Here is a 57,671-nt window from a genome sequence, read left to right as displayed (position 1 = left end):
AAGATTGGTTTGGCATATTTGGTGACGGCAATCAATGAATAACTGCTGATGTCTTGCGCCAAAGCATAACCGTCACGAGAAATATTCAAAATATCGCCAGATAGATCTTCTTTATTGGCATAAGCAACGGCATGGACAACACCGTGGATCTCACCTGCATATTCTTTGATCGTTTCAAAGGCGGAAGCAATGCTTTCGTCATTGGCGACGTCACATTCCACTACAAATTCATCAGATTCCAATAAGCGCTCTAAAGGCTTTTTCATGCGGTCGTTTTGATACGTGTAGATCACTTCGGCTCCTTGTGCTTTTAATGCTTGTGCACAGCCCCAAGCGATACTGCGTTTGTTAGCAACGCCCATGACGACAACTTTTTTACCGGTTAAAAAACTCATAATTCCACTCCTTAATAAATTCAACAATAATAAAATACGTATAATGACAAATAGTAAATCAAACTATCTTGATTTCTAATTATTAAGCATAATTGTTTGATTGTCAAACTATTTTTTTCTTAATAAATATTTAGTTGCGAATTTCGCTGAACTATGATACTTTGATAATCAAACTATAATAAATTCTTAAGCAAGGAAGGGAAACCATGAAAAAACTATTGACTGAAACAGAAGTCATGGATTTGATTCCAAATCGCTACCCAATTATATATATTGATTACGTCGATGAAATCGAGTCTGGCAAAAAGATTATCGCAACGAAAAATGTCACCATCAATGAAGACTTTTTCCAAGGACATTTCCCAGGAAATCCAGTAATGCCAGGTGCCTTGATTTTAGAAACATTGGCACAAGCAGGATCGATCCTGATCTTGAAATCCGAGGAATTCCAAGGTAGAACGGCGTATATCGGCGGCATCAACAAAGCCAAATTCCGTCAAAAAGTTGTTCCGGGAGATACCATGAAACTTGTTTTCGAGATCACTAAAATCAAAGGCTCTGTAGGAACTGCTGATGCGGTCGCTACAGTGGACGGCAAAAAAGCTGCGGAATGCGAATTCACCTTTATCGTTGGCGACCAAAAATAAAAGAAAACCGCTGAAATTCCTGAATATCGGAGACTTCAGCGGTTTTTTATTTATTCTTTGGCTTCTTGTAAGACCTTGATCGTTTCGATCTTCACTGGCTCAACTGGTTGAGAATTCTCACCATTGCCAGAGTCTTGGGTTTCTGCTTGCGCAATTTTATCTACGACATCCATGCCTTCGATCACTTGACCAAATACAGTATAGCTGCCGTCCAATCGTGGTGTTCCACCATTTTTGTAGGCTTCGATGATTTTTTCAGGATAGTGTTGGATCGCTAGACCGTCGGATACATCTTGATCATTTTGAACGATGTAGAATTGACTGCCTTGGCTGTTTGGCGCACTTGATTTTGCCATTGCTAATGCGCCTCGCAAGTGATAAAGCTGGTTGGAGTATTCTTCGCCGAATCCTTCGCCCCAAATGCTTTCTCCGCCAGTGCCATCACCATTAGGGTCGCCCCCTTGGATCATAAACTCTTCTACGACACGATGGAAAGTCAAGCCGTCATAATAACCATCTTTGGCATGGGTCAAAAAGTTTTCGACTGCTTTGGGCGCGATCTCTGGGAAAAGTTTGATTTTGATCGAGCCTTCTTCCGTTACCATTTCAACTAAAGCTTCATTCTCTTGCACATCCGTTGATAATTGCGGCAATTCCAGGGCATTCAAGTCAACAGATTCTGAGGCTGACGTGCTTTCTGCCGAATTGCTTGATGAGGGATCGGTGGTACTTGAACCTGTACAAGCAGCTAATAATAAAAGGCTAGCAGCTGCTGTCAGTGTGAATAGAATTTTTTTCATTCTTTCATTCCTTCCAGTTTTCTTATTGATAATCATAACAAAAAAGAGACATAGAAGAAAGCGCAGATTTTGTGGAATGTGAAAGAAACAGACGGAAAGGTGTAGACCACTTTTTAGATGTTTGCTATAATGAAAGAGGATTCATTATAATAAACGGATAGAATTTACAGGAGGTTTTTTTGATGGGAAAATTAGGGATATCGATTTATCCAGAGCGCTCAACGTTTGAAAAGGACAAAGCGTATCTAGACTTGGCACACAAATACGGCTTTAAACGGGTATTTACCAGTTTGCTGCAAATCAACGATGACAAAGAAAAAGTCTTGGCAGACTTTAAGCAAGTCGTAGATTATGCCAATCAGTTAGGAATGGAAGTCATGGTAGATATCAATCCTGGTTTATTCGAACAGTTAGGTATTTCTTATGATGATTTATCCTTCTTTGATGAGATGGGGGCTTACGGTGTTCGGTTAGATATTGGTTTCACTGGTTCAGAAGAAGCCAAAATGACCCGTAATCCTTACGGGATCAAAATCGAAATCAATATGAGCAGCGGCACGAGCTACGTGGATAACATCATGAGTTATTCACCTAATACTGAAAATTTACTCGGTTCGCATAACTTTTATCCTCATCGCTATTCAGGGTTAGGCTATGACCATTTTGTTTTTTGTTCGGAAAAATTCCGCAAATACAATTTAAATACGATGGCTTTCGTGAATTCTCACGAAGCTGATTTCGGTCCATGGCCAACACAAGATGGTTTATGCTCTTTGGAAGACCATCGTGATCTGCCACTAGCTACACAAGTCAAACATTTAGTGTTGACTGGTTTGATCGATGATATCTCTATTGGAAATGCCTATGCTTCAGAAGCAGAATTGGCAGCAATGGCTGAAGCGTTTCATGCTGATTATCCGACATTAAGAGTCGATGTCGTTGACGGAATCACTGAAGATGAACGAATTTGTCTCTTCGATAATCTGCATAGCTATCGAGGAGATCGCTCAGAGTACATCTTGCGTTCAACGATGACGCGGATCTATTATAAAGACAAGGAATTTCCACCTCATGATACCCGTGATATGGTAAGAGGGGATGTCTTGATCGATAATGCTGGCTATGGACAATACAAAGGTGAGACGCAAATCGCCTTGAAAGCAATGAAAAATGATGGTCGCGTCAATGTCGTTGGTAAGATCGCTGATGAGGAACTATTCTTATTAGAATTTTTGAAACCTTGGTCAAGTTTTAAATTGGTCGAAAATAACTAATTATCACGAGAAATCAACCATTGCCAACAAAGCGTGTTGGCAATGGTTTTCTTTTTGGGCGCTTGCAATTGACAAACACGAGCAAAAAACGGTAATTTATGTAGTGGGTTCTTTCCATGAAGAACGATGAAACCATAATAATATTATGTAAACTATATAACAAGAGGACGTGACAAGTGTGAAATTGCGCTGGAAGATTGCCATCGGAGTGGCTGTATTAGCAATTGCAGGATTAGGGTATGCAGGAAACTATTTTTACGATTATGCGGTGGTTCCTTCAGAAAAAGATTTTTTGGAAGGAGATACCCCAGGTACGGATGAAAATCAGACAGGAAATGAATCGCAAAATTGGTTTACAGATCCAGCAAATCGTGAGATGTGGCAGCTGACTTCTGAAGATGATTTAAAATTATCCGCCATTTATCTACCGGCGGAGGAGAAGAATCGAGGAAAAACGGCGATCATCGCGCATGGCTACATGGGGAATGCAGAAACGATGGCGGACTATGCTAAGATGTATCATGATTTAGGCTATAATGTCTTGGTTCCAGACGCTCGAGGGCATGGTCGAAGCGAAGGAGATTATATTGGTTTTGGGTGGCACGAACGTAAGGATTATCTGCAATGGATCGATGAAGTACTCGCAAAAAATGGTCCTGAAGAAACGATCACTTTGTATGGCATCAGTATGGGGGCTGCCACGGTAATGATGACCAGTGGGGAAGACTTGCCGAAAAATGTCACTTCTATCATTGAAGATTGTGGGTATACCAACGTCAATGAAGAATTGGGTTATCAACTCGATCAATTGTTTGGTCTACCTGCCTTTCCATTGATGAATGTCACTAGCCTTGTCACAAAAATCCGAGCGGGGTATTTCTTTGGTGAAGCAGATGCAGTCAAACAACTGCAAAAGAATACGCGTCCAATCTTTTTTATCCATGGCGATGCGGATACGTTTGTTCCTTATTCGATGCTGGAAATTTTGTATAACGCGACCGATGCACCAAAAGAAAAGTGGGTTGTTTCAGGTGCCGAGCATGCGAAAAGCTACAAAACAGATCCAGCGCTTTATAAAGAAAAAATTGCAGCTTTTTTGGACAAATACGATCACCCAGCAAGTGAATAAAAAAGTGCCGGTTCAAAAAAAGAACCGGCACTTTTTGCTTGACCCTTGGCTTATAAACGAGCAAATTCTTCTAGCAAACGAATCATTTGGCAAGTAAAGCCATATTCATTATCATACCAAGCGACGGTTTTCACCAGTTGGAAATCGCCAGCCGTGGTTACTTCTGTTTGTGTCGGATCAAAGATAGAACCTTGAGTGGTACCAATCACATCTCCAGAGACGATCTCACGGTCATCGTAACCGAATGACGGATTATCGACGGTGTGTTTTCTGATCGCTTCATTGACTTCATCGGCGGTTACTTTGGTTTTCAAAATTGAGACTAATTCTGTTAAAGAACCATCGACGACAGGAACCCGTTGGGCGTGTCCTTGTAATTTGCCATTTAATTCTGGGATAACTAGACCGATCGCTTTAGCAGCACCTGTCGAGTGAGGGATCGTGTTATCTGCAGCGGACCGAGCGGCTCTTAAGTTTCCGCCTTTTACCGGACCATCCAATAGCATTTGGGTAGAAGTATAGGCATGTACCGTCGTCATCGTACCAACTTCGATCCCGAATTCCTCATTTAAGAAGTAGGCCATCGGAGCTAAGCAGTTGGTCGTACAAGAACCTGCGGATATGATAGTATCCTCTGGTGTTAACGTGTCGGAGTTGACATTGTAAACGATCGTTTTCATATTACCAGCTGGTGCGGAGATAACGACTCGTTTGACACCCGCATCAAGATGGGCTTGTGCTTTTTCTGCAGAAGTGTAAAAACCCGTGCATTCTAAAACGATATCGACGCCATTTTCTTTTGCCCAAGGGATTTTGCTTGCGTCTGGTTCAGCGTACACACGGGTCTCTTTGCCATCGACAACGATAGCATTATCCGTTGCAGTAACAGTTCCAGGGTACGTGCCGTGGGTCGAGTCAAATTGCAATAAGTGTGCTAACATGACTGGACTCGTTAAATCATTGATTGCCACAACTTCAATATCGGCAGAAACTTCTTTGATCCTACGAAAAGCCAAACGTCCAATTCGTCCAAAACCATTGATTCCAACTTTTACTGTCATTTCTTGTTTCCTCCTTTGATTGTGTCTGGTACATTTAAAAGTTTGCTACGATTTCAAGTGACTGTCAAAGAATAACCCTTAAGAATTCGCGATTTCTTACGGAAACCCATGAGAAAAGATAGACAAAAGACGTTTCGGTCGTTACAATAAAATAGACTTTCTTATTAGAGAAATAGTAACCACTTAAGGTGAGATAACTGATAATCAAAAAGTATAGAAGGTAGTAAAAAAAGAATGGAGGACAAATAATGTCCATGTTTTTAGATCAAGTGACAATCGATGTCAAAGCAGGAAAAGGCGGCGACGGAATGGTTGCTTTTCGCCGAGAGAAATATGTCCCAGACGGCGGACCCGCAGGTGGTGACGGTGGACGTGGTGGTGATGTCATTTTAGTCGTAGACGAGGGTCTGCGTACATTAATGGATTTCCGTTTTAATCGTCATTTTAAAGCGCAACCCGGGGAAAACGGCATGAGTAAAGGAATGCACGGTCGTGGCTCAGATGATACCTACATCAAAGTACCACAGGGAACGACCGTTCGTGACGCTGAAACAGGTGCCTTATTAGGTGATTTGATTGAGCAAGGCCAAACATTAGTGATTGCTAAAGGTGGCCGTGGCGGCCGTGGCAACATTCGGTTTGCCTCTCCGAAAAACCCAGCCCCAGAATTAGCTGAGAATGGAGAACCTGGTCAAGAAAGAAAAATCGAGCTCGAATTAAAAGTTTTAGCAGATGTTGGTCTAGTTGGTTTCCCTTCAGTTGGGAAGTCTACATTACTCTCTGTGATTTCCTCTGCTCGACCAAAAATTGGTGCGTATCATTTTACCACGCTGGTACCAAATTTAGGTATGGTAACAACTACTGATGGCCGTAGTTTTGCGGTCGCTGATCTACCTGGTCTGATCGAAGGAGCCTCACAAGGGGTTGGTTTAGGGACTCAGTTTTTACGCCATATCGAACGGACCCGCGTCATTTTACATGTAATCGATATGAGTGGCATGGAAGGACGCGATCCATACGAGGACTATTTGTCCATCAACAATGAATTGTCGACCCATAACTTGCGCTTACTAGAGCGACCACAAATCATCGTTGCCAATAAGATGGATATGCCGGATGCTGAAGAAAACCTAGCCCTTTTCAAAGAGCAGCTGGCAAAAGAAAAAACGGATGAGTTCGCGGATGAACCAATGATTTTCCCAATCTCTGGTGTCACTCGTAAGGGAATCGATGCCTTGTTGAATGCGACAGCGGATCTATTGGAAGTCACTCCTGAGTTTCTTTTATACGATGAAGAAATGGAAGAAGATGTTGTTCATTATGGCTTCCAATCGGATGAACCAGAGTTCTCAATTGATCGCGATCCTGATGCAACTTGGATCTTGAGCGGTGAAAAAATCGAAAAACTATTCCAGATGACGAATTTTGATCATGATGAGACCGTGATGCGTTTTGCTCGTCAGCTGCGTGGTTTAGGTGTCGATGAAGCATTACGGGCGCGCGGTGCCAAAGACGGCGATATCGTTCGGATCGGCAACTTCGAGTTCGAGTTTGTCGAATAATCGTTTAAAAGAACATCATTTGCCTAAAAAATACCTTTTTAGCTGCAGTGCATTTGACTACCGATCATTGATTTTCACTAAGAAATCAATGATTGGTAGTCTTTTTGGTTTCTTTTTTCATTTAAATGATTTACTGTTAAAATAAAGAAGAGAACAAATAAACCAAAGGGAGCGATTTTTATGTCAAAACGTGTCATTGTAATGAATTTTGATGCCAGTGCCAAAGCGTACCAAGCCTTTTCGGAAGTGAAACGGATGCATATGGAACGGAAGATCAAAGGGGAACAAATGGCAGTTCTTACCCACACCAATGAAGGCGTGCATCAATTTAAAGTCGAGGACTTTCTCGATTTTACTGGGAACAATAAGACATCAACGGGTGGATTGATCGGGATGCTCGTTGGTGTGCTAGGCGGACCTTTAGGAATCATGCTGGGCTGGTTTGGTGGCAGTATGATCGGTGCTACTCGTGATGCAAAAGAGATCCAAAATGCGCAAATGCTTTTTGAACATGTCGGAAACCAAATTGGTGTTGGTGATACGGGGTTATTATTGATCGCAGATGAAGAAGACAATCGTCCTTTGAATCAATTGATCATGAATGAATTAGGCGGTGACATCACGCGCTTTGACTACGATGAAGTGGAAGCAGAGATTGAAACGGCTAAGAAAGTCGAAGAATCCACCAAAGCACGCGTTCAAGAAGACTGGAAAAACTCTCATAACGACGCAGAAGATCGCCAATCTGAGAAATAAAATCCACAAGCTTCAATTGCAACTTGATTTCTTTTCCGCTAAAATTGGAAAGAGATGAAAGGAAAGAAGCTTATGGAATTAGAATTTTTAGGAACAGGCGCAGGTGTGCCTGCGAAACATCGAAACGTGACCAGCATTGCGTTACGACTTTTAGATGAACGGAATGCCGTTTGGCTTTTTGATTGTGGCGAAGGGACGCAAATGCAGATTTTGCATTCTACGATTCGTCCACGAAAGATTGAAAAAATCTTTATCACTCATCTTCATGGTGACCATATCTATGGGTTGCCAGGATTGATCAGCAGCCGCTCCTTTCAAGGAGGCGACACGCCTCTAGAGATTTATGGACCCAAGGGGATCAAAGCATACGTTCAAACCGTTTTGCGGATTTCTCAGACCAAAGTCAGCTACCCCTTACATTTTTTCGAGATTGAAGAAGAAGGGATTCTTTTTAAAGATCAGCAATTTGAAGTATCGTGTCTGCGCCTTGATCATGGCATTGACAGTTTTGGTTATCGGATTGTTGAAGCAAGCCATCAAGGGGAATTGCAAGTGCAGGCTTTACTGGAACTTGGGTTGAAACCTGGGCCGCTCTTCGGTCGTTTGAAAAAAGGTGAAGTAGTTACCCTTGATGATGGACGTCAAATCAATGGGGCTGATTTCTTGGGCCAAGCGAAAAAAGGTCGGATCGTGGCGATATTAGGTGATACGCGTAAATGTCAAAACGCCGTACTGCTAGCAGAAGATGCGGATGTATTGGTGCATGAAAGTACCTTTAACAAAGAAGAAGCCAAGTTGGCTCGCGCTTATTTTCACTCGACGACGCGGCAAGCTGCCGAAGTGGCACAAGAAGCTCAAGCGAAGCGTTTGCTGTTGACCCATATCAGTGCGCGTTACGTTGGCAAAGATATTACAAATTTAGTAAATGAAGCAAAAGAAGTATTTCCAAATACGTTGATCGTCAAAGATTTTGATATTGTCGAGATCCCTTTTGCCGGAGAGGAAGAAACAGATGAATTTAGAGAATAAAGTTGTCGTTGTAACAGGTGGCTCTGCTGGACTTGGAGAACAAATCTGTTATGAAGCCGCAAAACGTGGTGCGATCGTCGTGACTTGTGCCCGAAGAACGAATCTGATTGGAAAAGTCAAAGAACAATGTATGGAATTAAGCGGCAAAGAAGCGTATGCGTTTCAATTGGATGTAGCAAATCCTGAAAGTGTGGAGCGCTTACTAGAAAAAATCAATGAAAAAGTTGGTAAGATCGATGTCTTCGTCAATAATGCTGGCTACGGGATCTTTCAAGAATTTACAGAGATGGACCCGGCGGTCATCCGAAATATGTTCGAAGTCAATGTGCTTGGCATGATGGTTTTGACCCAGCAAGTAGCGATCCAAATGGCTGAACAAAAGCATGGTCATATCATAAATGTTGCTTCGATCGCAGGTAAGATCGCTACGCCAAAAACGGCCGTCTACTCTGCAACAAAATTTGCTGTGCTCGGTTTTTCTAACGCATTACGTTTAGAACTAAAACCATTAGGGATCAACGTAACAACGGTCAATCCTGGACCGATCGAAACGGCATTCTTTGACCAAGCAGACCCAAGCGGTAGTTACTTATCGTCGGTGGGCAGCCTAGTGCTCGAACCGAACAAATTAGCGCAAACGATCGTCAAAGCGATGATCCATCCAAAACGAGAAATCAATCGCCCACATATTTTAGGCGCTGCTGCGAAACTATATACCCTGTTTCCTTCAATCGGCGATTATATGGCGGGAACGATGTTCAACAAAAAATAGGAGTTGAAGCCCATGAAAAATCAATGGCGTGTTATCGTTGGTATTTTACTGATTTTAGTGATCGTTTTATTTGCCGTTGCAAACAATATGACTGTCCCGATCAACTTTGGCTTCGCAACGATTCAATCGCCACTGATCTTAGCCATTATTGGTTCTGCTTTGTTAGGCGCATTGATTTTGCTGCTGGTTTCCACAAGCGCAATGTTCCGCCAAAAAAAAGAACTAAAGCAATTGAGAAAAGAGCTTTCAGATTATCGTTCGAATAACGAGAAGGTTCTCCAAGAACAACGAGAAGCTTTGGAACGGGAATACACGAACAAGCAGGCGGAGTTAGCGGCAAGACAGCAGCAGCTCGATGATCAAGAAGCCCAGCTTTCCTCACGTGCTGCGGGCGCATCCACGCCACCAACGATCGATGAGGAAATGAAGTCTTTTGAATCGCAAGCCTAAAAGAACGACGTTTCACAAAAAAAGAGTTTGCTAGTGCAAGATTTGCTGCAAGCTCTTTTTTTGTGTTGTAAAACGAGTGCTGTTTCTCTCGTTGTTTTTCTTTTTTGCATAAACTTTGCTATAATATCCTAGTTAGGAGTGATTTGGTGAAACGTGCAAATTTTCACTGGGTGCGTCCGCAAGAAAGCGAAACGACCCCAGTATTTAAAGAGCTGATCCAAGAAAGAAAGATCCCTGAGCGGATCGGCGCGTTGCTATGGCAGCGAAATATTCGAACAGCAGAGGCGCTCGATGCTTTTTTATCAACGGACCTGCAATATCTTCATGATCCGTTTTTATTTCATGATATGGCTAAAGCCGTGGAACGAATCCATGAAGCGATTTTAAATGGCGAACGAATCTTGATTTATGGTGATTACGATGCGGATGGGATTACGAGCACTACCGTGTTAAAGGAAACGTTGGAATTGCTAGGGGCGGAAGCTGAGTATTATTTGCCTAATCGTTTTACAGATGGATATGGGCCCAATCTAACTGTCTATCAAGATAAAATTGCAGCAGGGACGCAATTGATCATCACCGTCGACAATGGGGTGTCTGGTCATGAGGCGATTGCTTATGCTCAAGGACAAGGAGTTGACGTGATCGTCACAGATCACCATGAACTACCTGCAGAACTACCGGAGGCGTTTGCTATTGTCCATCCCCGTCACCCTCAAGGAAACTATCCTTTTGGTGATTTGGCTGGAGTCGGCGTTGCATTTAAAGTGGCTTGCGCTTTGTTAGAAGAAGTGCCAGTGGAATTGCTTGATCTTGTTGCGATTGGGACGATCGCTGATATGGTTTCTTTAACCGATGAGAATCGGCTATTAGTCAGCAACGGGTTGAAAATGATTCAGCAATCGGATCGCATCGGACTGAATGAGTTGCTGTCAGTCAGCGATTTAAAAAAACAAACAGTCAACGAAACAGATATTGGCTTCGCAGTTGGACCACGGTTAAATGCGATCGGTCGTTTGGAGGATCCCAATCCGGCTGTTCGCTTGTTGACTACCTTCGATGAAGAAGAGGCAGTCAGCTTAGCGAAAACCTTAGATACAATCAATCAGCAGCGAAAAACATTTGTTGAAGAAATCATGAAAGAAGCACAAGAAAAAATCGATCCTGCGAATCATGTTCATTTGGTGGTAGGAGATCATTGGCACGAAGGCGTTTTAGGGATCGTGGCAGGACGAATCATGCAAAGTACAGGACAACCAGTAATCGTTTTGACCAAAAAAGAAAATGGCTTAGCCAAAGGGTCGGGAAGAAGCATTGCTGCGTTGAATCTGTTTGAAATGCTGTCGACGATGAAAGACATGTTTACTAGCTTTGGCGGCCATCATGCAGCAGTTGGATTAAGTATCCCCATCGATCATTTAGATATGCTGCAAGCCCAAATGAATCGTTACGTTGAAGAAAATGCCATTGACCTCAGTCAGGGCATCCCCTTAGCGATCGATGAGGAGCTACCGTTAACAGAAGTTTCGATCAGTTTTATTGAATCATTAAAAGTCTTAGCGCCTTTTGGAACGGACAACCCCTTACCGAAATTTTTATTTTCTAATCTGATGACTCAAAATGCTCGCCAGATTGGTTCAGAAAATCAGCATTTGAAGTTAGTGATGAGCGATGAGTCTAACACGCAGCTGGATGTCATTGGGTTTGGTTTTGGAAAAGATTTAGTAGCGTTTGAAAACGACCGCTTATCGATCGTTGGTCAGCTTTCCATCAATGAATGGAATGGCAACAAAAAACCGCAGCTCATGTTGGATGATTTTGCAGTGGAAGGGATTCAGCTATTTGATTATCGTTCGAAAAGAAGCCGTCAAGGTGTCTCTCTGGGCAGTCAAACACTAGGCGTTCTTTTCAAGCAGAAACTTCCTCGGGAATTGCAAGGCTTTTGTGGGCAAACCACCATATTTGACTCAGTTACAGCCTTGGAAGATACTTTTCGTGCTGGTCAGTTCCAAGAGATTGCATTTTTAGATTGTCCTGCTGACCCTGCATTGATCAAAGAGATCGTTCAAGCGCTCCAGGCGTCAAGAGTTGCTTTTGTTTTCTACTCGACAGAAGATGCTTATTTAGATGGGGTAGGGACAAGAGAGCAATACAGTCGTCTCTTTCAACTGATCAAACAGCAGCCTCGTTTGGACATTCGTTACAAACTAAAGATGGTCGCTGACTATCTAAAAATTCCACAAAAATTACTTATTTTCATGATTCAGGTGTTTTCTGAGCTGGAATTTGTTACAATACAAGATGGTGTTTTGAATAAAACTGCTGATCCTGTTTCCCGTCCATTGACGGAGAGTCATTTGTATCAGCAACGACAAAAACTGATCAAAACAGAAGAATTTTTATTAATGAGTGATTTATCAACCCTTCGTCAGTGGTTGACAGTCTAGGAGGAAAGAAAATGGATTTAAAAGAGTATATTGCTAGTATTCCTGATTATCCCCAAGAGGGAATTATTTTTCGGGACATCTCGCCATTGATGGCAGATGGAGAAGCGTATCGGTATGCGACACAACAAATCGTTGAGTATGCACAAGAAAAAGGCATCGATATGGTGGTAGGACCTGAAGCCCGCGGCTTTATCGTTGGTTGTCCAGTTGCCTATCAATTAGGTGTCGGCTTTGCCCCAGTACGTAAAAAAGGCAAATTGCCACGGGAAACGATTGAAGCAGAATATGAAAAAGAGTACGGTGTGGATGTCTTGACGCTGCACGCCGATGCCATCAAACCAGGTCAACGTGTCTTGATCTGTGATGATCTACTAGCAACTGGTGGAACGATCAAAGCAACGATCGAACTCGTAGAAAAACTAGGTGGCATCGTTGTTGGCTGTGCCTTCTTGATCGAACTGATGGATCTACATGGAAGAGACAAGATCCAAGGTGTCGAAATCAAGACGTTAATGGAATACTAAAAAAGCAGAAACAAAAAAAGACTCGCTGGAGTCCTTTTTTGTTTCTGCTGCCTTATGGGCGTATGTAGGGGAAGGATCATGGTTCATAACGATAAAAATCATGATCGTGATAATAATGGCGGTTACGTTTGCGCTCTGCTTGGCGGAATTTTTTTTCATCCCAAAGCATGAACCAAAGCATCATTAGAGGGCAAAAAATCAGAACAGCACTTAAAACGCCAAAATAGCCAATAACAATTCCCATCAATAATACCCACAACATAAAACCAAATCGACGAACTGCTTTCATCTCATTCACTCCTTAAATAATACGAACTTATGTTTGTATACTTATTATACGAATGTTTGTTCGCTTTGTAAAGAGGAAAGAAAAAAAATCTTCGTAAAAACGAAGATTTCCTAGTCAGCTCGTTGAGCATCAAAGCAGATGGCGATACAATCCAACAACCAATCCTAAAATCGTTACGTCAGGCAAAATGATTGGTTCTAAATAATCATTTTCTGGTTGTAAACGAATGTAATTCTTTTCTTTATAGAATCGTTTGCACGTAGCTTCGTCTTCATCTGTCATAGCAATCACGATATCGCCATTTTGAGCACTTTGTTGTTTACGAACGATTACTTGATCACCGTCGAGAATGCCAGCATTGATCATACTTTCTCCTCGGATCGTCAACATGAATAAACTTCCTGTGCTATTCGCTAAATCTGGCGGAATCGGAAAGAAATCGGATGCATCTTCCACGGCTAAAATCGGTTCTCCAGCAGTTACGACACCAAGCATCGGAATGGATGCTGGTTGAACATCGATTTTTTCAAGACCGGAAGCAGTTAATTCAATGGCTCTGGGTTTTGTAGGATCTCGTAAGATCAGCCCTTTTTTTTCAAGTCGGGACAAATGGCCATGAACAGTTGAGGTAGAAGATAACTGAACGGCTTCGCCAATTTCGCGAACAGTCGGCGGATAGCCTTTTTCAGTGACACGTGTATGAATGAACTTAAGAATTTCGATTTGTCGATTTTCTGTTCGTTTTGCCAAAACTGACACCTTCTTTCATTTGATAACCTTAGTGTACCATAGCTATATCGATTATTCAAACAAATGTTCGCTTTTTGTGCTATTGTTTTTGCTCGCTAGTTTGTAGTAAAATCAAGAGGGAAAAGGAGGAACAACTATGCTATCTCAAGAAAAATTAGCTCGAATCAATGAACTTGCCAACAAGAAAAAAACAGAAGGATTGACTGAGGCTGAGACCCACGAACAAAAAGTTCTGCGTGAAGAGTATTTAACCGCCTTTCGTGGAGGGATGCGACACCATATCGAAGGAATGAAAATCGTTGACCCTGAAGGTGCTGATGTGACACCAGAGAAGTTAAAAGAGATTCAAAAGAAAAAAGGTCTCCACGGCAGATAATTGTGAATTCCTTTTCATTGCTATTGAAATAAGCTTTTGAATCACGTATAATGAAAGATGTAATAAAGGTAAAAAAAACCTAAATTAGGAGGAACTACCATTGTTTGATAAAATCGATCAATTAGGAGTGAACACCCTTCGTACATTAAGTATCGAAGCCGTACAAAAAGCCAATTCAGGACATCCAGGATTACCGATGGGGGCAGCACCCATGGCCTATGCCTTGTGGACGAAACACTTGAAAGTCAATCCAACGACTTCTCGCAACTGGGTGGATCGTGACCGTTTTGTTTTGTCTGCTGGACACGGTTCGGCGTTATTGTACAGCTTGTTGCACGTGTCTGGCTACGATGTGACCATTGAGGATCTAAAAAACTTCCGTCAATGGGATAGCCGCACGCCAGGACATCCAGAAGTCGATCACACAGACGGCGTGGAAGCAACCACTGGACCTTTAGGACAAGGGATCGCCATGGCAGTCGGTATGGCAATGGCCGAAGCCCACTTAGCTGCAACCTACAATCGCGAAAAGTATCAAGTCATTGATCACTATACCTACGCTTTATGTGGCGATGGCGACTTGATGGAAGGTGTTTCGCAAGAAGCTGCATCCATGGCTGGTCACATGAAATTAGACAAACTGATCGTCTTGTACGATTCAAATGACATCTCCCTAGATGGCCCAACTTCAAAAGCCTTTACAGAAAATGTCGGTGCGCGTTTTGAAGCGTATGGCTGGCAACACATTCTCGTTGAAGACGGCAATGATTTAGAAGCGATCTCGAAAGCGATCGACGAAGCAAAAGCTGAAAGCGACAAACCAACCTTGATCGAAATCAAGACTGTGATCGGATACGGTGCGCCAAATCAAGGCACCTCTGCCGTTCATGGTGCGCCGATCGGTGCCGAAGGCATTTCTGCAGCTAAAGCGATTTATGGTTGGGAATACCCAGAATTTACCGTACCTGAAGAAGTTGCCGCGCGCTTCAAAGAAACCATGATCGATGAAGGGCAAAAAGCTGAAGCAGCTTGGAACGAAACCTTCCGTGCCTATGAAACAGCCTACCCAGAACTTGCTGCGCAATTCAAACAAGCCTTTGCGGGTGAATTGCCAGCAGATTGGGATGCAGCATTACCAAGCTACGAAGTTGGCAGCTCACAAGCTAGTCGAGTATCTAGCAAAGAGATGATCCAAGCCTTATCCAAAGCCGTCCCTAGTCTCTGGGGTGGATCGGCTGACCTTTCTGGATCCAACAACACGATGGTGGCAGCAGAAAAAGACTTTGAACCTGGCCAATACGAAGGCCGCAACATTTGGTTTGGCGTCCGAGAATTTGCGATGGCGGCAGCGATGAACGGCATCCAATTGCATGGCGGTACGCGAATCTATGGCGGAACCTTCTTCGTCTTCGTTGATTACTTACGTCCAGCGGTGCGCTTGTCTGCGATCCAGCATGCACCTGTGATCTATGTCTTGACGCATGACTCCGTGGCGGTGGGAGAAGATGGACCGACGCATGAGCCAATCGAGCAATTAGCCAGCGTCCGTTGCATGCCAAATGTCCAAGTGATTCGTCCAGCAGACGGCAATGAAACCCGTGCTGCCTGGAAATTGGCCATGACAACAACGGATAAACCAACGGTCTTAGTCTTAAGCCGACAAAATCTACCAGTGATCGAAGGCACGCAAACCGGTGCGGATGAAAATGTCGCAAAAGGTGGCTACGTGATTTCAAAACAAGCTGGTGAAACACCAGCGGGGATTTTGATCGCCACAGGTTCTGAAGTGAATCTTGCGGTCCAAGCACAAGCTAAATTGGCAGAAGAAGGCATCGATGTATCGGTGGTTTCCTTACCAAGCTTTGATCTGTTTGAAGCACAAAGCTCAGAATACAAAGAAAGCGTCTTGCCAAAAGCAGTGAAGAAACGGGTAGCGATCGAAGCAGCTTCCCCATTTGGTTGGGAACGTTACACCGGTTGCCATGGAAAAGTGATCGCGATCGATCATTTCGGTGCATCCGCACCTGGTGACAAAGTCTTAGCGGAATTCGGCTTCAGTGTTGAGAATGTCGTGAATACTTTCAAATCAATCGATTAATTGATCGACAATCAATCAAAAATAGCACGTTCGAGAATCTTTTCGATTTTCGAGCGTGTTTTTTTGTCTGGAGCATGGTTAGAGAACCACAAGGGAGAGGAATGAGAAACGCAAGTCACCGATTCAACAGGGAAATACTTTCTATCGATGAGCCAATCGTCAGAGAGAAACTGGATCAAATAAATAATAAACGTCACTTTGTTGTATAAAATTGAATATATATGAATAAAAATGCTAGTTTTCGTTGTTGCAAGACTGGTTCCTGTGTATAGTTAAAGAAAAGGAAACTAAACAATAAGAGCCAAGGAGAATGGCTCAAGAAAAGAGAACAGGGAAGAACGACTACTTGAAGAAAGAGGAATAAGGAGATGAGAAAACATGATGAAAAGGTTGAGGGTTAGTCACACGAACCGACGAAAGAAATGCGGCGTTATGAGTGGAAAAAAGAAAAAAACCATTCTTTTAGTAATACTACTGCTAAAGCTATTTTCACGAGACGTTTACGCAACAGAATTGAATGAAATTGCAACAGGTGATGAAGCAAACGTTGTGATACATACTGATTTTCTCAAGAGTGAAGTGACAAATCCGTCTATTTATCTCACCTATACGGCCGTTCCGTCAAGTGGAAGTGAGATAATTGATGTTCACGTTGAGATCAATGGGGCATACCATAGTCATCTTTATTTGAAAGATGAAAACAATCACGAAACAGTGGAGGAATTCGAATTCGGCAGTGGAATCGTTGTTTTGCCCTATCATCAATCAGAAGCGATGTATCTTGAGCTTGTAGCGGTTGACAGCAGCGGCGCCAGTGGGCGATTCAAATTAGAACATCCGATTACTGTGGTAGATCCACCCACTCTGCCGTCACCAACTCCAGATGAAATTAGTACTGAATTCTTTTGGGAGGATGAAAGAACATTTGTGAACAATCGCTTATACATGGGAATCGCTGGAGAAACAGAAATAGATCGATTCCGAGTATCAGAAGCGAAGATCCATGAAGCAGTCGAATCGATTGGCGGGACAATTTTGCAAGAAGCGGATTGGTCATGGCATATTCTCATAGGTGTCAAAAAAAGTACCGCTGAAGAGCTGATCGCCATGATTATGAGTCTGGTGACGAATTATCCTGAGGTCTTCGACGGGGGCAGTTTAGATATAATTGAGAATGTCGGACATGCAGGAGAGACAAGTGAGACATTTGATGTGGACACGAACGAGACCTTAAATGATCCGTTGGCCTATGCACGATCAAATGAGGCTGCAGCTTCTACTGAGCCGTTGGAGATTCCCACCGGAATGACACTATTTCTTTATATAATAATGGTAATACCAGTGCCAAGTTTGGCCGTAACATGGTTTTTACTCAGACACAAACGCTAAATAGGAGGAAAAATGGAAATAAAAAAGAAACGATTGCGCAATAAAGTCGTGGTATTAGTGATCATCTTGCTGTTTACACCCAAAATCAGTCATGCTGAAACGAATAGTAATACAGAAAGAGACGGGTAAACAATTATAAACATGGAAGATAAACCGATCATCGAACTACTCAGTGAAGAGCCTGGTGCAGAATTAAATGTGCCCTTTTTTGAGATAATCTACGCAATAACCCCTACTACAGGTAGTTTTATTGATGAAGTGTTCGTGAAGGTCGATGGGGAATTCGATCTTTATCTTTTTCGAAGTATCACTTCATCAGTAATGATCGAACCCGGTCGAAAAATAGCTGACGCACGTTTATTTCTTCCAACTGAATCTGAAGCGCATCGATTTGAACTTGTAGCCATTGACAGCACAGGAGCAATGGCGACCTATTCATTTGAAGAACCATTTTATATGAACGAATCTCCAGGCCTACCTGCACTGTTTTTGGAGGATATCACTACTTATGAGGCAGACGGCGTAAAAAAGGGTTTTGTGAACAATCGCATACACCTTGAAATCGACCGTGCTGCTCGCGATGAGCAGTTTCCCACATTGACTGAACAATTGTTGGATAGTCTCATCACACGTGAAGCTCAACTTTTAGCTGGACCTGATCAAAATGATCGAGTAACAATTGAAGTAGCACCCTTTTCCTTTGAGGAATTTCATCAGATCCTCTTTGAAATCAGACAATTTTCTTCTGGGTTGATCAAAAGGGGAGCTTTGGAAGAAATTGATCCCGCGACTGTTTCACTTGATCCTAGAGACGAAAAGCATGCAGCTCGGCCCATGACAATTACTTCAGATATGGTTCAGACAGGGTGGGTCCCTGGACTATTTTTGCGCAAATATCAAGCGAATCTGCTCAGGTTTAAGTTTACCCTGAGTGAGGAGAATTATTTGCTGCACAAGTACTTTCCGTCCACTGATTTAGGACGATCATTGTTCTATCAACGTGCGGACGATGCCGTAAGGCAAATCGATGGAATCAGAGTAATCGATCCTCTGCCGATGTTTCCGTATATATGGGTAGAACTCGATGAAAATAGTCCCAATGAATTGATCGAAAAAGCCCAAAAAGTAATGAGAGAATCCGCGGATGTATTTGACCAAGCAGAGATGGTCTTGATCAATGATTTTCTAAATGGCGAACCATTCTACGAAGAGGTGCATAGGCAAGTACCAGTTGTGATCAATGAGAATGGTACCGTAGGCTCGCTGTCTTCGGTAAAATGGATAGGGATCACACCGACTATGAAGTCAACTTACCGCACTATCATAAGTCTCCCCATAATTTACTTATGCTTCATTTTTTGTGTGTATCTTTGGAACCGAGTGCGTTTTCGTCCCAAATAGTTTTAGATTTTTCAGGAATCGACGGCGATCAACAAGGCAGGTTCAGAAAGGAGCTAAGAAAGCAAGGTGGTTGAAGGAAGCTGAGTTGCTGCAAATTTGTTTTTTGATTATTTCTGAAACAGAAAAGAAGAAAGTGAAAAAACTTTTAAAAGTTTTTCGTTTTGTTAAGAATACTAAGAATGTTCGTTTAGTTTTTTAAAAGACTCTTTCCCGAGTGTAAAGTGAACATTGTTTGCACTGTTAGATGTTTTTCCGTATAATAGCTGTATTGATTTATTTGAAAAAACGTACAGTTACTGGAGGAAAAAAATGGGAAGTTATCAAACAAGAAGTGAAAGACATCATCAACCAAAGAAGACGATAAAAAGACCTACTAAAAAGGCGGTGGTCTCTTTGATGGGGGCAGGAATGATGTTAGCGCCAATGACGGTCACTTTCGTTCCTCAACAGGTACAAGCTGCTGAGAATCAATACGCGACGCAGGACATCTCAGGTTTTATTGAGCAAATTGGCTGGTCAGCACAAGATGTTGCTGCCAACAATGATCTCTATGCTTCTGTGATGATTGCTCAAGCGATTTTGGAAAGCGGCTATGGTTCTTCCGCGTTATCCAATGCACCCTATTACAATTTGTTTGGGGTCAAAGGCAGTTACAACGGACAAAGTGTCTATATGCCTACACAAGAGTATTTGAATGGTCAGTGGGTAGAGATGAATGAACCGTTTCGTCAATATAACTCTTACTGGGAATCGTTTCAGGATCATGCGAATGTCTTGCGCAGCACGAGTTTCGCGACAGGAACTGCTCATTACAGTGGTGTTTGGAAAAGCCAAACAACCTCATTTTATGATGCAACGAATTACTTGACGGGGCGCTATGCTACCGATCCAGGGTATGCACAAAAACTGAACTGGTTAATTGAAACGTATCAGCTCACACGCTTTGATACTGGCACAACGCAAAGTACCGCATGGACAAGTACAACGAGCACGACTAGCACCAGTACTACGCAAACTACAACGACGACTCAGGTAAACAGCGGATCTACAGCGCAGAGCTATCACGTTGCTTCAGGCGATACACTTTGGGATATCGCCAATAAATTTGGCACAACGGTCGACGCTCTAATGGCAACAAATGGGTTATCTAGTGAGGTCATTGTTGTTGGCCAAGAATTAATCGTTTAATTATCTGATACCGCCTTAAGAATGATTGCTCTAAATGGCATCATTCTTAAGGTTTTTTTTTAATGGAAAAACAAAATCAAGAAAGTGAATACAAACAAATATAAAAAAATAAGAAAAAAATTGAAATTGCTTACTTTTTATTCGCAACTCGGGGTTATTTTAGGTAGAATGGAAGAATAAGAACGGGAGGGATTTTCAATGACAAAAATCTATCAATCGGTCAATGAGTTAGTTGGGCATACGCCAATCGTCAAATTAAATCACATCGTAGAAGAAGGTTCTGCGGATGTGTATCTGAAATTAGAGTTCTTCAATCCTGGGGGAAGTGTCAAGGACAGAATTGCTTTAGCCATGATTGAAAAAGCAGAAAAAAATGGCTTGTTAAAAGCTGGTGATACCATCATCGAACCAACTTCTGGGAATACTGGGATCGGCTTAGCCATGATCGGTACGGCAAAAGGCTATCGTGTCGTGCTGGTTATGCCAGAAACCATGAGTATTGAAAGACGTAAAATTGTTCAAGCTTATGGCGCAGAGTTGATTTTGACCCCTGGGTCTGAAGGAATCACTGGTTCTATCAATAAAGCAAAAGAATTAGCAGAACAAGACGGCTATTATATGCCATTACAATTTGAAAACCCAGCCAATCCAGAAGTCCATGAAAAAACGACAGGGAAAGAAATTGAGGATGCGTTTGAATCTAAAGGGTTAGACGCTTTTGTTGCTGGGATCGGCACAGGTGGCACGATCACTGGTGCGGGGAAGGAATTGAAGCGCGTCTATCCTAATTTGAAGATCGTGGGCGTTGAGCCTGCAGAATCAGCTATTTTAGGAGGTGGCAAACCTGGTCCCCATAAGATCCAAGGGATCGGCACGGGATTTGTTCCTAAAGTACTAGACACTGAGATTTATGATCAGGTGATTGCCATCGCTAGTGAGGATGCCATGGAAACTGCGCGTCAAGTTGGGATGAAAGAAGGAATCTTAGTAGGAATTTCTTCTGGTGCAGCGATCAAAGCGGCATTAGAGGTTGCTAAGGACTTAGGAAAAGGCAAAAAAGTCTTAGCGATCGTACCAGATAATGGTGAACGCTATTTGTCTACGGCACTGTATCAGTTTGAAGACTAGCAAAGAGGGGGAAAGCAGGCATTCGTTTGTCTGCTTTTCTTTCTCGAAAAACTGAGGGAAGACGGGCTGGGCAAATGCGTTATTCCTTTAAAAAAACAAGGAAAGCTGTTTGAATTTTTAGGTTTTACATAGTATGATAGGTAAGATAAGAGAAATGGAGGAACTCCTGTGAGTACGATCTACGATGAAGCGATCAAACGATTAAAACATGAAAATATTCGTATTACACCGCAGCGAGTAGCGATATTAGAATTTTTAGCCAGTCACGATGCCCATCCGACCGCTGAAGAGATTTATCGGGCGATCGAAGTTCATTTTCCTGGTATAAGTGTCGCAACGGTATACAATAACTTACGTTTGTTCACAGAAATTGGCTTTGTAAAAGAAATGAATTATGGAGATGCCTCCAGTCGTTTTGATTTTACAACGGAGCCTCATTATCATGCTATCTGCCAAAAGTGTGGAAAGATCGCTGATTTTTACTATCCAGGATTGGAAGATGTCGAAATGGCGGCTTCGAAATTAACTGGGTATCAAATAAATAACCATCGACTAGAAGTTTATGGTCTATGTCCTGAATGCCAAGTGAAAGAGGAGGAAACAAAATGAAGATAATTTCTACAGATCAAGCACCACAAGCAATCGGTCCTTATGTTCAAGCAAAAATCGCAAACGGCTTTTTGTTTGCTTCTGGTCAAGTGCCATTAGATCCTGTTTCGGGGGAAGTTGTCGGTACGACGATTGAAGTACAGACTCAGCAAGTATTGAAAAATATCAACGCGATTCTTGAAGCGGCGGAACTTACGCCAGATGACATCGTTAAGACGACATGTTTTTTAAAAAATATGAATGATTTCGTTCCTTTCAATAATACGTATAGCACATTGTTCAATGAAGCGTTACCTGCACGTTCTGCTGTCGAAGTTGCTCGCTTACCAAAAGATGTTTTGGTTGAAGTTGAGATCATCGCAGCAGTCAAAGAAAAAGCGTAACCAACAAAGAATCGTGGGACGTCCGCATTTGCGTCGTCCCCTTTTTATTGATTCGATCCTGATAGGAAGAATCTTAATGTTTCAAGTGAGCCAAGGAGAAGAGGATGTAGTATGGTTTCGTTAAAGGAATATTTGGCAAAAGGGCAAACGACGATTTCAAATTTGCTTTTAGAGAATTACCATCATCTTGGTTTGACGAATGATGAATTTTTGTTATGGCTGCAACTGTATCGCAGCCATGAGCAAGGCAATGATTTTCCAGATTTACGTGAGATTGCCTCGGTGATGGGCAGCGACCAAAAAGAAATCTATCATTGGTTGAATCAATTGCTGAAAAAAGATGTGCTGCGAATGGGTTCTAAAAAAGACGACGCAGGAAAAATGGTGGATTATTATGATTTCACTGGCATTTATGAACGGCTCGAGTTTCTTTTGCAGCAGCAATCCAAAAAGGAAGTCGCTGAAACAAATGAAGAGAAGATACGCGAGTTGTATCGCTTATTTGAAGGAGAATTTGGTCGCCCCTTATCGGCGATCGAATACCAACGGATCGGGCAGTGGTTGGATGAGGACCACTATGATCCCGAGCTGGTCCAGTTTGCTTTGCGAGAAGCGGTCTTGAATCAAGCGTATAGTTTAAACTATATCGATCGTATTTTGCTTTCGTGGGAACGCAAGAATATTACCTCAAAAGCGCAAGTAGAAGAAGAGCAAAAAAGAAGAAAAAAACAGTTTCTTCAAAATGAAACCACGCCACAAGAGGATGGCCCAATGCCCAAAATCCCTATGCATAATTGGTTAGAAGGAGAGTAAGATACAAGGAGTTTAATTCGTCCAATGATCAGTAAAGAAAAAACAATGACTGCGATAGAAATAATGTATGAGATGTTTCCTGAAGCACATGGAGAACTAGTGTCAAAAAATGCCTTTGAATTGCTGATTGCTGTCATTCTAAGCGCACAGGCAACGGACGTGTCAGTCAATAAAGTGACACCGGCACTTTTTGAAGCATATCCAACGCCGCAGGCTCTCAGCGAGGCGCCGTTAGAAGACATTATTGAAAAAATCAAATCGATTGGCCTCTATCGAAACAAAGCGAAAAATATCAAAGCTTGTGCCTCTGAATTGTTGCTGCGTTTTGGAGGCGAAGTGCCTCAAACCAGAGAAGACTTAATTTCTTTGCCAGGTGTCGGCAGAAAAACAGCGAACGTCGTTCTTGGCGATGCATTTGGCATTCCAGCAATCGCTGTCGATACGCATGTCGAGCGGGTATCAAAAAGGCTGCGCATCTGTAAACTAGACGCCAACGTATTAGAAGTCGAACAAACATTGATGAAAAAGATTCCAGATACGTTGTGGGTCAAAACGCATCACACGTTAATTTTCTTTGGTCGTTATCATTGCACAGCCCGGGCACCTAAGTGTGAGGTTTGTCCATTGTTGACAATGTGCCAAGAAGGAAAACTTCGGATGAAGGGGAAGAAAACCATTTAATGGTGAACATAAACCAAAAGTAACTAGGATCAAGACGCTAAGCGAAATCGCTTAGCGTTTTTTTTTTGCACAAATTGATAAAAAAACAGGTAATTAACGTAATACCCTTTATTAAAGCCCTTTCAATTAACTGGAAAAACATAAGCTTACTGAATTTTTTTGATTACACCACTCAAAATTAGGTGTTTTTTCACAAAGAGATCGTGTGAGGGATGATGCTCGATGCGAAATGAACCTTCCGATACGCCTTTTTTTTTGAAACTATTTGTAAGCTTAGTATGATGGGCTTCTTTCGGACAGTTTTTAACCTTTCTTTTTATAAAACAGCATATTTTCGGTCAATAAAACGTAAAATTAATAAGAAAATTCACCCATTGGTGAAAAATAGTATTTCAAATCTGTGAAAATCATCAGTATAGTGAACTTTGTCAAAGGTTATAAGTCTTTCTCTGCTATTTTACGAATGACAGAAAAAGCGTTGCACAGTTCAAATGATTCTGTAACGATCTCAAAATCATTTTTTGTTAACGGGTCTTAGACAAACACAGTTTTGAAAAGATCACTTATAAGATGTGGCAAGTATAGAGGAGGAGGGAGAATGAAAGGAGAAAAGGTATGGAAATTAGTTCGTATGGTTCTGTTTTGCACTCTTTTTTATGGGATAACTATTTCTACGGCAGCGGTGAATGCTCAGGAAGTGCAGTCGGTTGAAACAGAAAGCTCTGTGCTTTTTACCGGTGTTTATGAGCCTATTGGGCAACCCGAACCAGCACCGCCAGCAGGCCCTACAGAGAATATCTCGCCACCAAACGAGGTAGCAAAACCAGGTGGTATTTTACCAAAGACCAACGAGACAAGAACTTACGGCGTAATCTTACTTGGATTACTGCTCGTACTGGTTGTATTGTATGTGCAATATACCAAACATCGATCAAGATTTATGATGGTTAAAAAGAAAAGACAAATAATTTGAAAGCAGGGATGAATTTGAAATTCGTACGATTTGCATCGGCAGCTGTTTTAGCTGCAACTTTATTTACTATTAGCGCGCAAGCCTTCGCTACTGAAAGTGTAACAAACCATGATACAGAAGGGAAAGTTCTCTTTGTACCAAACGATAGCGAAGCGACAGTGGTTCAACCACCAAATCCTGGTCCTAATGGTCCAGATGTAGAGATCAATCCAGTCGGCCCGGAAGGACAAACGGGACCATTGACGATTGCTTACGCACCTACGCTTAATTTCGGTGAGCAAGTGATTTCTAATACCGATCAAGAATATAAGCTAGTGGCTGAATTACACAAGCTAAAAGACGCGGAAGATAGTGAAGAAAGAGTTCCATATGTTTCATTTGCTCAAGTCCAAGATACGCGTGGGACAAATGCTGGTTGGGACTTAAAAGTTTCCTTAAGTGCTTTTGAATCAGGAACACAGAATAATGAACTGACTGGAGCAAGAATTCGTTTTAATTCGCCAAAATTGGAATATAACGGAAGCAACCAAGAAAATGAACCACAAATTCATGCGGATGGATTGATTTTAGATGCTACAAATAGTGAGCGTTCGGTTCTGACCGCTGCTCAAACAAAAGGTGCTGGCGTATCGTCAGTCGTTTGGGGCGATCAGGAAGAAATCAATCGACAAGTGGAAGCAGGCGCAGAGGTTGTTGAAAATGCTGGAATCGAGTTACTTGTTCCTGGATCAACAGCAAAAGACGCTGCTCTTTATGAAGCAACCCTTACTTGGACATTGGCTGCAACAGCTGGACCGGACGGAGAAACGGTTCAATAACTTAGTTTTGTACTGAATAAAAAAGAAAGAAGGAACTAGAAATGAAAAAGATTCGTTTAGCTACGGTCGCTGTATTATCCACCACTTTACTAGCAGGAGGCGTTCAAGCCTTTGCCCAATCTTCATTAGAAACGACTACCGATAACGTTGTAGGATTTACCTCAGACGGAAGCGATCTAACAGTGGTACAACCGCCAGTCGTGCACCCAGAAGTAGAAACGATCGAACCAACACCGCCAGGACAAACGGGTCCATTTACCATTGCTTATGCACCACAAACATTCGATTTTGGTCAGAATGCTATTTCTACCAGTGATCGTTGGTATTCGATCGTTGCTGATGAGCGTAATTTGGCTGATCAATCAGGTACGACACCGTATGTATCGTTTGCCCAAGTACAAGATACCCGAGGAACGCATGCTGGTTGGACATTAAATGTTAGTCTAACTGATTTTACTTCTGAATCAGGGGATGTCTTGACTGGGGCAAAAATCAAGTTGGCAAACCCTGAGATCGTGTTCAACAAAGGTGAGGGTGATCGAGACTTACAGCCAAGTGCCGTTATCAATAATGAAGAACAAAATGCGTTGATCCTAGATGTCAACGATCAAGACATTCCTGTCATGCGTGCTTCGGTCGGTCAAGGCGCGGGCGCTTCATCGATTTACTGGGGAGATCAAGAAAAATTGACGGAACAAAATCTTAATAAACAAGAAGGCGAAATTATCAGAAATGATGATATTCAACTATTTGTACCAGGCTCTACCACGCAGCTAGCAACTAACTATACTGCGGAAATGACATGGACGCTAACTGCTTCTGTTGATAGTAGTGGCGAAACAGTAAATCCGTAAGAAGGATCATAGCTTGCAACAAGAAACAACTGGCAGGAATAGTAAATTATTCCTGCCTTTTTTGGAAGGAGAACCACTTTTGACTGAACAACGTATGAGAATGAAATGGATAAAAACGGTTACCTGTGCGGTCATCCTACTATCATTCTTTTTTTCACCAAGATTGAGCTATGCTCAGACAGAATCAGAATTAAACTTCTATGTGACGCCTATCTTACCTGAAAGTCAGCTGGAAGGAGGGGCGTTGGGGTATTTCGATTTAAATCTTGGGGCAGGAGAACGTGATGAATTGGCTTTAGAGATCGAAAATGGTTCTGATCAAGCGATCGAAATAGAAATTTCTGCCCATACGGCATTTACGAATGTGAATGGTGTTGTGGAATATGGCCGGGATGCAGAATCCCCTGATCCAACTTTACCTGCATCAATTGATGAACTGGTAGAGGTGCCTGAAACCGTATCGTTCGATCCATTAGAAAAACGAATCATTTCTTTACCGATTACGATGCCAGAAGAGGAATTTAAAGGGGTTTTGGCAGGTGGCATTCGAATCAAAGAGGTTATTTCGGAAGAGGAGCAAACACAATCTGCTGAACAAGGATTAGGTATTCGGAATGCATTTTCCTATGTCATTGGTGTGGTAGTAAGCAACAATCGGTCCGCAACGGATCCGGGATTGGAACTGCTTGATGTTTTTGCCGATCAAGTAAACTACCGAAACGTATTTAGTGCTGTTATCCAAAATTATACTTCAACATTTGTCAATCAATTGGAAGTAACAGCTGAAATTCGATCTGTTGGCAGTGAGACGATTTTATATGAAACAAGTCAATCAGCGATGCAAATGGCTCCTAATTCACATATGCATTTCCCAATTCCCTTGAATGGTGATCGTTTTCGTAATGGGGAGTATGTATTGAATCTTACTGCGCGGTCAGGAGAGGAAGAGTGGTCTTGGGAACAGACATTTAGCGTAGAGGCAGAAGATGCTCGCCGCTTAAATGAACTCGATGTCACTGTAGATACGTCACTCAATTGGTGGATGATCGCCACGGCTGGTCTAATCAGCTTGTTTCTATTGCTTGCGATCATCCTAATTGTTCGTCAGAAAAAAAATGCAAAGGAAGGTGGGAAAAGTTGAAATGAAGAATACCTCACACAAGGTAATAATTGCGATCATTATTGGATTACTAAGTGTGCAAACTTTTTTTCCAAGTCTGAGCAGTTTACTATTGCCAGAAATCCACGCCATCGATCACACGATTGAACCATTGGACGAAACGCAGAACATGTCCTTGCTTGATAAAGCAACACAACCGATCCAAACAAAAGAATTTGACATCCATACCCCTTTTTTTCAGTTTCCAGTTAGTGTGATTGAAGGTGTCGTGGATCAACCGATCGATGTTTTCGTCGTATCAAGCCAACCGTTAGATGAGATTACGCTGGTTGTAGCGAAAGAAGCAGCGATCGTGGAAGAAGAATTTGCTGCAGAAGTGAAGAGTAAAAAGCTGTCTGAAGAAGAACAGGAATGGACGCTTACCTTTGATGAAGAGCTAATGGAGTTCGAGATTCCTATCGTCTTTAATAAAATAGGCGATTATCAACTGGTTATAGGTGAAGCGGAACTAACGATCGAAGTACAGGCAGAAGATGACGAGGAAGAGGACTCGGATGATGATGCAGATAATGAAACGATCGAGACAGAAGTCTCACCATCAGAGACGCCGCAGGAAGGGGAACGAACCACGCAACCTTCCAATGACGCGAACCTAAACGAGAATCAGCAAGACACAGAAGCTGATCAAGCAGAAGCGATTGCCCAATTGACAGAACCGGTCACACCGTTAAACGAAATCAGTCACCGGGATGTTTCCAACTGGCAAGAATTTATGGCGGCAATCGTGAATAAAGATGTAAATTATATCAATATCGTAAACGACTTTGAATCTTCGGATAATCCTACTCAAGGAGTTTCTGGAGTGGCTGTGGGAAGTGCAACTTCCAACCCAACAAATGGATTAGCCTATATTTGGACAAATGCTTCTGGAATTTCAAGAACGCTTGTGATCGAAGGCAATGGGTATCAAATCGACTTTAGAGCTGTTGCTGTCGGATTTTATGATAGTACCGTCAATAGTGCAACGCCGTGGGACATCACGTACCAAAATATCGATATCGTTCATGGCAACTATTATGGCTTCATGAATTTTACGAATATGAGCATTCCACAACAGAATCTATCCAGAATGCGCTACCATAATTTGACCAATGCGGGAAATCAATTGATTCACTCGCACGCAACACCTGTCGTTATGTCTGGCGAGGTAACATCGCATCAATCACCGACGTATACGTCCCGATCAGGACGAGTACAAACGATCAACGCAACGAATCAAGTAAATATGGAAATAACCCAATTAGAAGTTCTCGATAACGCAGTAGTTGACATGTCAACGATTAATGCGGGAAATATTTATTTGTACTATGCAACGGGTCGAATGATTATTGGCGATGATGTGAAAATGACCTTGCGAACAGCTGGCACAGGAGGAGAAGCCTATGGGGCAAATATTTACATTCAAAATGGTCGGATCGATATCGGTAATCGTTCCGAGCTTCATTTGAATGCTCGAGCCAACTCCCCCGCAATCAGTATGTATGCTAGCGGCGCCCACTTTGAAATGTCTGAGGATAGCAAAGTGGTAATCAAAGCTGACGGACGTACCACAAGCCTCAATGGATGGGGCTATAACATTATCTACATGGGTGCTGGAAGCACGATGCTTATTGGAAATAAAAGCAGTGTCGAAATTGATGCAGTGAATCAAGGGACCACCACATCCGGAGTGATCCATGTAGCCGGTGCCGCCACATTTATTGTTGCTAAAGAAGGAATCTTGGATATTAAGTCAGACGGAACCAATCCCTCTCATTCCTTGATGACATTTTTGAGCTCGGCCTCAACCTTCACTTTTGCGGATGCACAACGCATCAATTTAGAGAAAACAAGGGCGGTTACCGGAAATGCAGCAAATAGCAGCCTTATTTCGATCTCCGGCAGCGGTGGGCTATTAGATGTGGATATTCAAGCAGCGAAACAATGGCGGCACGGAAACTTGACGGAGGAACCAGACTTCAGTTGGAGTCCAATCTTCAACTTAAAAGTGAATTTTGCCTCTACCTTGTCATCGATTTCGAATGTTTCTTCCATCTCTCAAGCGATCGTTGATCATTTTCGCGCGAATTTTACCACAAGAGCACAACGCATCCTATTTGAATATATTCCAGATGTCGAGGTTCATTTAGAACCATTAACGGAAGACCCGGCACTGGAAGGCTCAAGAATCATTAGGGGAAAAGCCACACCTTATAGTGTGATTCGTTTTGACGGAGATCCAGCGATTCCCGCACCGCAACTGCAATCACCTTCTTTTGATGATAACAGCTTGTTCCATCTTCAAGCAGATGCCAACGGTGATTTCAGCTTGACTTTAGCCGAGGGGGATCGGTTTACAAAACATAATACGGTGACGGCTTACGCTTTCTTAAATGGAAAATTTGATACAGCTGAAACAGTTGTTCAAGAGATTGCCACAATGAATCCACGAGATCCGATCGCACCAGATATTGAAGTGAACCCAGAAAATAAACCGGATATACCAGAACATTTAGGGTTTATCAGTATCGATTTCATCTCCCAGTATAGCTTTGGAGATGTATCAATAAGTGCAGATACCAAACAGTACAAGGCATTGCCGCAACGTCTTAGTAGTGCAGATGGCTCAGTAACTGAGGAACGGCCAAATTACGTGCAGATTTCTGACCGGCGCGCTCAATTTACCGGTTGGGAACTTAACGCGACATTATCCGCTGCAGGATTTCGTAATGATCGAGGAGAAGAACTTCGGGGTGCACGAATTATTTTAGAAAATGCAGTTATGCTGACGAATGCTGCCAATTCAGCAATTCCTCCCACTTATAGTGAATCAATGATCCTTGATCCTGGGGTACCCGCTTTGATCGCTGAAGCAGATGCAAATGAAGGAAGCGGTACCTGGATTCAGCGCTACGGGGATATGGGGACGATGGGGGATAGTGTCAAACTTGAAGTACCCATTGGATCAAATCCGCGTAACATGACCTACCAAGCAACGATTGAATGGGAGTTAAGTTTTGTCCCATCTACCGAATGATCAATGCTCAATCTTATCAAATGGAAGCTGTTGACGCCTATGACAGCTTCCATTCTTGATAGGAAGATAGTGAGTAAATCGCTTGAAAAGCAGTGGGTTTTACCGTTTTTTTGCGGTAGATCACGCTTGCTTCATAATAACCGCGAAGATATAGAGTTCACCTAAACTCGTGCAAAAACTATTCAAGCAGCTTTGAATCAGTTCGTCAGGTTTTGTTCAAAACCAATGATGCCAGCTGAAACAAGAGAAAGGAAACTGTATGAAGAGTAAAAAAAAGAAGTCATATCTGACATTATTCAGTGCTGGGATTTTAGCAAGCCAACTTTTTGTTTCTCCCGTATTGCTGGCGAAAGAAAGCCCTCAGCCTGATAACTATTCAGAAAATACAAATGTCGAACAGCAACTTGATGACCAAGATTCATCGGCAGCAGAAGACCAAGAAAGTCAAGAAGACGTCAGCAAAGAGCAAACGGAGGACTCGACCGAGTTATCCTCCGAATCAAATGAACCGCTTATGGATTCAGAAACAGCAGATCCCGTTGTAGAATCTCTTGATTCGTCTGAAGAATCAGACTCAACACAAACGACCGAGTCAGCGGAAACGACCGAACTAGAGGAATTAGAGTCCACGGAACCTTCCGAGGAAGAGGAAAAAATAGATGCTGAAACGGACGATCTAGAAGTAGAAACAGAGAACAAGCCAAAAGAGACCGACTTGATTGATGAGTCATTGGCACCAAAAGAAAATGAAATTTCAACTGAGAGCAACGAAAATACTGAAAATGCAAAAAAAGAGGAGCCGAAAACACCTCCGATTATTGCACCTGAGCAAGTAATAAACCCTGTCGTTCAATCACCAGATGCTACTTCTCACTTGAAAAATTCTTTTTATGATGGACGTACCATAGATTTACCAGAGAGTTTTCGGGCAGCGAAGATCGCAGATTCGAATCTGTTAGATTTCACCTTGCCGATATTAGCTGATTATGATGCCCAATGGCAAGCGGCATTGGTCTACGAGATCATCGGGCAAATTGGTGAACTAGAAGAACCATCGACAATGGACGAATGGATCAATGAACGGATCAAAGCGGTTATAGAAGGAAAAGCTAGCTGGATAGAAAAAGAACAGCAGGTTGAACAATTACAACCGGGGGATCTTTTATATGACGCAAATCAGTTAATCGGTATCTACCTCGCAGATGGTTACCAAGCAAGTTTAGTGACAAATCAAGAAGAGCCAACGAAAACTGCCATCGAAGTTCAGCGGGTTTCAATCGAAGAGCCGCTATCGATCAGACGGCTATCAAATCCTGAATTGGCTACATATGGCGAAAAGCTAGTTACTGAATATCCAGCCCCTTACGAATTTACAGTGAATCAAAAGACCCAGACGTTTATTGAAACATTGGCACAAGAAGCCCAAAGCTTAGGGCAAGAATACGATGTCTTTGCTTCTGTATTAATCGCGCAAGCGATCCTTGAAAGCGGCAGTGGCGACAGCGGGCTTTCCAGCAGTCCCCATTATAACCTTTTTGGGATCAAAGGCAGTTATCAAGGAAGCAGCGTGACTTTACCAACAATGGAAGATAAAGGCAACGGAGAACTATTCCAAATTCAAGCAGCCTTTCGTTCCTATTCAAGTTATCGAGATTCGATGGCAGATTATGTCAAATTGATTCGCGGAGGAATCACTGGAAATCCAACCTTTTATCAAGACGTGTGGCGCTCTGAATCAAAAAACTATCTTCGGGCAGCAGATGCTTTGACGGGCACTTATGCGACCGATGTTAATTATAGTAAAAAAATCAATTCACTGATTGCGGTCTATGGATTGACGCAATATGACCAAGTGATCGCAACAGAAACAGGCTTGTTTATCCAAGGAAAAGAACAAATTCCAGAAGAGTATCGCTCCCTCATGACATTTCCAGAATACAACGGTCGTGACTACAATCTTTCTGGTTCGTATCCTGTTGGACAATGTACATGGTATGTGTTCAATCGGGTGAGTCAATTAGGCGGTCAAGTAGATGACTACATGGGAAATGGTGGTCAATGGGGCAATACCGGACGACGTTTAGGTTACAACGTCAGTCAAACGCCTAAAGCAGGTAGTATGATCTCTTTTGCACCTGGAACAGCTGGATCTGATCCTCGTTATGGTCATGTCGCTTTTGTTGAAGCCGTTGGTCCAAATGGTATTTTGGTGTCAGAAGGAAATGTCTATGGTGGAACCACAATCTCTTATCGTGTGATCAGCAATGAATTGGCGCACTCATCAAGTGTTTCATATATTATGCCAAAATAAGGATGGAGGGCTGGCAATATGAGTAAAAGGCATAGACAAATAGGTCTTCCTATCAGCGGTATCTTTTTGATGGTCCTTTTGCTTATTGCGTTTCTTCAGCCGTATCGACTGGCGTTAGTCAGAGGAACGTCCATGCTGCCGACGATCGAGGATCGACAAGTTGTGCTGATTCATAAAAAGCGCCAGCCAAATCGCTATCAGCTGATCGCTTTCGAACAGGAAGGAAAGTTTTTGATCAAGAGAGTGATTGGTGTGCCGGGGGATTCCTTCGTTCGTACACAGGAGCGGTTGTTGATTGGGGCGGAGGATACTGACTTTGATTTTTCATTTATGATCACTGTGAAGGATGAAGCCGTTGAGGCGTTGCCGATTCGGGGGTACCTCAAAGAAGATGAGTACTTTGTCGTTGGCGATGCACTGCTCACTTCAAGTGATAGTAGAGAATTTGGAATCATTTCAAGTAAAACCTTTTATGGTGTGGTGACCACGTTCTTCTGACACATCAGCTTTTTGAAAGGAAGTTTGCGATGATTCATTTCTTGCAACATATCAACGAGACTAAGTTTGTATCAAAATGGATGAATAAAACGAATTTTAGTTTTGATGGAAGGAAGAGACTGTGATTTTTATCTATATTGGGATGATACTGCTTGCCATTGGAGCAGGTAGTATCATCGGTTGGCGATTGTATCGAGAATATTTATTAAGAAAAGTTGAAAAGCAGCTGTCGTCAGATGCTTTAGCCAAAAGGAAACTGCGTTTATTTAAGCACAACCTGCGCAGTGGGCACCTGCTAATTGTATTGGGCTGCAGTAGTGCCATAATCGTAAGTGTCTTGCTACTAACAGTTTTTCAGCTGACAGGCGGCATTCATTTGCAAAAGCTGCAAGAAGAAACCAGTCAATTGAAAGAGGAAGTCTTCGCGCTAAGAACTGAACAAACGGAATGGATGCGTATGCCGATTTTTGCATATCCTGAGAACGGCTTTTCTTTTGAAGCGATTGATTGGGAGCATTTACTCGTCTCCAATGATCGTGAAGCACAGTTTGCAGCTGAATATGAGTTGGCCTATCAGTTATCACCATATCTAGGTCGCACTGTAGCGATGATTTTTGTTGATCAGCCTTTGCAAGAAATCTCGATTGTTCTATCTAGCAAATTACCATCAATTGATGACTTAAACGGATGGGAAGAGAATTTTTCTCGTCTACTCCATGATATGCAGAACGTTCCCCTGATCACCCAAGGAACCTTCTCTGTCCAATTTTCCAAGGATTCTGATCAGTCCTTTGAGCAGACGATCATTCGTGACGAGAATGGGGTCTGGACCCTTTTAGAACGCAGATTCCCAAACACTGATGCTCAAGAAGTAGCCAACAACGAGAGGAGCGAGAGCATATCGTCTACTCCTCAAACGGATCAAAGTGAAACGATCAATACAAATGAACAAAAAGGCAGTGTGAAAAATTAATGATGAAAAAGAAAAACAAAGGTTGGTTTTCTGCCCAAAAGCTAATGGATGAAGTGAATCAATTATCCATAGAAGAGCTGAATGAATTTGAGGAGACAAATCAAGAAGAGGGAATCGTTGAGGATCAAGGGTCCGCAAAGGCTACGCCTGAAAAAAAAGAGGATAAGACCAATCGACCAGCGGACAATGAACTCCCTAAAACCCAGAAAGAAGCAGTAAAACCTGTCGCACAAACTTTCGCAAAACCGATTTCTCACCAAAGAGTGGCTGGAGATCAGCAGAAAGAGCAAAGTGTCAAAAAGATAGCAGTGCAGCAAAAGTCCTCTGGCAACCGTGATAGCTACGCCAAGGATAGTCAACTCGTTGAAGATAAAGGAGAACGTATGGAGAAAGAATTGAGTACAAACCAGACAAATAAGCAAGAGTCAAAAGAACAAGAAAAGGATCATATGATTGAAAATTTATCTTTTGAAATCAAAGAATTGATTTTAGAAAATGAGCAACTACAGGAAGAAAAAAATCAGTTAAAAAAACAGCAGAAGGTAGTGGCTCAACAAGAAGCAGAGGCAAAAGAATTAAAAGCTTCGCTAGTAGAAGCGAATAAGAAAGTCAAAGACCTAGAAGAGCAGCTTGCAAAAGTAGATACAGAAAAACTTGAAGTAAAAATCCAGCAATTAGAAGCCAAGTTAGCTGTTCAGCAAGAAAAAGAGCAACAAGAAAAACAAACTTACGAAAAGGAACGCGCTGAATGGACCTTGAAGCGGCAAGAAATCCAGCAGCTGCAAGAGGTAATTGCTGATTTGAAACAGCAATTGGCAGAAAAAGAAGAGCTTGCTGCAAATGTATCAGCTAGCGAATCAAATGAAGAAGTCGCAGAGCTTCAGGCGACAATCGAAGCATTAAGGGAAGAAAATGCAGCCCTACAAATCGAAAACGAGCAGTTCCAAACAGAAATCAGTGAGGTCTTAGTCTTTGCTAGAAGAAAAGCGAATCGCACAATTCAGGAAGCGAAAATCGAATCTGAACGAATGATCCGTACAACAGAAATGCGGATCGATGGGATTCATGATCGTGCCAAAGAGATTCTTTTTGAAGTGAACGAGACGAAAGAAAATGTGATTCACTTGTTTGACGATCTGCATAATCAAGTTCATCAGCTTTCCGATAAAAAATTGCTGTTTGAAGAGCTTGAAAAGTAAGCTTCTACATTTATATGGCAGTTAGTTATAAAAAAACAGTAGATCAGATTTTGATCTACTGTTTTTTTGCGATTCTCCATTATTCGACACTACCATCGTTTGGTTCCGGCGGGTCCGGTGGTGAGGAAGGATTATCCTCACTGCTGGAAGGTGTTGTTGAACCGGGATCCTGACTAGAAGCAGGAGGCGTAACGACCGATGATGAATCATCCTCATCAGGTGTTGTCACTGGTGGTGTTACTTCGCTTGATGATTCTGTTGTACTTGATGGTGTTGATTCGCTACTTTCTGTAGAAGGTGTCGTTGGTTCAACGTAGGAACTGCTGCTGGACGAACTTGGTGCTGAATAGCTTGGTTGGGTGTACGTTCCTTCAAGATAAAGCTCTCTTCCGATCCGTGTCAATCCGTCAGGCATTGTCCAGTCCGTGTTTTCTACAGAAGCAGAAACATAGCGCATCAATTCACGATAGACATCTGAAGCCACATGGGTACTACTATCAGTGATCGGTGTCATTTTGTCGTTGTAGCCTGTCCAAACCGCCAATGAGTAGGAGGGAGTATAGCCGGCAAAGGTAATATCAGGGTAGGCACCATTCGATGTATCCAGTTGTGCTAACTGGTCATCGGTGTAGTTGGACGTTCCCGTTTTCCCTGCTTGGTACAAACCATCGATTTGCGCGTTGGTTCCAGTTCCGACAGAAATAACATCTTTCAAGATATCGGTCACCATGTAAGCTGTCGTATCATCCATTGCTTCTTGACCAGAAACTTTAAAGGATTCTTCGTCTTCTGTACCATCTTGCATGACGATTTTATTGACGTACTGTGGTTCATAATAGGTGCCACCATTTGAAAACGCAGCATAAGCAGCGGCCATTTTCAGACTGGAGATCCCATACTTTGTGCCATCCAATTTATCCGTATTGCTGGAAATCGCATTGGATTGGGTGATCGTATCATATTCGATTCCTAAACCACTGAGAAAGTCTGCGATATTGTCCGCGCCGACTTCATCAAACAGCTTCACTGCCGGCACATTTCTAGACTCTGCTAGAGCGGTCCGCAAGGTGATATTGCCCATATATTGGCGATCCCAGTTGTAAACAGGAATATTCGTCCCTTTATACGTGTAAGGTTCATCTAAAATCATTCTACCCGTGGAATCTTGTAGAAATTGAAAGGCAGGGCCATAGTCTGTGATTGGTTTGACGGTCGAACCAAAGTCTCGTGCGACATTGACAGCCAGGTTATTTGCTAGAACATCATCAACATTACGGGCACCGATCTGAGCGGTCACCTTGCCTGTGTTAACATCAACTAAGGTAGCGGCAACTTGCATCTTGTCATCTGGGTAATCAACGTAGTCGTCACTGTTGACGATGTCATATAATCGTTTTTGTGCATCGATATCGACATTAGTATAAATATCTAAGCCGTCAGTATACACATCTTTCCCAGTTTTTTCTTTGACTTCAGCGATCACTTCGTTAAAGTAGTTGTCAAAGTATTTCCACTCTTGGTTTTCACGGGGATTGTCTTGCAAGCCTTCTTGAATATCCTCGGCAACGGCCGCATCATATTCCGCTTGTGTGATTTTTTCATTTTCCAGCATTGCACCTAAAACCACATCTCGCCGACTTTTCGCATTATCAGGATGCGCAAATGGGTCAAAAGCTGAAGGGGCATTTGGTAAACCGGCAATCAAAGCGGTTTGCGCAAGGTCTAGTTCAGCTAACGGCTTGCCGTAAAACTTCATTGCGGCCGTTTGCATCCCATATACACCATTGGACATATATACTTTATTGATGTAGTAAGTGAGGATCTCTTGTTTTGATTTCATTTGTTCAAGACGAACCGCCATCCATGCTTCTTGTGCTTTTCGACGTAATGTTTGGTCTTCAGCGCTGGTAGAAAAGAAGGACAGCTTGATCAATTGCTGTGTCAACGTACTTCCGCCTTGCATACCGCCGGTTGTGGCATTGGATAATGCGGAACCGACGATCCGAATCGGATCGACTCCGATATGCTGGTAGAAGCGGCGATCTTCGACAGAGACGATCGCGTCTTCCAGCAGTTGAGGAATCTCACTTGCTGTAATTTTTTCTCTGGTTTCACTACCGAATTCAGTGATCAATTCGCCATTTGACGCATAGAAACGAGAAGAAACCGTTGAATCCAAGCGTGTTTCATCAAGTGCAGGCGCATCTTTGGCATACCACCAGAATAGCCCCATCCCGGATAGAATCCCGATACAGCCCAAGAAAAACAGCCCCATAAATACTTTTAAAAGAATACTCCCAATGCTTCGTTTGCCTTTTGCCTTAGGAGGCTTTGGTGCTTTTTTAGCTGTACCTTTTTTAGAATCATGCCGAGAGGTCCTCGATTGTGATCCATTTGCCATACTAATCATTCTCCTTCATCGTTAAAAATTGATCAACTGCTTTTAAATAGGGAATACGCGGCGCAATTGAAGGGATGATTTCAATCCCATTCGTCTCAATATAGGCCAGTGTCATTGATTTTTTCCCCGTTTCTTTTTGCAGGTGCCATTGAGAAATTAAGCACTTGCTATCGAGAAAAAAGCAGCGTTGTAGACTAGAAAACCATAAAAGAACGAAACATAAACCCGCTTGTTCCAAACAGTCTTCCATATGCTTGATTTGGTGTGGATGAAAATTTTTAAAGGGAAATGACGTTTTGTTTTGAGTCTCTTTCGCTTCAAAGTCGATATATTGCCCTTGATAAACCCCATTGTAATCAGTGGTGGATGCCTCACGGAAATAGGCTTCTTTGATTACGGCGGCGCTTCTTCTTGGATAATCTACTTTCACGATTTGAATTGGTGTCGGTTTCTTATGAATGACAGCAAGTTTCCGATTCAAATAATAAAGGTTGCTTTCATTGATTGCTTCTTCAAAACGCATCCCACGATTGGCATACGTTTTTGGCTTTATTAGTTTCTCTTGCATTTTTTGTTTTTTGCCGTCATCATAGGTAGTAGATTGTCCATTCGGGTAACGAATAACCATGTTGTTCACACTCCTAGGCAACATTATACCAAAAAGTCGTTTGGAAAGAAAAGAGATGACCAGAGAAACAATGAAAACCTTATACTTTACTGGCTATCGTAATTATGAATTAGGTGTCTTTCAAGCAAAAGATCCCAAGATTGCAGTTATTAAGAAAGTAATAATGTCGACTTTGACCAATTATGTCGAAGAAGGGTTAGAATGGCTCTTGATCAGCGGGAATCTTGGAGCGGAGCTGTGGTGTGCCGAAGCCGTTGAACAATTAAAACAGACATACCCAGAACTGAAACTAGGAATTATTTTTCCATTTGAAGGGTTTGGTGAAAATTGGAACGAAACAAATCAGCAGGCACTGCAAACAGCGAAGTCATTTGCCGATTATGTCAATGCCACCAGCCATAAGCCTTACCAAGACCCCAGTCAATTAAGAAATCACACGGCATTTTTACTGGAGCATACCGAAGGCGCACTTGTGTTATATGATGACGAATTTCCAGGAAAACCTAATTATTTCTTAAGAGATGCCAAAGCTTATAGTGAGCAAAATCCCTACTTTATTCATCAAATAACAATGGATGACCTACAAAACGCAACATTTGATAGTAATTTACTTTGATTTTCGTATATTTTTTGATAGAATGGTCTAGAAAGTGAAAACCATTTGGAATAAACAATGAGGTGTAAATAATGGCAAATTTAATTTATAGTCCAAAAGATATTCTGCAACAAGAATTCAAAACAAAAATGCGCGGGTATGATCCAGTTGAAGTGGACGAGTTTTTAGATAATATCATTAAAGACTACGAAAGCTACAATAAAGAGATCTTAGCCCTGCAAGAAGAAAATGACCGTCTGACAGCGAAAATCGATCAATTGTCGAAAAACCAAGCGATCGCATCTCGTGTTCAACAAGAAGCGCCGAAAAGCCAAACCGTTACAAACTTTGATATTTTGAAACGTTTGTCTAATCTTGAAAAAGAAGTGTTTGGCAAAAAGCTTGATCGTGAATCAGAACCTGTCACTCGTTCTTCTTCCTACAACAGCAACTATACAAATGCTGATTTTGAAGATGACAACGAAAAAACCCGTCAATTCTAATCTAATGTAGAAAAGATAGTTGTGGTTTTCGGGTAATTGCGGCATAACTCGATTATGCTGAGGAAAGTCCATGCTCGCACAAGCTGAGATGCTTGTAGTGTTCGTGCCTAGCGAAACCATAAGCTAGGGTACTTGAGAAAGTAACGGCAGGAAAAATGGCTAAGGTGTAAGCTATGCCTAAGTATCCTTGAAAGTGCCACAGTGACGAAGCAAGGCGGGAAACCGTCTTGGTGGAACGCGGTAAACCCCTCGAGCGAGCAACCCAAACAATGGTAGGGGCACTTTTTGCACGGAAATGAACGGAGCAAGAAGGCAAGTAATTGCAGATAGATAATTACCCAGTGTTTTCTTCTCCCTGAGGAAAATACGGACAAAACATGGCTTATAGAAAATCACAACCTATCAGGGAATCCTTCCAGCAACGGAAGGTTTTTTTATACCAAGAAGGAGAGCGTTATGACTGAAAAAACATTTAATTGTATTGCCACCGCTGCGAGCGGTTTAGAAGCACTAGTGGGCAAAGAATTACGGGATTTAGGGATCGAGTGTGAGGTTGAAAACGGCCGAGCGCGTTTTAAAGGGACGATGGAGACCATTGCTACCGCGAACTTGTGGCTCCGTACAGCGGACCGTATCAAAATTGTCGTCGGGGAATTTGACGTATTGACTTTCGATCAGCTGTTTGAAGAAGTTAAAGCGTTACCGTGGGAAGACTTTTTACCTTTAGATGCTGAATTTCCGGTAGCTGGAAAATCAATCAAATCAAAATTGTATAGTGTACCTGATTGTCAAGCGATTACCAAAAAAGCAATCGTCAATCGCTTAAGAGAAGTATACCATCGTCCAGCAAGTGTGCCGCTGACTGAAACGGGCGCTTTTTTCCAATTAGAAGTCGCTTTATTGAAAGACCATGCGATGATCACATTGGATACGACTGGCCCTAGTTTGTTTAAACGTGGCTATCGTTTAGAAAAAGGAGGCGCGCCGCTGAAAGAAAACATGGCTGCGGCTTTAGTGATGCTGACAAATTGGTACAAAGACAAGCCGTTTGTCGATCCCGTTTGTGGATCAGGCACGTTGTGTATTGAAGCAGCGTTGATCGGTCACAATATCGCCCCTGGCTTTAATCGGGAATTTGTTTGCGAAACGTGGGATTGGTTCCCAGCAGAAGTATTTGAAAAAGTACGGAAAGAAGCAGATGAAGCAGCAGATTATGATGTCGAATTAGATATTACCGGTTCGGATATCAATGGTCGAATGATTGAGATCGCCCGCAGAAATGCGGAAGAAATCGGTCTAGGAGACTCGATCACCTTCAAACAACAAGCCGTTAAAGACTTTAAAACAGAAAAAGAGTATGGTGTCGTTGTGGCTAACCCTCCTTATGGTGAACGCTTAGGAGAAGAAGCGTCCGTTCAGCGACTGTATCAGGAAATGGGCCAAGTGTTTCGGCCGCTAAAAACCTGGAGCAAGTACTTTTTGACCAGTGACTTGACTTTTGAGACCCATTACGGCGAAAAAGCGACAAAAAAACGCAAATTATACAACGGTGCGATTCGTACCGATCTCTTCCAATACTGGGGACAACGTCCGCCACGCAAAAAGGAGTCTGCTGAATGAAAGAACAAGAATTTCTGAAAGAATTAAAAGAAATCGATCTATTACAACAAGCAATGGGGATCTTAGGCTGGGATAATCAAACAGGGATGCCAGAAAAAGCCAGTGATTACCGTGCGGAAGTTGACAGCTATTTATATGGTCTATACTTTGACAAAAAAGTGGGGGAACCAATCCAAGAAGCGATCAGCTATTTCGGGAAACACCCAGATGAATTATCAGAAGTAGGGAAAGCTGCGTATCAATTAGTCAAAGAAGAATATGAATTACAAAAAGATGTGCCCAATGAGTTGGCGATGGCGGCTTCCGCAGCTACGTCAAAAGCACATACTGCTTGGCTCAAAGCCCGTAAAGAAAAAGATTTTTCTTTATTTAAAGACGCTCTTTCTGAAAACATTCGCTTGACGAAAGAATTGATTCCTTATTGGAAGAAAAATGAGCTGACGAACTATGACGTCTTGTTAAACCAATACGAGCCGAATATGACGGTTGAGATCTTGGATAACGTATTCTCACAAGTGAGAGACGGTATCATGGATATTCGTCGTCAATTGGCTGAAAAAGGAACAGCGCCAGACACTTCGATCCTTTCACGTAAGATGACCGAAGCGCAACAACGTAAATTTATCTCAAAAGTGATCGCCGACTTAGGCTATGACTTTTCTCGCGGCCGTTTGGATAATACGGTCCACCCATTCGCTACGGGGATCAACCACAATGATGTACGGTTGACCACACGCTGGAGCGAAACTGACTTTTCGATGGGACTGTTCGGTGTGATTCATGAAGCTGGTCACGGGATGTACGAGCAAAACATCGATGAGAAATACGAAGGCACGCCTGTTCATGAAGGGGCGTCCATGGGAATCCACGAATCCCAATCGCTGTTTAATGAAATCATTATCGGCAGCAACCGCAATTTCTGGGCAAAGCAATACCCATTTTTCCAAGAATGTGCGGAAGGCACGTTTGATGATGTGTCTTTTGACACTTTCTATGACTCCTTAAAGCACTCAAAAGCTAGCTTGATCCGTATTGAAGCTGATAGTCTGACATATGTCATTCATATTATTATTCGTTACGAGATCGAAAAAATGATCTTTAACGAAACCGTATCGATCGATGAACTGCCAAAAATCTGGAATGACAAATACGAGGAATATTTAGGGATTCGTCCAGAAAATGACTTGGAAGGGATCTTACAAGACGTTCATTGGTCAGGTTCAAGCTTCGGGTATTTCCCATCCTATGCTCTAGGATATATGTATGCAGCGCAATTACTCCACGCCATGGAAAAAGAAATTAATGTCGATGAAGTGTTGGCTTCGGATGATTATTCACCGATTCGTAAATGGCTGACTGAAAATATTCATCAATATGGCGCATCCAAGAAACCAAATGAATTGATTTTAGATGCAACGGATGAATTATTGAATCCTCAATATCTATTAGACTATTTACGCAAGATCTATTTTAGTGTCTATAAAATCAGCGAGACGCAAGATTTCGCTTAAAAGTAACGAGTGGAAAGAAGCTTCGCAAGACGTTGCCGCCCCAATTATTTCATGGGGTGCTCGTCTTGTTGAACTTCTTTTCCTTTTGTATCAATCACCATCGAAAAAAGAAGGCTAGCTGCTTTCATATCGAAAGAAGGAAAAAAATGAAGGAAGAATACAATGTTGCCGATCTTAGCAAAGTAATTGCTTATGCCGAAAGTATTCTGGGGAATGATTACACAGGACATGGGTTTGATCATGTCAAACGAGTGGCTGGGTTAAGTCAAGCCATCATTGATGCCGACGAATTGGCAGTTGATTGCTTTGTCGTACAGGCGGCAGCCTATCTCCATGATACGGTGGATGACAAAGTTGTGGCGGATGTCACAGCGGCGTCTAACGAAGTGCGAGCTTGTTTGACCACAGCGGGAGCCAGTGAAGCACAAACGAAAGAAATTTTTTCTATTATCGAGAATCTGTCTTTTTCAAAAGAACTTTTGCAAGGCGCGCAAGTTGTCTCAGTAGAAGGCCGCGTCGTTCGTGATGCAGATCGTCTCGATGCTTTAGGTGCGATCGGTATTTTACGGACGAGTTATTTTGGTGGCAGTCATCAACACCCGATCCATGTCAGTGACTTAGCCCCAAAGACGTTTCAAAATCATGAAGATTACCGAAAAGGGACGACGGTGATCAATCATTTTTATGAGAAACTATTTTTGCTTCCTGAAAAGATGACCACGGCGTATGGCAAAAAAGAAGCCCAACGACGTGTGGCTTTCATGAAGGATTTTTTAGAAGAATTCTATGCAGAATGGGATGTCTAACTTTGTTTAGAGTTTTTTAAACTAAAATTCGATTATTTCCTTTTTCCTCCTTTGTTCTTTATAATAGTAAGTACAAAGGAGGGATGGAAATGTACTACCAACAGGCATTACAACCGAATGAACTATTGCCAGCGATTTCCAATTCAGGGGAATGCTTTTTTGTCATTCGGGCTGAGCTACCCATCCGGCAATATCAAATCGCAATCTATCTTTACGACGATCAATTCTTTTTGTTGCAAGATGATCGCTTGTTTGATCAAATTGACCAAATCTCTAGTGAAACATTAGGGGATGAAGAAGAGATTTTACCATTTATCGAAGAAGCGCTGGAAGAAAACCATTATTTATTAGTGGAAAAAGCGTTTATTCGTTTAGATCTATCTACTTTACAAAAGATGACCGATCTTACTAGTTTCGATATCTTGTTTTATGAATTTTTTGACTCATGGGGGGAAGAAGGATGAAACGGACTGAATACGTAACGCTACAAGACCAAACATTGATCGACCTATTCCAGCAGTTAGGAGAGGATGTTTCGAATCTCGAGCTGATTGATGAAGAAAAGAATATCGATGTGGTGGTTGTGTCGAATAGTGATTGGCATTATTTATTGGAGCAAGTCAATGATGATGTGAAAGAGTCTTTTGCTGATACCTCAGAGACAGACCTGGATGAAGAACTAGCCGACGAATAAACCTTTTTTTAGTTGATAAACTGTTTTACTACGAAAGTGGCGGATGGATCTTTAGAAGGGGTCTAGCAATCTAGGCAGCTTACCAAAAAAATACGAAGCGATCTCATTTCCCGTCAAGAGGAGCAGGATCAATTCGTATTTCTAGGTAAGTTGTTTTTATTTTGTCCGCAGACGAACGTTTTTGACTTTTAAATAGCCGCGAATCAAGTTGACAATCAGTAAAAGAATGCCCACAATCAATGGAATCGCTAATAAGTAAGGCGAGTAAAGGTGGGTTTCTTGCACGTGTTCAAGAGATGTTTTCTCCACTTCATTGATGGCTTGTTGAATGACTTGTAAACTAAATCCTGTCAGAAAACCAGCAATGATGAAAAGGACGAAGCCTAAATAGGGAATATCGGAAGACCGGCGAAAAAGAGCAAAAGCTGCATATAAAACCAAAAGGAATGCCGGTACGCCAAAGGCAAAATAGGGATTTAACATGATTTTTTAACCTCCTTTTCTTTTATGATACTCCAAAATTTACGTTTTGGGAAATAGCGTGTAAGATAAAAAGAAAACGTGAAGGAGTTCTTTATGTCCGCTTATATTACCCCAATAAAGGTTGCCTTGCTGGTTTTTCCTTTCCTAGCATTGGCGATATCAATGATTTTTTTTGTTATCCAATATCGAAAATACGGTCGTTTTATCTTGTCACGCGCACTGGTTCTGTATTCATTTGTCTTCTATTTATTGTGCGCCTATTTCTTAGTTATCCTACCATTGCCCTCGATCGAAGAGGTAGCGCAGATGACTGGTCCTAAGATGGAATTGCAGTTAGGGGCATCGTGGCAACATTTTGTCCAACAGACCGTCTTAAACATTCACGATCCGCAAACCTATCTTCCCGCTATGAAGCAGGGGGTCTTTCTTGAGCCACTCTTTAATTTATTGTTGACCTTACCATTTGGGGTCTATTTGCGTTATTACTTCAAATGTTCCTTTTTAAAAACACTCGTTATTACGTTTTGCCTGACGTTGTTTTTTGAATTAACGCAGTTGACGGGACTGTATTTTATTTATCCTCGTCCGTATCGCTTATTCGATGTCAATGATCTCTTTGTCAATACAGTTGGAGGGCTTGTGGGCTGGACGATCGCCCCACTTTTTACGTTCTTATTGCCATCAAGGGAAGAGATGGATGCCGATTCTTACGCCAAAGGCACTCGGGTGACTGTGACACGAAGGGTGTTTGCTTGGTTGATCGACTGGGGAATACTGAATGTGGTCAGTTTTATTGTGGTGATCGCTGTTCGTTTGCTCACTCAACAGATGGTACGGGACTTTAGTGGGGACTATTGGTACTTTGCTCTTGAAGTGTTGCTGTACTTTGTGTTGATGGCTTACCTTGCCAAAGGACAAACGATTGGAAAAAAACTCGTACGAATCAAAATCATGCAAGAAGGCCGTGAGCGTGTCAGCTTGGGGGCTTTATTGAAACGCTATGGTTTGTTTTATCTGATTTATGCCAGCATCAGTCGGGTCAATATCTTTTTCGCACCGTTTCTTGAGTCCAACAATCTGCTGCTTTTAGTTGTTAGTTTGTTGATGGTAGTTATTTTTGGGTTGATCCAGTTTGGTTTTTACTTGAATCTCTTGTGGGCAGCAATAAAAAAAGAAAGCCGCTTTTTCTATGAACGCCGCAGTGCAACGTATACTATCAGTACGATCGATCCTCAATCGATTACAAAAGAAAGTTAGGAAAACAAGGCAACATATGCTATAATCCAAAGGATGCTAAAAGAAAGAAGGTGTTTGAATGTCTTTTGAGTCATTTAAATTTCAACCATTTATTTATGAAGCACTTGCTGATAAAAAGTTCTCTAAACCAACAGAAGTGCAAGAAAAACTGATACCTGTTATCCAAAAAGGACGCAGTGTTGTAGGGCAATCACAGACCGGAAGTGGTAAGACCCACACATTTTTACTGCCGTTGATGGATAAAATCGATGCCGAAAAAGATGAAGTGCAAGTAGTGATCACTGCACCGAGTCGTGAATTAGCCACGCAAATCTATCACGCCGCAAAACAAATCGGCGGATTTCATGATCCTGAAATTCGAGTGTCAAATTTCGTCGGAGGAACGGATAAGCAACGTCAATTAAGCCGTCTGCAAAATCAACAGCCCCATGTCGTGATTGGGACACCTGGTCGTATCTTGGATATGATCAACGAACAAGCGTTAGGGGTTCACACTGCCAATGTATTTGTCGTGGATGAAGCAGACATGACCTTGGATATGGGCTTTTTGGAAGAAGTCGATCAAATTGCGGGGCGTTTGCCTGAGAAACTACAAATGCTGGTTTTCTCCGCAACGATTCCAGAGAAATTGCGCCCATTCTTGAAAAAATACATGGCCAATCCATTGATCGAAGAAATCAAATCGAAAGCAGTCATCTCTGATACGATCGAGAATTGGTTGATTTCTACCAAAGGGAAAAATACCAATAAATTGATCTATCAATTATTGACTACAGGCCATCCCTATCTTGCCATCGTTTTTGCCAACACGAAGAGCCGTGTGGATGAAATTACGGATTACTTAAAGGAACAAGGCTTAAAAGTAGCGAAGATCCACGGCGACATCAGTCCTCGTGAAAGAAAACGGATCATGCGCCAAGTGCAAAATTTGGACTACCAATATGTTGTCGCAACAGATTTAGCTGCGCGAGGAATTGATATTGAAGGGGTTTCTCATGTCATCAATGCTGAGATTCCAGCTGATTTGGATTTCTTTATCCACCGTGTTGGTCGGACCGGTCGAAACCAAATGGATGGGACCGCGATCACTTTATATGATCCAAGCGATGAAGGGGCAATCCAAGCCATCGAAGATCTAGGGGTTGTTTTCCAACCGAAGGAAATCAAAAATGGCGAGATCGTTGCGACTTACGATCGGAATCGTCGGCAAAAGCGAGAAAAATCTCGTGACGAATTAGACCCAACCTTGATTGGCTTAGTCAAGAAAAAGAAGAAAAAAATCAAGCCTGGCTACAAGAAAAAAATTCAATGGGCTGTTGATAAGAAGAACAAAGAAAAACGGAAGATCGAACGTCGTCAAACGACTCGAACGGCCCGTAAAAACAAGAAAAATTCGAATAGCTAATGCTTAGCAAAACAGCAGTCAAGGAAGAGAACTACTCTTACTTGACTGCTGTTTTTAATTGTTTGGTCATTTCTACACACAATACGCCATCTTCAGCATAGGGTTCAGATGTTTTTTGATACCCACGGGATTCATAAAACGCACAAGCGTCGATCTCTGCGGATAACACTGATTGGAGGGCACCCTCTTGGACACCACGCATTTCGAGATAATGCAATAATTTGGTGCCGTATCCTTGGTACCGATAGGCCTTAGCTACGCAAAAGCGATCAGGTTGCAGAGTGTTCGGTGAAGAGAATTGATAGCGAATGGTCGCGATCGGGATGCGTCCATCTAACCAAAGAAAGTATGGGCAGGTTTGGTCTTTTTCATCAAATTCCCATTCTATAGGGATGTGCTGTTCTTCCACAAAAACGGCTTGCCGCAGGGCGAAAACCGCTTGTAGCATCCACGGACTGCGTCCAAAATAAAGCATCAGTCGTTTTCCTCCTTTTTCGTGGTATACTCGTTATATAGTAATTGTAGCAGATGAGAGGAGAAATGACGTGGATTTTTTTGAGGCGTTACAATGGTCAAATTGGAAGACACTGTCCTTTGAAATCAAAGAACAGCTGATCCAGCAAATTTTAATGTATTTTGTCAGTCCTTTAAAGGAGATCACCGATGTCCATTTTAGTCATTTGACGTATGCAGGGTTGAAATGTGCTACCTTTGAATTAACGATCGATGGCGAAGACTTTGTCTTTATACCAGGGAACTCTGAGGCGATCTTAGGTTGGGATCTCGGTGTGCAAGGATTACCAGCTACTTGCTGGAGTAAAAATTGGCAGTCACCACCCAACGAGATCATTCGCCAGCTGGAAACAATCTATGAGTTAGAAACCAGCCAGGATTGGGGGATTTTTGTCAATGAGTCTACGAGCCCTTTGCGCAAAGCTGTGATTGATCCTATGCTAGTCCAAAAAAGTTCTCTGCCTGCTGGCGCAAGGTATATCGGGCAGTTAAATACAATCACTGGGGAGTTTCACGGGTTAGTCGATCAATTCAGTGTTTTCGAAAAAGAGCTAAAGGCACAATTCACAGCACCAGCGTCCTTTGAGGAAAGCTTGCGTTGGGAATTACCCGCTTTTTACCACGAAGAGAATCGCTATTTTGCTGCACTCGAGCCGTTATCGGAAACCTATCAGTTATTTACCCACGAATCCGTCAGTCAAACAGAATTGAAACAGCAGTTAGACAAACAAGGCTTTCAGCTGCTATCAGAGGATCAATGGGAATACGTTTGCGGTGCTGCGACTCGGCGACTTTTTCGCTGGGGCAATGAAAAGTCCTGCGACGATGGTGTCTCTTTGTCAACCGCTGAATTGCTTGAACCGAATTTATTTGGCTGCACCTATGGGCTTGCGGATGCGTGGGAGCTGACAGATGGCTTGTCTTTAAAAATGGAGAACTGGCAGATTTGTGGGCATCCTTTATTCGATGCCTTGCCATATGCCAGTTATTACCGATCACGGAAAATGCTGCAGCCAGATCAAAAGCTTTCTCCCCAGAGCTATCGTTACCGCAAAGCGATTCTGATCAACAAAGAACGGATTTGAGGATTGACTTTTTCGAAACATTTCCTTATACTTTGAATGACGAAGGATATGGTCGGTTTGATGATTCATTACAGAAAGTTTTTCACTGCTGAGAGAAAAACATGAATTCGGACGGATTGCTCCCTTTGGTGCTCAACTGCAGCAGAAATGTTGCCGTCCACTCCGCGTTAACGAGTCTAAGAGGTAATGAGTCACATCATTGCAAGCAAGGTGGTACCGCGTATCGACGTCCTTGCTCTGCAATGGTGTTTTTTTATCGTCAAAATGACTCTACAGGAATAAGAGCGCCTTACCAGCAATTTTGTCAGCCCCTGTATCTTAAGCGAACACAGAAGAAAGTAGGAGAATAACGTGAAACAATTATCCAGTGCAGAAGTACGCCAAATGTTTTTGGACTTCTTTCAATCAAAAGGACATTCCATCGAGCCGAGTGCGTCCCTTGTTCCAGTCAACGATCCAACCTTATTATGGATCAATTCAGGGGTGGCAACGCTAAAAAAATATTTTGATGGCAGTGTTGTTCCTGAAAACCCAAGAATTACCAATGCGCAAAAATCGATTCGGACTAACGACATTGAAAACGTTGGGAAAACAGCAAGACATCATACGATGTTTGAAATGCTAGGCAACTTTTCAATCGGCGATTACTTCAAAAATGAGGCGATCCATTGGGCATGGGAGTTTTTGACCTCACCAGAATGGATGGCTTTTGATCCAGACAAATTATATGTCACGGTTTATCCAAAAGACACAGAAGCAAAACGGATTTGGGCAGAAGAAGTCGGCTTACCACCAGAGCATATCGTTGAGATTGAAGACAACTTTTGGGACATCGGTGCAGGACCTTGTGGACCGGATTCAGAGATTTTCTATGACCGTGGTCCTGAGTTTAATGACGTAGCGGAAGATGATCCCGAAAACTACCCTGGTGGCGAAAATGAACGCTATTTGGAAATCTGGAATCTGGTCTTTTCAGAATTCAATCATCAACCAGATGGCTCCTATGAACCACTACCACATAAAAACATTGATACGGGGATGGGGCTGGAACGAATGGTTTCCATCGTTCAAAATGCACCAACCAATTTTGAAACAGACTTGTTTCTGCCGATCATTAATGCAGTGGCAGATTTAAGCGGTCGTGTGAACTACGGCGACAGCAAAACGACAGATATCTCCTTTAAAGTGATTGCAGACCATATCCGCGCGCTTTCTTTTGCGATCGGCGATGGGGCACTTCCTTCAAATGAAGGCCGTGGCTATGTTTTACGTCGTTTATTACGTCGTGCAGTCATGCATGGGAAAAAATTAGGGATCGATACTGCCTTCTTATACAAATTAGTACCGATCGTTGGCGAGATCATGGAAAGCTACTATCCTGAAGTACTAGAACAGCAAGAATTTATTGAGAAAGTGATCCGCAACGAGGAAGAACGTTTCCATGAAACGATCAATGAAGGGTTAGATATTTTAAATCAAGTGATCGCCCAAGTAAAAGCAGACGGTCAAGATACGTTAGCTGGTCAAGATATTTTCAAATTGTATGACACTTACGGCTTCCCAGTTGAATTGACAGAAGAAGTGGCGGAAGACGAAGGGTTGAAAGTGGACCACCAAGGGTTTGAACAAGAAATGGATGCACAACGTGCCCGTGCTCGTGCGGCTCGACAAACGGAGCTTTCAATGGGCGTACAATCCGCTTTATTGACAGATATCAAAGTAAACAGCCGTTTCGTTGGCTATGATTCACTTGAAGCAAACAGCGAATTATTAGTGATCATCCAAGACGAAGCGTTACATGATTCTGTTTCGACAGGTGAAGCAAAACTGATTTTTGCCGAAACACCATTTTACGCAGAAATGGGTGGACAAGTTGCGGATACAGGCACGATCGTAGCAGAAGATGGTACGATTGTAGCGGAAGTGACGGATGTCAAAAAAGCACCGAACGGTCAGTTCTTGCATACTGCTACAATCAAAGCGCCACTAAAAGAAGGCGTGAACTATTTCTTACAAGTGGATCAGCATCGTCGCAATAAGATCATTAAAAATCATACGGCGACTCACTTATTGCATAAAGCCTTAAAAGAAGTATTAGGCAGCCATGCGAACCAAGCAGGTTCATTAGTTGCTCCAGGACATTTGCGCTTTGACTTTAGTCATTTTGGGCAAGTGACCAGCGAAGAGCTGAGCCGAATGGAACAAATCGTCAACCAGAAAATTTGGGAAGCTCTTCCTGTTGTGACGATCGAAACGGATATCGATACCGCAAAAGGCATGGGAGCGATGGCACTCTTTGGTGAAAAATATGGGCATGACGTTCGCGTCGTCAATGTTGCCGATTGGTCGATCGAATTATGTGGGGGAACCCATGTAGCAAATACGGAGGATATCGGTATTTTCAAAATCGTTTCTGAATCAGGGATCGGTGCTGGTGTTCGTCGGATCGAAGCAGTGACTAGTCAAGAAGCTTATACGTTATTGCATGAAGAAGAAGCGCAATTAAAAGCAATTGCAGGGATCGTTAAATCCGCCCAATTAAAAGAAGTCGTTGCCAAAACAGAACAACTGCAAGCGCAGCTGCGTGAATTGCAAAAAGAAAACGAAGCTCTTGCCAGCAAGTTAGCAAACCAGCAAGCAGGGGATGTTTTCAAGGATGTCAAAGAAGTAAATGGTCTGCGTCTGATCACAGCAAAAGTGACTGTAAAGGACATGAACCAATTACGTCAACTAGCTGACCAATGGAAACAAAAAGACCATTCTGATATTTTAGTGTTAGCTACCGCGAATGATGGCAAAGTGAATCTTTTAGCTGCCATGAACAAAGCAGCCAACGAAAAAGGATTGAAAGCAGGCGATTTGATCAAAGAGATCGCACCTAAAGTTGGCGGCGGCGGTGGCGGCCGTCCTGATATGGCACAAGCCGGCGGGAAGAATCCAGAAGGAATCGCAGCAGCACTTGAGACAGCAGCAGCGTGGTTAGCTGCCAAGTAAGCACACTAGCTGGTTGAATCTGTACCCGCGAGTTCCTTTCCTTTAAGAAGATAGGTGAAAGAGGAGCGTAGGTCTTTAACACATTCCTTTTTTGAACGAAGATGACGGAGGGGGAGACCCTTCCGTTATCTTTTTCCTTTTTTCCTACGTGTTATCTGAAAATGCGTTTGATAATTGAAGGGAATTCGCTTTTTTTCGAAAAAACGATACGAATAGTTGTTTAATTGAATTCCTTCGGGGTAAAATAAGAAAGATAGTTTTTTGAGAGGGTGATGATTTGCTAAACTTTTTTTTAAATCGCAGCAAAAAAAATGGTGTCTACGAACGTACAGCCATCGGGAAGTTAGCAGGTAGCCTCGGGTTGCTTTCCAACCTACTATTATTTGCTGGGAAATTTATCATTGGCTTATCTGCCCAGTCTGTTTCGATTATGGCAGATGCCATCAACAGTCTTTCAGATACCGCTTCGTCTATTTTAACATTGATCGGTTTTCGGATCTCTGCGAAACCAGCCGACAGTGAACATCCATATGGTCATGAGCGATTTGAAGCCATCAGTGGGTTTGTAGTATCTTTGATCATCACGTTTGTTGGCGGCCAATTTCTCATCAGCTCTGTGCAACGCATAATGGAACCGACGAGTATCCGTCTTTCCCCACTATTGTTTATCGTTTTGGTCTTATCGATTTTGATCAAAATCTGGCAGGGAGCGATGTACCGCAAACTGGCGAACCTGATCGGCTCTCAAACACTTAAAGCCAGCGGACAAGACAGTCTCAACGATGTGTATACAACGGGGGCAGTTTTGTTTTCAGCGACGATCGAGTGGCTGACTGGCCTACGTATCGATGGCTTTGTCGGCTGTCTGATTGCCTTGTATATTTTGATTAGCGGAATCAAAATGATTCGTTCCTTTATCAACGAATTATTAGGGGCACGCCCAACCCAAGAAGAAGTAGCTGCCATGGAGCAACGCTTGGATCACTATCCGACGATTCTCGGTTACCATGATTTACTGGTTCATAATTATGGACCGAAAAATCGCTTTGCCAGTGTGCATATCGAAGTGGATGAAACGTGGTCTTTACGAGAAGCGCATGAGGTGATTGATGCGATTGAACAAGATTTTCGCCAATCTTTAAAGGTCGACCTGGTCTGTCATCTTGATCCAGTACCAATTCAAGATCAGCAGTATCGGCATTTAAAAAAAGAAGTGTCAAAGATCATTCGCTTCGTTGACCCACAGTTACGGATGCATGATTTTCAGGTCAAAGGAGATCTGTTGGCTTTTGATTTAGTGATTCCCGCAAAATCGGCGTATAGTGATCAAGAAATCGAAGAAATGCTGAAACAAAAAATCAAAGAAACATTAGGGGACTATGAATTGAAGCTTGCTTTCGATCACAGTTACCTATTATAGGGTTACAGGATATAGGAGGAAACTATGATAAAAATGGATATGAGCATGATTTCCACGGTATTATTGGCACTTTTGTTTATTAATACGATCGCTGCCTTTATTACTGTTTTTCGGAAACCACGCTCGATTGCAAGTGTCTTTGCTTGGATGATGACGTTGGTATTCATCCCCGGCATCGGGTTCTTGTTGTACTTGTTTTGTGGTCGGGGGATCGACGGAGAAATTATTTATAAATTTAGTGAGCACCACCAAAGTAGGATCAATGAGTTGAATCAAATCATCAAAGTGCACAATTATTCTTTTCCTGAACATCCTTACTCAGATGACAATCATCTATTAGAGCGCTATTTTAAGAACCTTGATGAATCGCCCTTGACGAAAGGAAACAAAGTAGAATTTTATACAGATGGAAAAGAAAAATTTGCAGCATTGTTTGAGGACATGAAGCAAGCAGAAGATAATCTGCATGTGGAGTATTATTCGTTTTTTAATGATGAGATCGGTGGCCAATTCTTGTCAATCTTGATCGATAAAGCCCGTGAAGGTGTTGAAGTGCGTTTGGTCTATGATCCATGGGGGTCACCGAAGGCCAATCGGAAATTCTTTCAACCGTTGATTGATGCCGGTGGAAAAGTCGTGCCTTTCATCACTTCGAAGAACCTGATCCGCAACACACGATTGAACTACCATCTACATCGAAAAATCGTTGTGATCGACGGTCAAATCGGATGGACTGGCGGCTTTAATGTCGGCGATCAATATTTAGGGAAAAAGGCCAAATTTGGCTATTGGCGAGACACCCATGCGAGAATCGTAGGTACTGCCAGTTTTACACTACAAGAGATTTTTATTCGTGACTGGAACGCATCTGTAAAAAGAGAAGAGGATCAGCTGGAATACGAGGATCGTTACTTTATTCTACCGCCGAAAGAGCGCTCTGGAAATGTCGATTTGCAGATCGTCGCTGATGGGCCTGAAAGTGAGACCCAAATTCTCAAAGGCGGTTTTGTAAAAATGATCTTAGCTGCCAAAGAATCGATTTGGATCCAAACGCCTTATTTGATTCCTGATGACAGTATGATGAACGCATTGGAAATTGCCATCCACTCAGGTGTAGACGTCCGAATCATGATTCCATGTATGCCTGACCACCCATTCATTTATCGGGCAACACAGCATTATGCTAATTACTTGCATCGCCGTGGTGCAAAAATCTACATCTATAACAATGGTTTCCTCCATGCGAAGACGGTCATGATGGATGATACCATTAGTTCCTTTGGGACGACGAATCAAGACATTCGGAGTTATGCCTTGAATTTTGAAGTCAATGCCTTCGCCTACGATCACGATGTCACGCAAACGTTGAAAGGCTTCTTTGAAGAAGATATGGCACAATCAACATTACTGACGGATGAAATTTTGGCGAAGCAATCTTACTGGTTGCGCTTCAAACAAAACTTCTCTCGGTTATTGTCTCCGATCCTTTAATTTCATCGCTTTTGCTAATCCTTGGCGTGCCAAATGGTCGGCACCTTTGTTTTGACTCTCAGGGACCCATTGGATGATTGCTAAAGCGAACTGTTTCAACAAGTATTGAATTTCTGATAAATAATCAGAAAAAGCAGGGTTTTTGGTATAATTCTTGTCGATGGTCTGCGCAACGACTTTGCTGTCGGTATAGAGCATAATTGTCTGTTCCTGTAAACCTTTGTCAATCAGCAGCTGCAACGCGTTGACCATCACAGCGAACTCTGCTTGGTGGTTGGTTGAATCAGGTAGCGGAAACGCAATTTGTTCATGCAGATCAGTACCGACAATGACGATTCCACCGCCACTAGGGCCGGGGTTGCCTTTCGTGGAAGCATCAAGATAAACTTTTAACATTGTCTCACCCTTTTTTGATATGATAAAGATAGTATACTAGAAATTTTATGTTGTGAGGAACTTTTATGAAGCGTAAATTGTATTGGCAACCGGAAGCTGCTACAGCGATCATTTATTGGTCGTTTACTATGATGATATTATTTATCAGTTTGATTCTTTCGTTAGAAAATACCAGACCTTATTGGAAAAGCAACCTCGTTTTAGCCGTCTTTTTCTTTTTTGTATGGTTAGGGATTCACCGAAGCATGCTCATCAGGAATGATTTGCTCCTGATTCGTTATGCGCGCTTATGGAAGAAAAGCCTTATTTCTTTACCTGAGATAGAAAAATGGCAAATTATAAACCGTTTAATAAGCATTACCGATCATCAAAAAACGTATACCTTCACGTTGCGTAAAAAAGATGTGGCATGGTTAGAAACTTTTTTTCAAGAAAAAATCCCTGAAAAAAGGGTGCAGATCGAAACCAACGAGTAATTCATAGGAATCTAGAAAGCAACGATCACTCCTTTTGGCGTTACAGCCTTAGGAGGGACGTTGTTTTTTGTTTACATAAAGGATTCGTGAAACTTCTTGTAAAAGTGTGAAAAATCACTCTTTCTTTCTGAATAAAATCAAGTATAATAAGAGCATAGCAAACAAAATACATTTTAAAGTGCTAAATAGTTCGTGAATTGAGGGTAAAAATGAAATCAGATATCGAAATTGCACAAGAATCAATGCCTAAACCGATTATTGAAATTGCTGAACCACTTGGTTTAACAGGCGATGATCTGGAACTTTATGGCAAGTATAAAGCAAAAATCGAATGGTCGGCAATCACCGAAAAAGCAAACAATCCGCTGGGTAAACTTATTTTAGTCACAGCGATCAGTCCGACACCCGCTGGAGAAGGCAAGTCAACCGTGACCATTGGACTTGCAGATGCGTTAAATCAAATCGGCAAGCAAACCGTCATCGCCTTACGTGAGCCATCTTTAGGACCAGTAATGGGCATCAAAGGCGGCGCCACCGGCGGCGGCAAAGCACAAGTGTTGCCGATGGAGGACATCAACTTACACTTCACTGGCGATATGCATGCGATCACAGCAGCAAACAATGCCTTGTCTGCATTGATCGATAACCATATCCAGCAAGGCAATGAGTTGGGGATCGACGGACGTCGGGTCACATGGAAACGGGTTGTCGATTTGAATGATCGAGCGTTACGACAAGTGATCGTCGGTCTAGGGGGACCGTTACAAGGCGTTCCCCGAGAAGACGGTTTTGACATCACCGTTGCTAGTGAAATCATGGCGATTTTGTGCTTGGCAACAAGCATTGATAATTTAAAAGAGCGATTAGGAAAGATTTTAATTGGTTATTCTTTTGAGAAACAACCGATTTACGTAAAAGATCTGGCGGTCCAAGGTGCTTTAGCCTTACTTTTAAAAGATGCCCTCAAACCGAATCTTGTTCAAACGATTGAAGGAACCCCTGCGCTGATCCATGGCGGACCTTTTGCGAATATTGCCCATGGGTGTAATAGTGTCATCGCAACCGAGACGGCTTTGCACTTAGGCGAATACACGGTGACCGAAGCTGGGTTTGGTGCTGACTTAGGGGCAGAGAAATTTCTTGATATCAAAACACCGAACTTATCAAAGGCACCAGATGCGATCGTAGTAGTAGCGACGATCAGAGCACTGAAGATGCATGGTGGGGTCGCTGTAACTGATTTAGGGACAGAAAACTTAAAAGCATTAGAGTTAGGCTTCAGTAATTTAAAGCGACATGTTGAAAACATGCGTAAATACGGGATTCCAGTTGTCGTTGCGCTTAATGAGTTCTCACAAGACACCGAAGCGGAGCGAACATTAGTCGAAACCATGTGCCAGCAAATCGACGTCACCATCGCACGGACAGCCGTTTGGGCAGACGGTGGTGCAGGTGGAACGGATCTAGCAAAAGCAGTGGTTCAAGTAATCGAGGAAAAACCTGCCAACTATCAACGCTTGTATACCGACGATTTGCCTTTAGCGGATAAAGCTTCTTTGATCGTGCGGGAAATCTATGGCGGGGCAGAGGTTGAGTTTGCGCCGAAAGCCAAGGCACAGT

At 42.5% G+C, this 57,671-nt stretch carries 54 protein-coding genes and 1 other RNA gene (2 of these 55 running past the window's edge); 45 read left to right on the top strand and 10 right to left on the bottom strand.

Translation table 11 applies throughout. From position 1 onward, the window contains the following. Window positions 1–395 carry the 5' portion of an enoyl-ACP reductase FabI gene (fabI, locus tag IGI72_RS09415; RefSeq protein WP_005226179.1) on the bottom strand. It extends 361 nt beyond the left edge of the window, so only the first 395 of its 756 coding nucleotides appear in the window; its start codon is at window positions 393–395; its stop codon lies beyond the left edge, outside the window. Between the two features lie 206 nt (window positions 396–601). Here fabI and fabZ point away from each other — a divergent pair, with 206 nt between their 5' ends. Beyond that, window positions 602–1,042, top strand: a complete 441-nt coding sequence (gene fabZ / locus IGI72_RS09410) for a 3-hydroxyacyl-ACP dehydratase FabZ (RefSeq protein ID WP_005226178.1) — start codon at window positions 602–604, stop codon at window positions 1,040–1,042. 50 nt (window positions 1,043–1,092) lie between these two features. Here the strand turns inward: fabZ and IGI72_RS09405 are convergent, their stop codons facing one another. Then, entirely contained in the window at window positions 1,093–1,842 is a 750-nt protein-coding gene (locus tag IGI72_RS09405) for a peptidylprolyl isomerase (protein WP_438753938.1), read from the bottom strand. A 182-nt stretch (window positions 1,843–2,024) separates the two neighbouring features. Here IGI72_RS09405 and IGI72_RS09400 point away from each other — a divergent pair, with 182 nt between their 5' ends. Then, window positions 2,025–3,116: a DUF871 domain-containing protein gene (locus tag IGI72_RS09400; RefSeq protein ID WP_060791964.1), complete on the top strand. Its 1,092-nt coding sequence runs from the start codon at window positions 2,025–2,027 to the stop codon at window positions 3,114–3,116. Window positions 3,117–3,294: 178 nt separating this feature from the next. Beyond that, window positions 3,295–4,245 carry an alpha/beta hydrolase gene (locus IGI72_RS09395; protein WP_231435259.1) on the top strand — a complete coding sequence of 317 codons (951 nt, stop codon included), beginning with the start codon at window positions 3,295–3,297 and terminating at the stop codon, window positions 4,243–4,245. Window positions 4,246–4,295: 50 nt separating this feature from the next. Here IGI72_RS09395 and gap read toward each other — a convergent pair whose 3' ends face one another. Beyond that, window positions 4,296–5,306: a type I glyceraldehyde-3-phosphate dehydrogenase gene (gap, locus tag IGI72_RS09390; RefSeq protein ID WP_005226174.1), complete on the bottom strand. Its 1,011-nt coding sequence runs from the start codon at window positions 5,304–5,306 to the stop codon at window positions 4,296–4,298. A 248-nt stretch (window positions 5,307–5,554) separates the two neighbouring features. On the opposite strand from gap, the gene obgE reads away from it, so the two are divergent. From obgE to IGI72_RS09355, 7 genes are all read left to right on the top strand, one after another. Further along, window positions 5,555–6,868 (top strand): GTPase ObgE, encoded by a 1,314-nt coding sequence (gene obgE / locus IGI72_RS09385; RefSeq protein WP_005226173.1) that lies wholly within the window; start codon window positions 5,555–5,557, stop codon window positions 6,866–6,868. A gap of 180 nt (window positions 6,869–7,048) precedes the next feature. Continuing rightward, entirely contained in the window at window positions 7,049–7,624 is a 576-nt protein-coding gene (locus IGI72_RS09380) for a DUF456 domain-containing protein (RefSeq protein WP_010748409.1), read from the top strand. A gap of 72 nt (window positions 7,625–7,696) precedes the next feature. Beyond that, on the top strand, window positions 7,697–8,653 hold the full coding sequence (rnz, locus tag IGI72_RS09375) for a ribonuclease Z (protein ID WP_034857404.1): 957 nt from the start codon (window positions 7,697–7,699) through the stop codon (window positions 8,651–8,653). Continuing rightward, window positions 8,637–9,425, top strand: a complete 789-nt coding sequence (locus IGI72_RS09370; RefSeq protein ID WP_015509761.1) for an SDR family NAD(P)-dependent oxidoreductase — start codon at window positions 8,637–8,639, stop codon at window positions 9,423–9,425. The genes rnz and IGI72_RS09370 overlap by 17 nt, the downstream gene beginning before the upstream one ends. Window positions 9,426–9,437: 12 nt before the next feature. Next, entirely contained in the window at window positions 9,438–9,875 is a 438-nt protein-coding gene (locus tag IGI72_RS09365; RefSeq protein WP_438753936.1) for a lipopolysaccharide assembly protein LapA domain-containing protein, read from the top strand. A gap of 146 nt (window positions 9,876–10,021) precedes the next feature. Then, window positions 10,022–12,322 carry a single-stranded-DNA-specific exonuclease RecJ gene (recJ, locus tag IGI72_RS09360; protein ID WP_438753934.1) on the top strand — a complete coding sequence of 767 codons (2,301 nt, stop codon included), beginning with the start codon at window positions 10,022–10,024 and terminating at the stop codon, window positions 12,320–12,322. Between the two features lie 11 nt (window positions 12,323–12,333). Further along, complete coding sequence (locus tag IGI72_RS09355; protein ID WP_005226167.1) at window positions 12,334–12,846, top strand: adenine phosphoribosyltransferase; 513 nt, start codon at window positions 12,334–12,336, stop codon at window positions 12,844–12,846. Between the two features lie 76 nt (window positions 12,847–12,922). On the opposite strand, the gene IGI72_RS09350 is transcribed toward IGI72_RS09355, so the two are convergent. After that, window positions 12,923–13,135, bottom strand: a complete 213-nt coding sequence (locus IGI72_RS09350; protein ID WP_005236082.1) for a hypothetical protein — start codon at window positions 13,133–13,135, stop codon at window positions 12,923–12,925. 129 nt (window positions 13,136–13,264) lie between these two features. Beyond that, complete coding sequence (gene lexA, locus IGI72_RS09345) at window positions 13,265–13,885, bottom strand: transcriptional repressor LexA (protein ID WP_005226165.1); 621 nt, start codon at window positions 13,883–13,885, stop codon at window positions 13,265–13,267. 136 nt (window positions 13,886–14,021) lie between these two features. On the opposite strand from lexA, the gene IGI72_RS09340 reads away from it, so the two are divergent. The 19 genes from IGI72_RS09340 (at window position 14,022) to IGI72_RS09250 (ending at window position 35,773) form a co-directional block, all read left to right on the top strand. Further along, complete coding sequence (locus IGI72_RS09340) at window positions 14,022–14,261, top strand: DUF896 family protein (protein WP_005226164.1); 240 nt, start codon at window positions 14,022–14,024, stop codon at window positions 14,259–14,261. Between the two features lie 100 nt (window positions 14,262–14,361). Further along, the gene (gene tkt / locus IGI72_RS09335; RefSeq protein ID WP_438753932.1) at window positions 14,362–16,359 is read left to right on the top strand and encodes a transketolase; all 1,998 of its coding nucleotides are present in this window, start codon (window positions 14,362–14,364) and stop codon (window positions 16,357–16,359) included. Window positions 16,360–16,737: 378 nt separating this feature from the next. Continuing rightward, window positions 16,738–17,748 carry a hypothetical protein gene (locus IGI72_RS09330; protein WP_005226162.1) on the top strand — a complete coding sequence of 337 codons (1,011 nt, stop codon included), beginning with the start codon at window positions 16,738–16,740 and terminating at the stop codon, window positions 17,746–17,748. 141 nt (window positions 17,749–17,889) lie between these two features. Next, window positions 17,890–19,149: a hypothetical protein gene (locus IGI72_RS09325; protein WP_438753930.1), complete on the top strand. Its 1,260-nt coding sequence runs from the start codon at window positions 17,890–17,892 to the stop codon at window positions 19,147–19,149. A 309-nt stretch (window positions 19,150–19,458) separates the two neighbouring features. After that, complete coding sequence (locus tag IGI72_RS09320) at window positions 19,459–20,337, top strand: glucosaminidase domain-containing protein (protein WP_016609285.1); 879 nt, start codon at window positions 19,459–19,461, stop codon at window positions 20,335–20,337. A 198-nt stretch (window positions 20,338–20,535) separates the two neighbouring features. Beyond that, complete coding sequence (gene cysK, locus IGI72_RS09315) at window positions 20,536–21,465, top strand: cysteine synthase A (protein WP_005226159.1); 930 nt, start codon at window positions 20,536–20,538, stop codon at window positions 21,463–21,465. Between the two features lie 168 nt (window positions 21,466–21,633). Beyond that, the gene (locus IGI72_RS09310) at window positions 21,634–22,074 is read left to right on the top strand and encodes a Fur family transcriptional regulator (protein ID WP_005226158.1); all 441 of its coding nucleotides are present in this window, start codon (window positions 21,634–21,636) and stop codon (window positions 22,072–22,074) included. Then, window positions 22,071–22,457: a RidA family protein gene (locus IGI72_RS09305; RefSeq protein WP_015509753.1), complete on the top strand. Its 387-nt coding sequence runs from the start codon at window positions 22,071–22,073 to the stop codon at window positions 22,455–22,457. The genes IGI72_RS09310 and IGI72_RS09305 overlap by 4 nt, the downstream gene beginning before the upstream one ends. 111 nt (window positions 22,458–22,568) lie before the next feature. Next, the gene (locus tag IGI72_RS09300) at window positions 22,569–23,270 is read left to right on the top strand and encodes a DnaD domain protein (RefSeq protein WP_010748401.1); all 702 of its coding nucleotides are present in this window, start codon (window positions 22,569–22,571) and stop codon (window positions 23,268–23,270) included. 24 nt (window positions 23,271–23,294) lie between these two features. Further along, window positions 23,295–23,951: an endonuclease III gene (gene nth / locus IGI72_RS09295; RefSeq protein ID WP_005226155.1), complete on the top strand. Its 657-nt coding sequence runs from the start codon at window positions 23,295–23,297 to the stop codon at window positions 23,949–23,951. 598 nt (window positions 23,952–24,549) lie between these two features. Beyond that, window positions 24,550–24,924 carry an LPXTG cell wall anchor domain-containing protein gene (locus IGI72_RS09290; RefSeq protein ID WP_005226154.1) on the top strand — a complete coding sequence of 125 codons (375 nt, stop codon included), beginning with the start codon at window positions 24,550–24,552 and terminating at the stop codon, window positions 24,922–24,924. A 14-nt stretch (window positions 24,925–24,938) separates the two neighbouring features. Further along, window positions 24,939–25,742, top strand: a complete 804-nt coding sequence (locus IGI72_RS09285; protein ID WP_015509752.1) for a WxL domain-containing protein — start codon at window positions 24,939–24,941, stop codon at window positions 25,740–25,742. 41 nt (window positions 25,743–25,783) lie between these two features. Continuing rightward, window positions 25,784–26,596 (top strand): WxL domain-containing protein, encoded by an 813-nt coding sequence (locus IGI72_RS09280; RefSeq protein ID WP_005226152.1) that lies wholly within the window; start codon window positions 25,784–25,786, stop codon window positions 26,594–26,596. A 13-nt stretch (window positions 26,597–26,609) separates the two neighbouring features. Beyond that, a complete protein-coding gene (locus IGI72_RS09275) occupies window positions 26,610–27,737 on the top strand; it encodes a DUF916 and DUF3324 domain-containing protein (protein WP_015509751.1) in 1,128 nt (375 codons plus the stop codon). A gap of 1 nt (window position 27,738) precedes the next feature. After that, window positions 27,739–30,792: a pectate lyase-like adhesive domain-containing protein gene (locus IGI72_RS09270; RefSeq protein ID WP_438753927.1), complete on the top strand. Its 3,054-nt coding sequence runs from the start codon at window positions 27,739–27,741 to the stop codon at window positions 30,790–30,792. Window positions 30,793–31,051: 259 nt separating this feature from the next. Beyond that, a complete protein-coding gene (locus tag IGI72_RS09265; protein ID WP_195960717.1) occupies window positions 31,052–33,103 on the top strand; it encodes a glucosaminidase domain-containing protein in 2,052 nt (683 codons plus the stop codon). A gap of 18 nt (window positions 33,104–33,121) precedes the next feature. Then, window positions 33,122–33,601: a signal peptidase I gene (gene lepB, locus IGI72_RS09260; protein ID WP_015509748.1), complete on the top strand. Its 480-nt coding sequence runs from the start codon at window positions 33,122–33,124 to the stop codon at window positions 33,599–33,601. Between the two features lie 121 nt (window positions 33,602–33,722). Continuing rightward, window positions 33,723–34,574: a hypothetical protein gene (locus tag IGI72_RS09255; protein WP_438753925.1), complete on the top strand. Its 852-nt coding sequence runs from the start codon at window positions 33,723–33,725 to the stop codon at window positions 34,572–34,574. Further along, on the top strand, window positions 34,574–35,773 hold the full coding sequence (locus IGI72_RS09250; RefSeq protein ID WP_438753923.1) for a hypothetical protein: 1,200 nt from the start codon (window positions 34,574–34,576) through the stop codon (window positions 35,771–35,773). Before IGI72_RS09255 ends, IGI72_RS09250 begins: the two co-directional genes overlap by 1 nt. 79 nt (window positions 35,774–35,852) lie before the next feature. On the opposite strand, the gene IGI72_RS09245 is transcribed toward IGI72_RS09250, so the two are convergent. Together IGI72_RS09245 and recU are read right to left on the bottom strand one after the other, a co-directional pair. Beyond that, entirely contained in the window at window positions 35,853–38,174 is a 2,322-nt protein-coding gene (locus IGI72_RS09245) for a PBP1A family penicillin-binding protein (RefSeq protein WP_034857413.1), read from the bottom strand. 1 nt (window position 38,175) lies between these two features. Continuing rightward, on the bottom strand, window positions 38,176–38,802 hold the full coding sequence (gene recU / locus IGI72_RS09240; RefSeq protein WP_010748391.1) for a Holliday junction resolvase RecU: 627 nt from the start codon (window positions 38,800–38,802) through the stop codon (window positions 38,176–38,178). Between the two features lie 70 nt (window positions 38,803–38,872). Here recU and IGI72_RS09235 point away from each other — a divergent pair, with 70 nt between their 5' ends. The 8 genes from IGI72_RS09235 to IGI72_RS09200 all read left to right on the top strand — a co-directional run bounded on the left by IGI72_RS09235 (window position 38,873) and on the right by IGI72_RS09200 (window position 44,531). After that, window positions 38,873–39,418 carry a DUF1273 domain-containing protein gene (locus tag IGI72_RS09235; RefSeq protein ID WP_005226143.1) on the top strand — a complete coding sequence of 182 codons (546 nt, stop codon included), beginning with the start codon at window positions 38,873–38,875 and terminating at the stop codon, window positions 39,416–39,418. 71 nt (window positions 39,419–39,489) lie between these two features. After that, complete coding sequence (gene gpsB / locus IGI72_RS09230) at window positions 39,490–39,900, top strand: cell division regulator GpsB (protein ID WP_005226142.1); 411 nt, start codon at window positions 39,490–39,492, stop codon at window positions 39,898–39,900. Between the two features lie 24 nt (window positions 39,901–39,924). After that, an RNA gene (gene rnpB / locus IGI72_RS09225) (RNase P RNA component class B) lies at window positions 39,925–40,290 on the top strand. Between the two features lie 66 nt (window positions 40,291–40,356). Continuing rightward, entirely contained in the window at window positions 40,357–41,520 is a 1,164-nt protein-coding gene (locus IGI72_RS09220; protein WP_010748389.1) for a THUMP domain-containing class I SAM-dependent RNA methyltransferase, read from the top strand. Then, window positions 41,517–43,031, top strand: coding sequence for a carboxypeptidase M32 (locus IGI72_RS09215; RefSeq protein WP_015509741.1), 1,515 nt, complete (start codon window positions 41,517–41,519; stop codon window positions 43,029–43,031). The genes IGI72_RS09220 and IGI72_RS09215 overlap by 4 nt, the downstream gene beginning before the upstream one ends. A 146-nt stretch (window positions 43,032–43,177) precedes the next feature. Further along, on the top strand, window positions 43,178–43,837 hold the full coding sequence (locus IGI72_RS09210; RefSeq protein WP_005226139.1) for an HD domain-containing protein: 660 nt from the start codon (window positions 43,178–43,180) through the stop codon (window positions 43,835–43,837). An 83-nt stretch (window positions 43,838–43,920) separates the two neighbouring features. After that, window positions 43,921–44,301, top strand: a complete 381-nt coding sequence (locus IGI72_RS09205; protein WP_438753920.1) for a hypothetical protein — start codon at window positions 43,921–43,923, stop codon at window positions 44,299–44,301. Further along, a complete protein-coding gene (locus IGI72_RS09200) occupies window positions 44,298–44,531 on the top strand; it encodes a hypothetical protein (protein ID WP_438753918.1) in 234 nt (77 codons plus the stop codon). The genes IGI72_RS09205 and IGI72_RS09200 overlap by 4 nt, the downstream gene beginning before the upstream one ends. Before the next feature lie 156 nt (window positions 44,532–44,687). On the opposite strand, the gene IGI72_RS09195 is transcribed toward IGI72_RS09200, so the two are convergent. After that, a complete protein-coding gene (locus tag IGI72_RS09195; protein ID WP_010748384.1) occupies window positions 44,688–45,014 on the bottom strand; it encodes a hypothetical protein in 327 nt (108 codons plus the stop codon). 93 nt (window positions 45,015–45,107) lie between these two features. Here IGI72_RS09195 and IGI72_RS09190 point away from each other — a divergent pair, with 93 nt between their 5' ends. Next, window positions 45,108–46,271 (top strand): VanZ family protein, encoded by a 1,164-nt coding sequence (locus tag IGI72_RS09190; protein WP_438753916.1) that lies wholly within the window; start codon window positions 45,108–45,110, stop codon window positions 46,269–46,271. Between the two features lie 58 nt (window positions 46,272–46,329). After that, a complete protein-coding gene (locus IGI72_RS09185; protein ID WP_005226134.1) occupies window positions 46,330–47,676 on the top strand; it encodes a DEAD/DEAH box helicase in 1,347 nt (448 codons plus the stop codon). A gap of 37 nt (window positions 47,677–47,713) precedes the next feature. On the opposite strand, the gene IGI72_RS09180 is transcribed toward IGI72_RS09185, so the two are convergent. Further along, the gene (locus tag IGI72_RS09180; protein WP_438753914.1) at window positions 47,714–48,151 is read right to left on the bottom strand and encodes a GNAT family N-acetyltransferase; all 438 of its coding nucleotides are present in this window, start codon (window positions 48,149–48,151) and stop codon (window positions 47,714–47,716) included. 70 nt (window positions 48,152–48,221) lie between these two features. Between IGI72_RS09180 and IGI72_RS09175 the strand changes: the two genes are divergently transcribed. The 4 genes from IGI72_RS09175 to cls all read left to right on the top strand — a co-directional run bounded on the left by IGI72_RS09175 (window position 48,222) and on the right by cls (window position 55,179). Then, window positions 48,222–49,274, top strand: coding sequence for a DUF7278 family profilin-like fold-containing protein (locus IGI72_RS09175; RefSeq protein WP_438753912.1), 1,053 nt, complete (start codon window positions 48,222–48,224; stop codon window positions 49,272–49,274). 351 nt (window positions 49,275–49,625) lie between these two features. Beyond that, on the top strand, window positions 49,626–52,268 hold the full coding sequence (alaS, locus tag IGI72_RS09170) for an alanine--tRNA ligase (protein ID WP_438753910.1): 2,643 nt from the start codon (window positions 49,626–49,628) through the stop codon (window positions 52,266–52,268). Between the two features lie 277 nt (window positions 52,269–52,545). Beyond that, complete coding sequence (locus IGI72_RS09165; RefSeq protein ID WP_060791946.1) at window positions 52,546–53,688, top strand: cation diffusion facilitator family transporter; 1,143 nt, start codon at window positions 52,546–52,548, stop codon at window positions 53,686–53,688. A 24-nt stretch (window positions 53,689–53,712) separates the two neighbouring features. Beyond that, entirely contained in the window at window positions 53,713–55,179 is a 1,467-nt protein-coding gene (gene cls, locus IGI72_RS09160; protein WP_015509734.1) for a cardiolipin synthase, read from the top strand. Here cls and IGI72_RS09155 read toward each other — a convergent pair. Next, window positions 55,159–55,575 (bottom strand): ribonuclease HI family protein, encoded by a 417-nt coding sequence (locus IGI72_RS09155; protein ID WP_438753908.1) that lies wholly within the window; start codon window positions 55,573–55,575, stop codon window positions 55,159–55,161. The genes cls and IGI72_RS09155 overlap by 21 nt on opposite strands. A gap of 65 nt (window positions 55,576–55,640) precedes the next feature. Here IGI72_RS09155 and IGI72_RS09150 point away from each other — a divergent pair, with 65 nt between their 5' ends. Further along, window positions 55,641–56,051 (top strand): EbsA family protein, encoded by a 411-nt coding sequence (locus IGI72_RS09150; protein WP_015509732.1) that lies wholly within the window; start codon window positions 55,641–55,643, stop codon window positions 56,049–56,051. A 209-nt stretch (window positions 56,052–56,260) separates the two neighbouring features. Next, a protein-coding gene (locus IGI72_RS09145) for a formate--tetrahydrofolate ligase (protein WP_438753906.1) crosses the window boundary here: on the top strand, window positions 56,261–57,671 show its 5' portion. It continues 260 nt past the right edge of the window; the window shows 1,411 of its 1,671 coding nt (coding positions 1–1,411); the start codon lies at window positions 56,261–56,263; its stop codon lies off the right edge, out of view.

It is taken from the genome of Enterococcus sp. DIV1059_2 (assembly GCF_051713685.1).
Classification (GTDB): domain Bacteria; phylum Bacillota; class Bacilli; order Lactobacillales; family Enterococcaceae; genus Enterococcus_D; species Enterococcus_D casseliflavus.
This window is presented reverse-complemented; position numbering and strand designations above follow the sequence as displayed.

Bases quoted from the DNA above. Each gene is read 5' to 3' on its own strand.
- fabZ (WP_005226178.1), top strand. From the start codon at position 602: ATGAAAAAACTATTGACTGAAACAGAAGTCATGGATTTGATTCCAAAT.
- IGI72_RS09405 (WP_438753938.1), bottom strand. From the start codon at position 1,842: ATGAAAAAAATTCTATTCACACTGACAGCAGCTGCTAGCCTTTTATTA.
- IGI72_RS09400 (WP_060791964.1), top strand. From the start codon at position 2,025: ATGGGAAAATTAGGGATATCGATTTATCCAGAGCGCTCAACGTTTGAA.
- gap (WP_005226174.1), bottom strand. From the start codon at position 5,306: ATGACAGTAAAAGTTGGAATCAATGGTTTTGGACGAATTGGACGTTTG.
- obgE (WP_005226173.1), top strand. From the start codon at position 5,555: ATGTCCATGTTTTTAGATCAAGTGACAATCGATGTCAAAGCAGGAAAA.
- IGI72_RS09380 (WP_010748409.1), top strand. From the start codon at position 7,049: ATGTCAAAACGTGTCATTGTAATGAATTTTGATGCCAGTGCCAAAGCG.
- rnz (WP_034857404.1), top strand. From the start codon at position 7,697: ATGGAATTAGAATTTTTAGGAACAGGCGCAGGTGTGCCTGCGAAACAT.
- IGI72_RS09370 (WP_015509761.1), top strand. From the start codon at position 8,637: ATGAATTTAGAGAATAAAGTTGTCGTTGTAACAGGTGGCTCTGCTGGA.
- IGI72_RS09365 (WP_438753936.1), top strand. From the start codon at position 9,438: ATGAAAAATCAATGGCGTGTTATCGTTGGTATTTTACTGATTTTAGTG.
- IGI72_RS09355 (WP_005226167.1), top strand. From the start codon at position 12,334: ATGGATTTAAAAGAGTATATTGCTAGTATTCCTGATTATCCCCAAGAG.
- IGI72_RS09350 (WP_005236082.1), bottom strand. From the start codon at position 13,135: ATGAAAGCAGTTCGTCGATTTGGTTTTATGTTGTGGGTATTATTGATG.
- IGI72_RS09340 (WP_005226164.1), top strand. From the start codon at position 14,022: ATGCTATCTCAAGAAAAATTAGCTCGAATCAATGAACTTGCCAACAAG.
- IGI72_RS09330 (WP_005226162.1), top strand. From the start codon at position 16,738: ATGATGAAAAGGTTGAGGGTTAGTCACACGAACCGACGAAAGAAATGC.
- IGI72_RS09325 (WP_438753930.1), top strand. From the start codon at position 17,890: ATGGAAGATAAACCGATCATCGAACTACTCAGTGAAGAGCCTGGTGCA.
- IGI72_RS09320 (WP_016609285.1), top strand. From the start codon at position 19,459: ATGGGAAGTTATCAAACAAGAAGTGAAAGACATCATCAACCAAAGAAG.
- cysK (WP_005226159.1), top strand. From the start codon at position 20,536: ATGACAAAAATCTATCAATCGGTCAATGAGTTAGTTGGGCATACGCCA.
- IGI72_RS09305 (WP_015509753.1), top strand. From the start codon at position 22,071: ATGAAGATAATTTCTACAGATCAAGCACCACAAGCAATCGGTCCTTAT.
- IGI72_RS09300 (WP_010748401.1), top strand. From the start codon at position 22,569: ATGGTTTCGTTAAAGGAATATTTGGCAAAAGGGCAAACGACGATTTCA.
- nth (WP_005226155.1), top strand. From the start codon at position 23,295: ATGATCAGTAAAGAAAAAACAATGACTGCGATAGAAATAATGTATGAG.
- IGI72_RS09290 (WP_005226154.1), top strand. From the start codon at position 24,550: ATGAAAGGAGAAAAGGTATGGAAATTAGTTCGTATGGTTCTGTTTTGC.
- IGI72_RS09280 (WP_005226152.1), top strand. From the start codon at position 25,784: ATGAAAAAGATTCGTTTAGCTACGGTCGCTGTATTATCCACCACTTTA.
- IGI72_RS09270 (WP_438753927.1), top strand. From the start codon at position 27,739: ATGAAGAATACCTCACACAAGGTAATAATTGCGATCATTATTGGATTA.
- IGI72_RS09265 (WP_195960717.1), top strand. From the start codon at position 31,052: ATGAAGAGTAAAAAAAAGAAGTCATATCTGACATTATTCAGTGCTGGG.
- lepB (WP_015509748.1), top strand. From the start codon at position 33,122: ATGAGTAAAAGGCATAGACAAATAGGTCTTCCTATCAGCGGTATCTTT.
- IGI72_RS09250 (WP_438753923.1), top strand. From the start codon at position 34,574: ATGATGAAAAAGAAAAACAAAGGTTGGTTTTCTGCCCAAAAGCTAATG.
- IGI72_RS09245 (WP_034857413.1), bottom strand. From the start codon at position 38,174: ATGGCAAATGGATCACAATCGAGGACCTCTCGGCATGATTCTAAAAAA.
- recU (WP_010748391.1), bottom strand. From the start codon at position 38,802: ATGGTTATTCGTTACCCGAATGGACAATCTACTACCTATGATGACGGC.
- IGI72_RS09235 (WP_005226143.1), top strand. From the start codon at position 38,873: ATGAAAACCTTATACTTTACTGGCTATCGTAATTATGAATTAGGTGTC.
- gpsB (WP_005226142.1), top strand. From the start codon at position 39,490: ATGGCAAATTTAATTTATAGTCCAAAAGATATTCTGCAACAAGAATTC.
- IGI72_RS09220 (WP_010748389.1), top strand. From the start codon at position 40,357: ATGACTGAAAAAACATTTAATTGTATTGCCACCGCTGCGAGCGGTTTA.
- IGI72_RS09215 (WP_015509741.1), top strand. From the start codon at position 41,517: ATGAAAGAACAAGAATTTCTGAAAGAATTAAAAGAAATCGATCTATTA.
- IGI72_RS09210 (WP_005226139.1), top strand. From the start codon at position 43,178: ATGAAGGAAGAATACAATGTTGCCGATCTTAGCAAAGTAATTGCTTAT.
- IGI72_RS09205 (WP_438753920.1), top strand. From the start codon at position 43,921: ATGGAAATGTACTACCAACAGGCATTACAACCGAATGAACTATTGCCA.
- IGI72_RS09200 (WP_438753918.1), top strand. From the start codon at position 44,298: ATGAAACGGACTGAATACGTAACGCTACAAGACCAAACATTGATCGAC.
- IGI72_RS09195 (WP_010748384.1), bottom strand. From the start codon at position 45,014: ATGTTAAATCCCTATTTTGCCTTTGGCGTACCGGCATTCCTTTTGGTT.
- IGI72_RS09190 (WP_438753916.1), top strand. From the start codon at position 45,108: ATGTCCGCTTATATTACCCCAATAAAGGTTGCCTTGCTGGTTTTTCCT.
- IGI72_RS09185 (WP_005226134.1), top strand. From the start codon at position 46,330: ATGTCTTTTGAGTCATTTAAATTTCAACCATTTATTTATGAAGCACTT.
- IGI72_RS09180 (WP_438753914.1), bottom strand. From the start codon at position 48,151: ATGCTTTATTTTGGACGCAGTCCGTGGATGCTACAAGCGGTTTTCGCC.
- cls (WP_015509734.1), top strand. From the start codon at position 53,713: ATGATAAAAATGGATATGAGCATGATTTCCACGGTATTATTGGCACTT.
- IGI72_RS09155 (WP_438753908.1), bottom strand. From the start codon at position 55,575: ATGTTAAAAGTTTATCTTGATGCTTCCACGAAAGGCAACCCCGGCCCT.
- IGI72_RS09150 (WP_015509732.1), top strand. From the start codon at position 55,641: ATGAAGCGTAAATTGTATTGGCAACCGGAAGCTGCTACAGCGATCATT.